The sequence below is a fragment of the Paraburkholderia suaedae genome, from assembly GCF_040812055.1.
Classification (GTDB): Bacteria; Pseudomonadota; Gammaproteobacteria; order Burkholderiales; family Burkholderiaceae; genus Paraburkholderia.
In genome coordinates, this window is sequence record NZ_JBFOAH010000007.1 from 1 (window position 1) to 57671 (window position 57671).

At 61.7% G+C, this 57671-nt stretch carries 47 protein-coding genes and 2 pseudogenes; 17 read left to right on the forward strand and 32 right to left on the reverse strand.

The window, feature by feature from the left end; all coding sequences use genetic code 11:
• The coding region (locus ABQJ48_RS12240; protein ID WP_367838281.1) for an alcohol dehydrogenase catalytic domain-containing protein at positions 1-381 on the reverse strand (381 nt) is incomplete at its 3' end.
• 270 nt (positions 382-651) lie between these two features.
• On the opposite strand from ABQJ48_RS12240, the gene betI reads away from it, so the two are divergent.
• The 3 genes from betI to betA are packed head-to-tail and all read left to right on the forward strand — an operon-like array spanning position 652 to position 4435.
• Positions 652-1239: a transcriptional regulator BetI gene (betI, locus tag ABQJ48_RS12245; protein WP_367838282.1), complete on the forward strand. Its 588-nt coding sequence runs from the start codon at positions 652-654 to the stop codon at positions 1237-1239.
• A 28-nt stretch (positions 1240-1267) separates the two neighbouring features.
• The gene (gene betB / locus ABQJ48_RS12250; protein ID WP_367838283.1) at positions 1268-2737 is read left to right on the forward strand and encodes a betaine-aldehyde dehydrogenase; all 1470 of its coding nucleotides are present in this window, start codon (positions 1268-1270) and stop codon (positions 2735-2737) included.
• A 12-nt stretch (positions 2738-2749) separates the two neighbouring features.
• The gene (betA, locus tag ABQJ48_RS12255; RefSeq protein ID WP_367838284.1) at positions 2750-4435 is read left to right on the forward strand and encodes a choline dehydrogenase; all 1686 of its coding nucleotides are present in this window, start codon (positions 2750-2752) and stop codon (positions 4433-4435) included.
• Positions 4436-4631: 196 nt separating this feature from the next.
• Here betA and ABQJ48_RS12260 read toward each other — a convergent pair whose 3' ends face one another.
• From ABQJ48_RS12260 to ABQJ48_RS12275, 4 genes and pseudogenes are all read right to left on the reverse strand, one after another.
• A complete protein-coding gene (locus tag ABQJ48_RS12260; protein ID WP_367838285.1) occupies positions 4632-5567 on the reverse strand; it encodes a choline ABC transporter substrate-binding protein in 936 nt (311 codons plus the stop codon).
• 107 nt (positions 5568-5674) lie between these two features.
• A complete protein-coding gene (choW, locus tag ABQJ48_RS12265) occupies positions 5675-6580 on the reverse strand; it encodes a choline ABC transporter permease subunit (RefSeq protein ID WP_367838286.1) in 906 nt (301 codons plus the stop codon).
• Complete coding sequence (locus ABQJ48_RS12270) at positions 6573-7751, reverse strand: quaternary amine ABC transporter ATP-binding protein (RefSeq protein ID WP_367838287.1); 1179 nt, start codon at positions 7749-7751, stop codon at positions 6573-6575. Before ABQJ48_RS12270 ends, choW begins: the two co-directional genes overlap by 8 nt.
• A gap of 346 nt (positions 7752-8097) precedes the next feature.
• Positions 8098-8274, reverse strand: a pseudogene (locus ABQJ48_RS12275) (chloride channel protein); the annotation flags it as partial.
• 226 nt (positions 8275-8500) lie between these two features.
• Between ABQJ48_RS12275 and ABQJ48_RS12280 the strand changes: the two are divergent.
• The gene (locus ABQJ48_RS12280) at positions 8501-9418 is read left to right on the forward strand and encodes an NAD(P)-dependent oxidoreductase (protein WP_367838288.1); all 918 of its coding nucleotides are present in this window, start codon (positions 8501-8503) and stop codon (positions 9416-9418) included.
• A gap of 91 nt (positions 9419-9509) precedes the next feature.
• On the opposite strand, the gene ABQJ48_RS12285 is transcribed toward ABQJ48_RS12280, so the two are convergent.
• From ABQJ48_RS12285 to sauS, 3 genes are all read right to left on the reverse strand, one after another.
• Positions 9510-10895, reverse strand: a complete 1386-nt coding sequence (locus ABQJ48_RS12285) for an MFS transporter (RefSeq protein ID WP_367838289.1) — start codon at positions 10893-10895, stop codon at positions 9510-9512.
• A 166-nt stretch (positions 10896-11061) separates the two neighbouring features.
• Complete coding sequence (locus ABQJ48_RS12290; protein ID WP_367838290.1) at positions 11062-12720, reverse strand: AMP-binding protein; 1659 nt, start codon at positions 12718-12720, stop codon at positions 11062-11064.
• Positions 12717-14162, reverse strand: coding sequence for an acylating sulfoacetaldehyde dehydrogenase (sauS, locus tag ABQJ48_RS12295; RefSeq protein ID WP_367838291.1), 1446 nt, complete (start codon positions 14160-14162; stop codon positions 12717-12719). Before sauS ends, ABQJ48_RS12290 begins: the two co-directional genes overlap by 4 nt.
• Before the next feature lie 201 nt (positions 14163-14363).
• On the opposite strand from sauS, the gene ABQJ48_RS12300 reads away from it, so the two are divergent.
• The gene (locus tag ABQJ48_RS12300) at positions 14364-15128 is read left to right on the forward strand and encodes an IclR family transcriptional regulator (protein ID WP_367838292.1); all 765 of its coding nucleotides are present in this window, start codon (positions 14364-14366) and stop codon (positions 15126-15128) included.
• A 179-nt stretch (positions 15129-15307) separates the two neighbouring features.
• On the forward strand, positions 15308-16060 hold the full coding sequence (locus tag ABQJ48_RS12305; protein WP_367838293.1) for an IclR family transcriptional regulator: 753 nt from the start codon (positions 15308-15310) through the stop codon (positions 16058-16060).
• A gap of 4 nt (positions 16061-16064) precedes the next feature.
• On the opposite strand, the gene pdxR is transcribed toward ABQJ48_RS12305, so the two are convergent.
• Positions 16065-17591: a MocR-like pyridoxine biosynthesis transcription factor PdxR gene (gene pdxR / locus ABQJ48_RS12310; protein ID WP_367838294.1), complete on the reverse strand. Its 1527-nt coding sequence runs from the start codon at positions 17589-17591 to the stop codon at positions 16065-16067.
• 515 nt (positions 17592-18106) lie between these two features.
• On the opposite strand from pdxR, the pseudogene ABQJ48_RS12315 reads away from it, so the two are divergent.
• From ABQJ48_RS12315 to pta, 4 genes and pseudogenes are all read left to right on the forward strand, one after another.
• Positions 18107-18593: pseudogene (locus ABQJ48_RS12315) on the forward strand (aldehyde dehydrogenase family protein); the annotation flags it as partial.
• Between the two features lie 58 nt (positions 18594-18651).
• A complete protein-coding gene (locus ABQJ48_RS37830) occupies positions 18652-18798 on the forward strand; it encodes an aldehyde dehydrogenase family protein (protein WP_473094133.1) in 147 nt (48 codons plus the stop codon).
• A gap of 147 nt (positions 18799-18945) precedes the next feature.
• Positions 18946-20748, forward strand: a complete 1803-nt coding sequence (gene xsc / locus ABQJ48_RS12320; protein WP_367838295.1) for a sulfoacetaldehyde acetyltransferase — start codon at positions 18946-18948, stop codon at positions 20746-20748.
• A 133-nt stretch (positions 20749-20881) separates the two neighbouring features.
• On the forward strand, positions 20882-21916 hold the full coding sequence (pta, locus tag ABQJ48_RS12325) for a phosphate acetyltransferase (protein WP_367838296.1): 1035 nt from the start codon (positions 20882-20884) through the stop codon (positions 21914-21916).
• Between the two features lie 76 nt (positions 21917-21992).
• On the opposite strand, the gene ABQJ48_RS12330 is transcribed toward pta, so the two are convergent.
• The 4 genes from ABQJ48_RS12330 to ABQJ48_RS12345 form a co-directional block, all read right to left on the reverse strand.
• A complete protein-coding gene (locus tag ABQJ48_RS12330) occupies positions 21993-23732 on the reverse strand; it encodes a cobaltochelatase CobT-related protein (RefSeq protein WP_367838297.1) in 1740 nt (579 codons plus the stop codon).
• Positions 23729-24709 carry an AAA family ATPase gene (locus tag ABQJ48_RS12335; RefSeq protein ID WP_367838483.1) on the reverse strand — a complete coding sequence of 327 codons (981 nt, stop codon included), beginning with the start codon at positions 24707-24709 and terminating at the stop codon, positions 23729-23731. Before ABQJ48_RS12335 ends, ABQJ48_RS12330 begins: the two co-directional genes overlap by 4 nt.
• A 93-nt stretch (positions 24710-24802) precedes the next feature.
• The gene (locus tag ABQJ48_RS12340; protein WP_367838298.1) at positions 24803-26107 is read right to left on the reverse strand and encodes an MFS transporter; all 1305 of its coding nucleotides are present in this window, start codon (positions 26105-26107) and stop codon (positions 24803-24805) included.
• Positions 26108-26300: 193 nt separating this feature from the next.
• On the reverse strand, positions 26301-27962 hold the full coding sequence (locus ABQJ48_RS12345) for a GMC family oxidoreductase (protein WP_367838299.1): 1662 nt from the start codon (positions 27960-27962) through the stop codon (positions 26301-26303).
• 220 nt (positions 27963-28182) lie between these two features.
• On the opposite strand from ABQJ48_RS12345, the gene ABQJ48_RS12350 reads away from it, so the two are divergent.
• The gene (locus ABQJ48_RS12350) at positions 28183-29010 is read left to right on the forward strand and encodes an IclR family transcriptional regulator (RefSeq protein WP_367838300.1); all 828 of its coding nucleotides are present in this window, start codon (positions 28183-28185) and stop codon (positions 29008-29010) included.
• A 99-nt stretch (positions 29011-29109) separates the two neighbouring features.
• On the opposite strand, the gene ABQJ48_RS12355 is transcribed toward ABQJ48_RS12350, so the two are convergent.
• From ABQJ48_RS12355 to ABQJ48_RS12385, 7 genes are all read right to left on the reverse strand, one after another.
• Complete coding sequence (locus ABQJ48_RS12355; protein WP_367838301.1) at positions 29110-30540, reverse strand: amino acid permease; 1431 nt, start codon at positions 30538-30540, stop codon at positions 29110-29112.
• Positions 30541-30769: 229 nt separating this feature from the next.
• On the reverse strand, positions 30770-32185 hold the full coding sequence (locus tag ABQJ48_RS12360) for an NAD(P)/FAD-dependent oxidoreductase (RefSeq protein WP_367838302.1): 1416 nt from the start codon (positions 32183-32185) through the stop codon (positions 30770-30772).
• A gap of 19 nt (positions 32186-32204) precedes the next feature.
• Positions 32205-32609, reverse strand: coding sequence for a nuclear transport factor 2 family protein (locus tag ABQJ48_RS12365; protein ID WP_367838303.1), 405 nt, complete (start codon positions 32607-32609; stop codon positions 32205-32207).
• A gap of 180 nt (positions 32610-32789) precedes the next feature.
• A complete protein-coding gene (locus ABQJ48_RS12370) occupies positions 32790-33755 on the reverse strand; it encodes a CobW family GTP-binding protein (RefSeq protein ID WP_367838304.1) in 966 nt (321 codons plus the stop codon).
• Complete coding sequence (locus tag ABQJ48_RS12375) at positions 33752-35407, reverse strand: amidohydrolase (protein WP_367838305.1); 1656 nt, start codon at positions 35405-35407, stop codon at positions 33752-33754. The genes ABQJ48_RS12370 and ABQJ48_RS12375 overlap by 4 nt, the downstream gene beginning before the upstream one ends.
• 35 nt (positions 35408-35442) lie before the next feature.
• Positions 35443-36828: a sodium:solute symporter family protein gene (locus ABQJ48_RS12380; protein ID WP_367838306.1), complete on the reverse strand. Its 1386-nt coding sequence runs from the start codon at positions 36826-36828 to the stop codon at positions 35443-35445.
• 14 nt (positions 36829-36842) lie between these two features.
• Entirely contained in the window at positions 36843-37052 is a 210-nt protein-coding gene (locus ABQJ48_RS12385; protein WP_367838307.1) for a DUF3311 domain-containing protein, read from the reverse strand.
• A gap of 1024 nt (positions 37053-38076) precedes the next feature.
• On the opposite strand from ABQJ48_RS12385, the gene ABQJ48_RS12390 reads away from it, so the two are divergent.
• The 3 genes from ABQJ48_RS12390 to ABQJ48_RS12400 all read left to right on the forward strand — a co-directional run bounded on the left by ABQJ48_RS12390 (position 38077) and on the right by ABQJ48_RS12400 (position 40617).
• The gene (locus tag ABQJ48_RS12390; RefSeq protein WP_367838308.1) at positions 38077-38274 is read left to right on the forward strand and encodes a hypothetical protein; all 198 of its coding nucleotides are present in this window, start codon (positions 38077-38079) and stop codon (positions 38272-38274) included.
• Between the two features lie 279 nt (positions 38275-38553).
• Positions 38554-39849, forward strand: coding sequence for an NRAMP family divalent metal transporter (locus tag ABQJ48_RS12395; protein ID WP_367838309.1), 1296 nt, complete (start codon positions 38554-38556; stop codon positions 39847-39849).
• 267 nt (positions 39850-40116) lie between these two features.
• Entirely contained in the window at positions 40117-40617 is a 501-nt protein-coding gene (locus tag ABQJ48_RS12400) for a DUF421 domain-containing protein (protein ID WP_367838310.1), read from the forward strand.
• Positions 40618-40654: 37 nt separating this feature from the next.
• Here the strand turns inward: ABQJ48_RS12400 and ABQJ48_RS12405 are convergent, their stop codons facing one another.
• The 3 genes from ABQJ48_RS12405 to ABQJ48_RS12415 form a co-directional block, all read right to left on the reverse strand.
• The gene (locus tag ABQJ48_RS12405; protein ID WP_367838311.1) at positions 40655-40951 is read right to left on the reverse strand and encodes a hypothetical protein; all 297 of its coding nucleotides are present in this window, start codon (positions 40949-40951) and stop codon (positions 40655-40657) included.
• Complete coding sequence (locus tag ABQJ48_RS12410; RefSeq protein ID WP_367838312.1) at positions 40932-41090, reverse strand: hypothetical protein; 159 nt, start codon at positions 41088-41090, stop codon at positions 40932-40934. Before ABQJ48_RS12410 ends, ABQJ48_RS12405 begins: the two co-directional genes overlap by 20 nt.
• A gap of 423 nt (positions 41091-41513) precedes the next feature.
• Positions 41514-42023 carry a ferritin-like domain-containing protein gene (locus ABQJ48_RS12415; protein WP_367838313.1) on the reverse strand — a complete coding sequence of 170 codons (510 nt, stop codon included), beginning with the start codon at positions 42021-42023 and terminating at the stop codon, positions 41514-41516.
• Between the two features lie 408 nt (positions 42024-42431).
• Here ABQJ48_RS12415 and ABQJ48_RS12420 point away from each other — a divergent pair, with 408 nt between their 5' ends.
• Entirely contained in the window at positions 42432-43601 is a 1170-nt protein-coding gene (locus ABQJ48_RS12420) for a GNAT family N-acetyltransferase (RefSeq protein WP_367838314.1), read from the forward strand.
• Positions 43602-43649: 48 nt separating this feature from the next.
• Here ABQJ48_RS12420 and ABQJ48_RS12425 read toward each other — a convergent pair whose 3' ends face one another.
• The 7 genes from ABQJ48_RS12425 to ABQJ48_RS12455 all read right to left on the reverse strand — a co-directional run bounded on the left by ABQJ48_RS12425 (position 43650) and on the right by ABQJ48_RS12455 (position 53256).
• Positions 43650-44906 carry an oligosaccharide flippase family protein gene (locus ABQJ48_RS12425; RefSeq protein ID WP_367838315.1) on the reverse strand — a complete coding sequence of 419 codons (1257 nt, stop codon included), beginning with the start codon at positions 44904-44906 and terminating at the stop codon, positions 43650-43652.
• A gap of 118 nt (positions 44907-45024) precedes the next feature.
• Positions 45025-46119: a glycoside hydrolase family 99-like domain-containing protein gene (locus ABQJ48_RS12430; protein WP_367838316.1), complete on the reverse strand. Its 1095-nt coding sequence runs from the start codon at positions 46117-46119 to the stop codon at positions 45025-45027.
• Entirely contained in the window at positions 46116-47372 is a 1257-nt protein-coding gene (locus ABQJ48_RS12435) for a hypothetical protein (RefSeq protein WP_367838317.1), read from the reverse strand. Before ABQJ48_RS12435 ends, ABQJ48_RS12430 begins: the two co-directional genes overlap by 4 nt.
• Positions 47373-47567: 195 nt before the next feature.
• A complete protein-coding gene (locus tag ABQJ48_RS12440) occupies positions 47568-48455 on the reverse strand; it encodes a glycosyltransferase (protein ID WP_367838318.1) in 888 nt (295 codons plus the stop codon).
• Positions 48456-48489: 34 nt separating this feature from the next.
• Positions 48490-49389, reverse strand: a complete 900-nt coding sequence (locus ABQJ48_RS12445) for a glycosyltransferase family 2 protein (RefSeq protein WP_367838319.1) — start codon at positions 49387-49389, stop codon at positions 48490-48492.
• 94 nt (positions 49390-49483) lie between these two features.
• On the reverse strand, positions 49484-51727 hold the full coding sequence (locus tag ABQJ48_RS12450) for a polysaccharide biosynthesis tyrosine autokinase (RefSeq protein WP_367838320.1): 2244 nt from the start codon (positions 51725-51727) through the stop codon (positions 49484-49486).
• A 143-nt stretch (positions 51728-51870) separates the two neighbouring features.
• Positions 51871-53256 carry a DUF1972 domain-containing protein gene (locus ABQJ48_RS12455; protein ID WP_367838321.1) on the reverse strand — a complete coding sequence of 462 codons (1386 nt, stop codon included), beginning with the start codon at positions 53254-53256 and terminating at the stop codon, positions 51871-51873.
• Positions 53257-53602: 346 nt separating this feature from the next.
• Here ABQJ48_RS12455 and ABQJ48_RS12460 point away from each other — a divergent pair, with 346 nt between their 5' ends.
• Positions 53603-54520, forward strand: coding sequence for a GNAT family N-acetyltransferase (locus ABQJ48_RS12460; protein ID WP_367838322.1), 918 nt, complete (start codon positions 53603-53605; stop codon positions 54518-54520).
• Positions 54521-54544: 24 nt separating this feature from the next.
• Here the strand turns inward: ABQJ48_RS12460 and ABQJ48_RS12465 are convergent, their stop codons facing one another.
• Together ABQJ48_RS12465 and ABQJ48_RS12470 are read right to left on the reverse strand one after the other, a co-directional pair.
• The gene (locus ABQJ48_RS12465) at positions 54545-55546 is read right to left on the reverse strand and encodes a helix-turn-helix domain-containing protein (protein WP_367838323.1); all 1002 of its coding nucleotides are present in this window, start codon (positions 55544-55546) and stop codon (positions 54545-54547) included.
• A 336-nt stretch (positions 55547-55882) separates the two neighbouring features.
• The gene (locus tag ABQJ48_RS12470) at positions 55883-56902 is read right to left on the reverse strand and encodes a class I SAM-dependent methyltransferase (protein WP_367838324.1); all 1020 of its coding nucleotides are present in this window, start codon (positions 56900-56902) and stop codon (positions 55883-55885) included.
• A 126-nt stretch (positions 56903-57028) separates the two neighbouring features.
• On the opposite strand from ABQJ48_RS12470, the gene ABQJ48_RS12475 reads away from it, so the two are divergent.
• On the forward strand, positions 57029-57391 hold the full coding sequence (locus ABQJ48_RS12475) for a hypothetical protein (protein ID WP_367838325.1): 363 nt from the start codon (positions 57029-57031) through the stop codon (positions 57389-57391).
• Positions 57392-57671: the final 280 nt, after the last annotated feature.

The following is a 57671-nucleotide window of genomic DNA, read 5'->3' on the forward strand; positions in this document are numbered from 1 at the left end:
CACATAGCCATACGCGCCGCCCGCGCGCGCCGGGTTCACGTTCAGGCACACGCCGGTATGCTGCGCCTTGCACGTCGGGCAGCGCCCGCATGCGACGTTGAACGGCACCGAGACCAGATCGCCGATGGCCAGCGTCTCGACGTCGCGGCCCACCTCGATCACCTCGCCGGTGATCTCGTGGCCGAGCACGAGGCCCACTTCCGCGGTCGTGCGCCCGCGCACCATGTGCTGGTCGGAGCCGCAGATATTCGTGCTCACCACCTTCAGGATCACGCCGTGACCGATCGACCGCCCGCGCGGATCGACCATCTTCGGATAGTCGATCGACTGGACTTCCACCTTGCCCTGCCCCAGATATACGACGCCGCGATTGCTGCTCATCTGTCTGTCTCCATGTCTCGTGAGTGGCGCGCCCCCGCTCGATGGGGTACGCCGTTCATCGAGGGTAGCGCCCGCTGCCGCGAGGCATAGGCAGCGAACGCGACATGGGTTTGGCTGGAACCGACATGAGGCCCGGGCTCCACTGCTGTCGGGTCCATCCGTTTTTTATTGATTGACCGTTCAATATAAAAAAACTACCATGCTCTCTCGAACATGTGGGCCGGTTGCGCTCGTCCCACGCCCTTCTTACTGCCCGCCCCTGGCTGCCCCATGCCCAAACTTGGAATGCGCGAAATCCGCCGCGCGCAACTGATAGACGCAACGCTCCTCACGATCGACCAGGCCGGTCTCGCGGGCGCGACGCTGGCGTCGGTGGCCCAGCGCGCCAGTATCTCCACCGGCATCGTCAGCCACTATTTCGGCGACAAAGACGGCTTGCTGGAGGCCACCATGCGGCACGTGCTGCGCGATCTGTGGCAAGCCACCTCGCGTCGGCGGCGGGCGGCGAAAGCGGACCCGCGCTCGAAATTGCGCGCCGTGGTCGCCGCGAATTTCGACGCCGAGCAGACCAGCGCGCCGGTGATGAAAACCTGGCTCGCTTTCTGGTCCGAGAGCATGCACAAGCCGCAGCTGCGGCGGCTGCAATACGTCAACACGCGCCGGTTGAACTCGAACCTGTGCGCCGATTTTTCCAGGGCGCTGCCGCGTCAGGCGGCACGGCGCGCGGCGAGCGGCCTCGCCGCGTTGATCGACGGCTTATGGCTGCGCGGTGCGCTGTCGGGCGAACCATTCGACACCAAAGCGGCGCTGCGCGTCGCCAACGAATATATCGATCTGGTCCTCGCCGCAGGCAACTAGACCGCTGACACTTTTAAAGGAGCAAGCCATGGCGGTATTCGCAACGCAACGTCTCTACATCAACGGAACCTACGTCGACGCGACCAGCGCGGAAACCTTCGAGACGCTCGACCCCGCCACCGGCGAAACGCTCGCCAGTGTGCAACAGGCGTCGGCGGCGGACGTCGAGCGCGCGGTGCAGTCGGCGCGCGACGGTCAGCGCGAATGGGCCGCGATGACCGCGATGCAGCGCTCGCGCATTCTGCGCCGTGCGGTCGATATCCTGCGCGAGCGCAACGACGAACTCGCCGCACTTGAAACACGCGACACCGGCAAGCCGATAACGGAGACACGCGCGGTGGACATCGTCACCGGCGCGGACGTGATCGAATACTATGCGGGCCTCGCCACCGCCATCGAAGGGCAGCAGATTCCGTTGCGGCCTTCCTCTTTCGTTTATACGCGGCGCGAGCCGTTGGGTGTATGCGCGGGCATCGGCGCGTGGAACTACCCGATTCAGATCGCGTGCTGGAAGTCGGCGCCCGCGCTTGCAGCCGGCAACGCGATGATCTTCAAGCCGAGCGAAATCACGCCACTGTCCGCGCTTAAACTCGCGGAGATTTACACCGAAGCAGGCGTGCCAGCGGGCGTGTTCAATGTCGTGCAAGGTGACGGCCGCGTCGGTGCGATGCTCGCGGCGCATCCCGGCATCGAGAAGATATCGTTCACGGGCGGTGTGGAAACGGGCAAGAAGGTGATGTCGCTCGCGGGCGGTTCATCGCTGAAAGAAGTGACCATGGAACTCGGCGGCAAATCGCCGCTGCTCGTGTTCGACGACGCCAATCTCGAACGCGCCGCCGACATCGCGATGAGCGCCAACTTTTTCAGCTCCGGCCAGGTCTGCACCAACGGCACGCGCGTTTTCGTGCAGCGCGGTGTTCACGAGCAATTCGAAAGGCTCGTGCGGGAACGCGTCAAACGCATTCGCGTCGGCTTCCCCACCAACGGCGATACGAACTTCGGTCCGCTCGTCAGCGCCGCGCAATTGCAGAAGGTATTGGGCTACATCGAAAGCGGCCTGCAGGAAGGCGCGCGACTCGTTGCAGGCGGCAAGCGTCTGACCCAAGGGCATTTCGGCCCCGGCCAATATGTCGAGCCGACCGTGTTCGCCGATTGCCGCGACGACATGCGCATCGTGCGCGAAGAAATCTTCGGCCCGGTCATGAGCATCCTGGTGTTCGACGACGAAGACGAAGCGATCGCACGAGCAAACAACACCGCCTACGGTCTCGCCGCGGGTGTGGTCACGGAGAACTTCGCGCGCGCGCATCGCGTCATTCATCAACTCGAAGCGGGCATCTGCTGGATCAACACGTGGGGCGAATCGCCGGCGGAAATGCCGGTGGGCGGCTACAAGCAATCAGGTGTGGGCCGCGAAAACGGCATCACGACGCTCGAGCACTACACGCGCATCAAGTCCGTGCAAGTCGAGCTCGGTCCCTATCAACCGGTGTTCTAAGGAGTGGCTGCGATGGCTTCGAATGAATACGACTACATCATTGTCGGGGCGGGATCGGCGGGCAACGTGCTCGCCTCGCGCCTGACCGAAGACGCGGACGTCACCGTGCTGCTGCTCGAAGCAGGCGGCCCGGACTACCGCCTCGACTTCCGCACGCAGATGCCGGCGGCACTCGCGTATCCGCTGCAAGGGCGCCGCTATAACTGGGCGTACGAAACGGACCCCGAACCGCATATGAACAACCGGCGCATGGAATGCGGACGCGGCAAGGGGCTGGGCGGTTCGTCGCTGATCAACGGCATGTGCTACATCCGCGGCAATGCGCTGGATTACGACGGCTGGGCAACGCGAGAAGGTCTGGAAAACTGGACCTATCTGGATTGCCTGCCGTATTTCCGCAAGGCCGAGACGCGCGACGTGGGCGCGAACGCATATCACGGCGGCGATGGCCCGGTGCATGTGACCACCAGCAAGCCCGGCAACAACCCGCTTTTTGCTGCGATGGTCGAGGCAGGTGTGCAAGCGGGCTTCCCACGTACCGACGATCTGAACGGCTATCAGCAGGAAGGCTTTGGTCCCATGGACCGCACGGTTACGGCGAACGGCCGGCGTGCGAGCACGGCGCGCGGCTATCTGGATCGCGCAAAAACGCGTGCGAACCTGACGATCCTCACGCATGCCGTGACCGATCGCGTGTTGTTCTCCGGCAAGCGTGCAGTGGGCGTCGCATATCTGCACCATGGCAATGCGGTGAAAGCGCACGCGCGCCGCGAAGTGCTGGTATGCAGCGGCGCAATCGCATCGCCGCAATTGCTGCAACGTTCGGGTGTGGGCCGCGCGAGTTGGCTGCGCGAACTCGATGTGCCGCTCGTGCATGATCTGCCCGGTGTCGGTGATAACTTGCAAGACCATCTGGAGATGTACATTCAGTACGAATGCAAGGAGCCCGTTTCGCTCTATCCCGCGTTGCAGTGGTGGAATCAGCCGGCGATCGGACTCGAATGGATGCTGAACGGTACAGGCATCGGCGCAAGCAATCAGTTCGAAGCAGGCGGCTTTATCCGCACCCGCGACGACGACCTTTGGCCTAACATTCAATATCACTTCCTGCCGGTAGCGATCAATTACAACGGCTCTAACGCGATCAAGATGCATGGCTTTCAGGCGCATGTGGGGTCGATGCGTTCGCCAAGCCGTGGCCGTGTGAAGCTCACGTCACGCGATCCGAACGCGCATCCGAGCATTCTGTTCAACTACATGGCCGATCCACTGGACTGGCGCGAGTTCCGCGACGGCATCCGGATTACCCGCGAGATCATGCGCCAGCCGGCGCTCGATCGTTATCGCGGACGCGAACTGAATCCGGGCGCGGAACTGAGCACGGATGAACAGCTCGACACCTTCGTGCGGATGCGCGCCGAGACGGCGTTTCATCCGTCCTGCTCGTGCAAGATGGGTTACGACGAGATGGCGGTGGTGGACAACGAAGGCCGCGTGCATGGCATGGAAGGACTGCGCGTGGTCGATGCGTCGATCATGCCGCAGATCACCACGGGCAATCTGAATGCGCCGACCATCATGCTCGCGGAGAAGATCGCCGACCGCATTCGTGGACGTGAAGCGCTGCCGCGTGTGGATACGCCTTACTTCGTCGCGAATGGCGTGCCTTCCAGAAAGCGCGAAACGGCGACGGTTTAGCGCGCGCCGCGTTTGCGGCGCCACCGCACAAACATCGCGATTGACTACCTCAGTGGTATCGGCGCGGCAAGAAGAAAGGGGCGCACGCTACGAGTATTGAGCCATCCCTGCACCTGACAGGTGCTCCAAAACCAAAGGGCGCGAAACGCGCCCTTCAGTCATTCATGCCAGTGCGGACCCCGCAAGGCGCAGCGCATTATTTGCCCGCTACATACGCTTTCACAGCCGGCAAACCATCCTTGCCGTCGAACGTCTTCACACCCGCGAGCCATTTATCGAGCACGCCCGGATTCGCCTTTAGCCACTGGCGCGCGGCCTTGTTCGGATCCGTCTTGTTCATGATCGGCACCATCACGTGGTTCTCGATATCGGTCGTGAACTGCAGGTTCGATACGAGCTTCGCGACATTGGGGCAACGCGTCGAATAATCTGTCGACGTCACCGTCAGCACTTTCGCTTCGCCGTAATTCGCGCCGAACACGTCGTCGCCGCCGGACAGATAATCGATCTTCATCTGTACGTTCATCGGATGCGGTTCCCAGCCGAGAAACACAATCGGCTTCTTCTCGCGGATCGCGCGGTTGACTTCGACCAGCATGCCCGCCTCGCTCGACTCCACCATCTTGAACTTGCCGAGCCCGTACTGGTTGCTGTCGATCATCTTCTTGATCAGCGCGTTGCCGTCGTTGCCCGGCTCGATGCCGTAGATCTTCCCGTCGAGCTTGTCGTAGTTCTTCGCGATGTCGTTGAACGACTTGATGCCGGCCTGATACGCGTAGTCGGGCACGGCCAGCGTGTATTTCGCGCCGGTCAGATTCGGCGTGGCCAGCACCGTGAGCTGGCCGGCTTTCTTGAACGGATCGATCATCGGGTCCATGGTCGGCGACCAGTAGCCGAGGAACACGTCGATCTGCTTGCTCTTTACACCGGCGAATGTGATCGGTACTGAAGCAATCGTCTTGGTCGGCTTGTAGCCGAGCCCTTCAAGCACGGTGGAGGCAAGCCCGGTAGTCGCCGCAATGTCGGTCCAGCCGACGTCGGCAAACCGGACGTCCCGGCAGGTAGCAGGTTCTGCGGCAAAGACAGACGACACCGACAGCGCGCACAGCGACGCAGCCCACAAACGTTTCATGACGGTCCTTTGATGATTGGTATTGGTCTTAACAGGCAGAAAAGATTTTAATTGGCCTATTCACGCGCACAACCACAGAGCTGATCGCATCGCGCTTCATAGGCCGCTCAGCCGTGCTGCGCGGCGGCTGGCGCGCGGCGCACGTTCATCAGGCTGCGCAAGCCCGACAGCAACGGCGCGCGCGCCATGCCCGGCGCACGGCCGAAGCTCTCCGTGATGCGGTCCAGGATGATCGCAAGCATCACCACCGAAAGACCGCTTTCGAATCCCAGCCCGATGTCCAGCCGCTGAATACTCGCCAGCACGTCGTTGCCCAGACCGCCCGCGCCGACCATCGACGCGATGATCACCATCGACAGCGCCATCATGATGGTCTGGTTCACACCGGTCATGATCGACGGCAGCGCATTGGGAAACTGCACCTTGTACAGCAGTTGCCACGGCGTGCAGCCAAAAGCCTGCCCGGCCTCGACGATTTCGCGGTTCACATGCTTGATGCCGAGCGACGTGAGGCGCACTGCGGGCGGCATTGCAAAGATCACCGTCGACAGAATCCCCGGCACGCGGCCCAGGCCGAACAGCATCGCGGCCGGAATCAGGTAGACGAACGCGGGCATGGTCTGCATCAGATCGAGCACCGGGCGCACCACCATCTCCACTGTGCGGCTCTTCGCGGTCCAGATGCCGAGCGGCACGCCGAGCAGCAGGCTGATCAAGGTCGAGGACAGCGTAAGGCCGAGCGTGATCACCATCTGGTCCCAGAAGCCGGTGCCGTAGATCAGCAGCAGCGCGAGCAGGGTGAACAAGGCGAAACGCCAGCCCACCCGCCACAAGCCGATGCCGACGAAGAACGCCATCAGCGCCCACATCGGCACGGCCTGCAGGCCATGCTCGATGACGGCGGCAAAGTTCTCGATGACCTTGCCGATCGAATCAAAGGTTTTCGCGTCGTGATCGAGCAGGTAGTGAACGCCGTGATCGACCCAGGCGCCAAGTGGAATGACTTCAGACATGGGAGCTCCGATGGCGCGTGAGAACGTTCAGCACGGTCGTCTTGTTGACCGAACCACAGTACGAGCCGTCCGCTTCGACGACCGGCAGCGGCGCGTGGCTTGCCACCACCCGTTCGACGACGTCGTCGAGCGGCGCAGTGCGGTGGATGCATTCGACGGGGTTGAGCTTCGGCGAGGCGCTGCCCAGCGCATCGCGGCACACGAAGCCGCGAATCCGGCGCGCGCTGTCGAGCACGAACGCGTAGTCGGCGCTGCCGTTCAGCGTCGCCGCGACGCTCGATGCATCGATGGGCGACGCGTGCTGCATGAGCGGCACGGCGTCGGTCTGCATCAGGTCGCCGGCGGTCAGGTAGCGGCTCGTGTCGATACCTTCGAAGAACGCCCGCACGTAATCGTCGGCGGGATTCGTGATGATCTGCTGCGGCGTGCCGATTTGCACGACCTTGCCGCCCTCCATGATCGCGATGCGCGTGCCGATGCGCATCGCCTCTTCCAGATCGTGCGACACGAACAGGATCGTGCGCTGCTGCTCGCGTTGCAGCTCGAGCAGCACGTTCTGCATTTCCTTGCGCTTGAGCGGATCGAGCGCGGAAAACGCCTCGTCCATGATCATCAGCGACGGGTTGACCGCCAGCGCCCGCGCGAGGCCCACGCGCTGCTGCATGCCCCCCGAGAGCTGCGCGGGCAGCTTTTGCGCGAACGGCGCGAGGCCGACCTGCTCCAGCACTGCCATGGCCCGCTTCTCGCGTTCCTTGCGGCCGAGGCCCGCCACTTCGAGCCCGAACGCGGCGTTCGACAGCACCGTTCGCTGCGGCATCAGCGCGAACGACTGGAACACCATGCTCATGTCCTTGCGGCGCAGCGCCGTCAATTCCGAGCGCGGCACGCTCGCCACGTCGCGGCCGTCGATCAGCACCTTGCCGGCCGTCGGCTCGACGAGCCGGTTGATCAGGCGAATCAGCGTCGACTTGCCGGAGCCGGACAGGCCCATCAGCACGAAGATCTCGCCTTCCTTCACTTCGAACGACACGTTGTGCACGCCGACGATATGACCGGTGCGCGCGAACACGTCCTCTTTGGTTGCGCCGGCGGCCAGCATGGCGCTCGCCTGTTTCGGGTTGGGGCCGAACACCTTGCATAGTCCTTCGACCACGACCTTCGGGGAATTCATTGAATGCTCTCCTAGCGTGGCGGACGTCCGTCCGCGCTGTACATACATAGTTGCCAGAAAAAAGTGCGCCTAGCCGACTATTTGCGACAACCACATGTGGAAATACGACAATCGCGCCGCGCGAGCCTCGCCGCGTACTCGGCGCAGCCCTGTGGCGCAAGCGTTTGACGGCTATTGGCAGGGTCGGCGCGGCGTGTCGCATTAGCATAAGTGATGCAAGCAGAGCGAAAGAAAACGCGTCGGCAACAGCCGGCGCCGTTGCAGAAGTGGCAGCCTGCGCACCCAGACTCAATGCGACTGCGATGGTTATCGGCAGGACGATATCCTGGTTTCCCGTCATCTCGAAGATCATTGCCACCGCGGTCATGGCCGTGCCGGTGCTGCCGCCCAGCATCGCGCCCCTTCCTGCCATCGCAAACGCTGGCGCCCTCAACGGTGCACCCGGCTCGATGATCGCTACGATGGAGGACCACGCTGCGCCAGGCGTGGCGCCAACGAATAGCGACGGCGAGAAGCCCGACACCAAGCCTGTCCGACGTGGCCACGGTTTATGGCTGTGCTCGATGCTGCGCGCTTTTGGAGGCCGCAAGCATGATCTGACAATCGTTGCTTTTCATCGTTGTACTAACTGATCAAGCAGTTTTCGCCAACATACCATGTGCGCCGCCGGCCGGCCTGCGCTCGCGCGGGGTCGATATCGCTGACATAATGGTTTCCCCCAATCTCGCCTCCACCCTTGAGGAGCCCCAGTGAACAATTCAGCCGCCCCCTCCCACAGCAATGCAGTGCGTCGCGTCGCCTTTCTCGGCCTCGGCGTCATGGGTCATCCAATGGCCGGGCATCTGGCCAAAGCCGGCCTCGACGTAACCGTGTACAACCGTACCTGGCCGAAAGCCGAGCAATGGGTCTCCGAATACGGTGGACGCGCGGCGCGCACGCCGCGTGAAGCCGTCGACGGCGCAGATCTCGCACTCGCGTGTGTGGGCAACGACGACGACTTGCGCAGCATCACGCTCGGTGACGACGGAGCATTTGCGGGCATGGCACCTGGCGCGGTATTCGTCGACCATACGACGGCATCGGCCAACGTCGCCCGGGAACTCGCGGAGATCGCGCAAAGGCAAGGCCTGCATTTCATCGACGCGCCGGTCTCCGGCGGGCAGGCCGGCGCCCAGAAGGGCACGCTGACCATCATGTGCGGCGGCGATGCCACGGCGTTCGAACGCGCCGCGGCGACGCTCGATCACTATGCGACGGCCGTCACGCTGATCGGCCCGGCAGGCGCAGGTCAACTGGCGAAGATGGTCAATCAGATCTGTATTGCCGGCATGGTGCAGGGCCTGGCCGAAGCCATCAACTTCGGCGAGCATGCCGGCCTCGACATGCGGCTCGTGCTGGCGGTGATCGGCAAGGGCGCCGCCGCCAGTTGGCAGATGGAAAACCGCGGCGCGACGATGATCGAAGGCAAGTTCGATTACGGTTTCGCGGTCGACTGGATGCGCAAGGACCTCGGCTTCTGCCTCGACGAAGCGAAGCGCAATGGCGCATCGCTACCGGTCACCGCTCTCGTCGACCAGTTCTATGGCGACGTGCAGGCGCTGGGCGGCAACCGCTACGATACGTCCAGCCTCATCTGGCGCCTGCGCAAGCTCAAGTCCGCCGGCTAGCACCGGAGCGGGCGTCTGCGCCCGCACCTGAGCGCGCCTTCGAGCGCGCATCTGGCCGCGCGCCTGGCGGGCGCGCCGCCTGGCGCCTCTGTCATTTGCGCCACCGCAACGGACGGCGCAGGTGATGCCGCTCCAGCCGCACGGCAGTGCCCGCCTGAACAAACGCGGGCACGCCGCCGCCCAGCCCGAGCCCTTCCTGCCGCTCCCGCTCTTCGTCGGCCTCGACCGTCTTGCCCGTATCGATGAAGAGGGCCGCCACGATACCCACGGCCAGCAGCGCCGCCGAAATCGTGAACGGGACATCGTAGCTGCCGGTAGTCTCGATCAGATAACCGAACACGACCGGCGACAGCATGCCCGCCACGCCGAAGCCCGTGTTCATCATGCCGCCCGCGGTACCGGCGTATTTGCCGGCGATGTCGAGCGGCAACGTCCACAACACGGGATTCGTGATCTCGAGGAAGAAGAACGAAGCGGACAGGAACAGCACCGCCATCATCGGGTTGGTCGCGGTGACCATCGGCAGAAGGAAGATCAGTGAGCCACCCATGCCCACCACCAGCACGGCACACCGGGCAAAGCGCAGGCGGCCGGTCAGCTTGTAGAGCTTGTCCGACGCCACGCCGCCCAGCGTATCGCCGATCACCCCGGCGAGCAGCGGCAGCGCGGTGAAAAGTGCCAGCTGTTTGAGGTCGAAGCCGCGCGCTTCTTTCAGATACGAAGGCAGCCAGGTCAGATAGACCCAAAGCAGCCAGCCGTAACAGAAGTCGACGAAAGTCACGAGCCACATGCGGCGGATCAGCTTTCGCCACGGCGTGGCCGAATGCTTTGCGCGGTCGCAATCGCCAGCACGATAGCCGATCTCGGCGGTTTCCTCGGGCGTGATGCGCCGGTTCTGCTCGGGCGAGTTCGTGAACACGCACAGGTAGAGCACCGTCCATGCGAGGCTGGCCACGCCGAGCAGAATGAACGCATCGCGCCAGCCGCCCGCCACGACCACCGCGAGCACGAGCGGCGGCGTCACTGCGCCGCCCAGACGCGCGAAACTGTGCGTGATGCCTTGCGCGAAGCCACGTTCGGCAACCGGCATCCAGTAAGTGAATGCCCGCGTGGCGCTCGGAAAGGCACCGCCTTCGCCGATCCCGAGCGCAAAGCGCAGCGCGACCAGCATCACTACGCTACCGGCAAAACCGGTGGCGAGCGTCGCCACGCCCCAGATCAACGACAGCACCGTCAGCACCAGTTTCGGCCCGTACTTATCCGACAGCCAGCCGCCGAGGATCTGCATGAACGCATACGGATACGCAAAAGCCGAGAACACCAGGCCTAGCTGAACGGTGGTCAGCCCCATTTCGTGGCGAATCATCGGGCCGGCCACGGCGATGTTGACACGATCGATGTACGAGATGAAATACATCAGGCACATGACGGCCAGAATGATGTGGCGCGTCTTCACACGCCGCTTGTGTGTGTTCATGCTGTCTCCTGTCTCTCTCTCATGTGACGGCTATGGCGTCATCGACGGCTGCTGCGCCGGCGACGTCCAGCTCGTTCGATCAGTGCGGCGGATGGGTCCGCTCTCGCACTCTCCTACCTTCCTTCGCGCATGCCGGCGCTGCCGCCGCCGGCAGACAGCAGCCGCATCAGGACGGCACGAGCTTCAGACGTTGCACCTTGCCCGAAGGCCCGCGAGGCAGTTCCGCAACGAAGTGGAACGCCTTCGGTGTCTTGTAGCGGCCCAGTTCGCGCAAGCAGTGCGCATGCAGCTCGGCCGTGTCGAGCGCGCCTTGTCCCTCGGCGACGCGCGGCACCACGAATGCAACGATCTCCTGACCGTACGCCGTGTCCGGGACTCCGACCGCCGCCGCATCCAGCACGCCGGGGTGCCGGAGCAACGCTTCGTCGATTTCGCGCGGCGCGATGTTCTCGCCGCCCTTGATGATCAGTTCCTTCGCCCGGCCGTTGATGTAGAAATAGCCGTCCTCGTCGCGATACCCGAGGTCGCCGGTGCGCAGCCAGCCGTCGTCGGTGAAAGCGGCGCGGGTTTCCTCAGGCCGCTTATAGTAGCCGTCCATGACCTGCTCGCCGCGCAGCACGATTTCGCCGCACTCGTTGGGCACGCACTCGTGGCCGTCCCGCCCTATCACCTTGGCTTCGCCGCCCGAAGGCCGACCGATGCTGCCGATCTTGCGCGACGCCGCATCATAAGGATTACTGAACACGGGCGCGGCCGTTTCGGTCATGCCCATGGTTTCGATGATGCCGACCCCGAAGCGCGCCTCGAACGCGCGATGATGATCGACCGGCAGCGCCGCGGAAGCACTGCGGCAGAACTTCAGCGCCGACAGATCGAACGCGCACTGTTCGTTGTTGTTCAGCAAATACGCGACGATCGTCGGCACGACGTTGATCCACGTACAGCCGTAGCGCGCGACGTCGCGCCAGAAGGTGCGACCCGAAAAGCGCGGCGTCACGACCACCGAGCCGCCGTGAAAGAGCGGCGCCAGCAGCGTCACAACGAGGCCATTGATGTGATAGAAAGGCAACGAAGCGAGAACCCGGTCATCATCGCCGAGCCGGTGTTCGGCGGTGATGTTGCCCGCGTTGGCGAGCAGGTTCCGATGCGTCAGCAAGACGCCCTTCGGTGCGCCGGTGGTGCCCGAGGTGTACATCAGCAGCGCGACGTCGTCCGCGTCCGGTTCCGGTGAGGATGCGAGCGCCGCATTGCGCAGGTGCACAGCGGCGCGCGCCGCCGAGGTTGGCTGCGCAGCCGCGCCTACGGTCGCCTCCGCCAGAGCCAGCTCGGTTTGCAGCGACGCGGGCGGCTCCAGCGCATCCGGTTCCGTTAGCACCAGCGCGATGTCGCGGCCCCGCGCTGACTCCTGCGAGCCGGCAATTGCAACGGCGACCGCTTCGCGCGTCTCGCGCGTGGCAAAGATCATGTGCGTGTCCGAATGCTCGACGATGTAGCGAAGTTGCGAGGGCTGGCACAGCAGATTGAGCGGGTTCGCGACGAGCCCGCTATACATCGCGGCAAGCAACAGCCGGGCGGTCTGGATGCCGTTGCCCATGTACACCGAGACGACATCGCCCGGCCGCAACCCGGCTTCCCAAAAACGCGCTTCCAGCACGCGGCAGTCGTCGCGCAGTTCGCCAAACGTCAAGGTGTTCACGCGCGAACCGCCGACGCTGTCGGAGCCACGGTTATCGTCGCCTTCGGGTGCCGCCAGCAGGAACGGCTTGTCCGGAAACTGCGCGGCGCGCGCGTCGATCAGCGCGCGGATCGTAACAGGCTGATTCATCGACCGTACCTCTTGAAAAAATCGCCGAGCAGGTCTTCGACCTCAGGCACGCGCTCCTCGATCGGGTAGGCGACGCGCGTGATGTTCAGGTATTGGCGGAAGTTCAGATTGCCCGAGAAATTATTGCGGCCCCACGTCCCGCATCCCATCGACAGGGAGAACGGCAAGCCGTTATCGAAGTTGCCGCCGGTGGCGAAGCAATGCGCCTGATTCACGATCACGCGCGCGACCGGCAACGTCGAACCGAGTAGGACGGCTTGCTCCGGATCGGAGGAATGCAGGCCGACCGAATGCCCGGCTCCCATGTAGGCGTAGATGCCGCGTACGAGACTACAAGCGGCGTCGAAAGTGTTCGCGCGATAAACAGTCAAAACCGGCGCGAGCTTCTCGCCGGAAAATGGGTAGTCCGCACCGAAGCCTGTTTCTTCCACCATCAGAAACGCAGGGTCACGTTCGGCAATGTCATCGAGGCCCGCCGCGCGCGCAATCGAGGCAGCCGATCTCGCCGTGCATTGCTCGGAGAGCTTGCCGTTCACCCACATAGCGGCCTGCAGCCGCGCCTTCTGCGAGCCGTCGAGCAGCACGCCGCCGCACGCGGCCAGTTCGCGCAACATCGGCTCGTACACGGCCTCTTCGATCACGACGCTGTTCTCGGATGAACAGCTCGTCGCGTTATCGAAGGTCTTCGAGCTGGCAATCTTGTGCGCCGCATCGTGCAGATCGGCAGACGCCGTCACGATCGAAGCTACGTTTCCCGCTCCCACGCCAAACGCGGGCGTCCCGCTTGCATAGGCCATCCGCACGTTCGCCTGCGATCCGGTCGCGACGACCAGGTCGGCCTCGCGCATCAATTCGGCGGTGGCCGCCTTGCTGATCGGCGCGGGCAACATCTGGACGAGATCCGCCGGCAGCCCGGCTTTGGCGAATTGATCATGAATGAACTCGATTAGCAGCGCGCAGGAAGAAAAGCCCTTCGGCGAAGGCGCGACGATCACCGCGTTGCCGCATTTGAGCGCGTTGATGATCTTGTTGGCCGGTGTCGCCGCCGGATTGGTCGACGGCGTAATCGCCGCAACCACGCCGACCGCGCGCGCTATCTCGACGATGCCGGTTGCCGCGTCGCGCGATATCACGCCGCTGGTCTTCTGTCCGTGCAGATCGCGCAGCAATCCGAGTGTTTTACGATAGTTCTTGCGGAATTTGTCATCCGCATTGCCGAGACCGGTGTCGTGCACCGCCAGTTCGGCAAGCCGCCGGTTGCGCGCGGGCTCCATGATGGCCCATGCTGCGGCGTCGACGGCGGTATCGAGCACATGTTGTCCCGCGAATTCGAACACACGCTGCGCGGCGCGCGCCCGCGCGACGCGTTGCGCGACGCTGCGCTCGACATCGCCGTCCACGCCCTGGCGCGCTGCTTCGGCTTGTGTGGCCCTGACATTCATACCGTTCGCTCCTGATGGAAAAGATTGGCAGTTAAACTAATCTAGCCAGCTGCGCGCGCGTCGGAGTCCCGTTTTTTTAACTATTCTCTGCACTGCCCTCGCCAGAATCGAAAAGTGCAAGATTCGGGACTTTCCATAGTCCCGAAAACCGATCAGGTCGATGCACAATCCGGGTTGGAGATACAACGGTGAGGAGACGCAGTGTCGACTTCGAATCAATCGAATGCGGCGGCAGTGCGCGCGTTTCGCGTACTGGAAACCTTGGCGGAGGCAGGTGCGCCGCTTTCGATGACCGACCTCGTGCATGCGCTGCAATTGCCCAAGCAGACCGTGCATCGCATCCTCGTGCAGTTGATGGACGCATGGCTCGTGACGCGCAGCGCGGGCGGCCGGCTCTATGAATGCTCGCCGCGCGTGCGCATGCTTGCCGTCAATGTCCTGATGCACGCGGGCCCGGCAGCCGCGCGCCATGTGTTGCTCGAACAGCTGGTGGCGAAAATCGGCGAGACATGCAATCTGACGATGCTCTCGGGCAACGATGTGGTCTACGTCGACCGCGTGGAAACGGAGTGGCTGTTACGCATGCATCTTCAGCCGGGCTCGCACGTGCCATTGCATTGCTCGGCAAGCGGCAAGCTTCTGCTGAGCTTTCTGCCGAAGGACCGGCGTGAGCGGCTCATCGAAACCTTGCCGCTGCGCGCCTATTCGGAACGGACCATTACGGACCGCGAGGCGTTACGCAAGGAACTGGTCGTGACGCGGCGGCGCCAGCTGGCGATCAACGATCAGGAACATCTGCAGGGGCTGATCGCCATCGCCGTGCCTGTCATGCTGGACCGCAATCGCGCTTGCGCGGCGATTGCGGTTCAGGCGCCGGTCGGGCGGGTCACGCTCGACGATCTGCTGGCCTTCCTGCCCGATCTGCGTCAGGCGGCCGACGAAACCGCGAAAACATTCCGCATGTAACGAGTTCGACAGAAGCCGAATGCCCCCGGAGCCCGCGTTCCGCTGCGGACCGCATCATTCCGGAAAACGGGACGACCTGCGCTGGCCGATGCGTCTGAAACGGCGCGAGGTCCGCGAAGACCGGCTTCATAAAAGGCGCACTGTACAATGATGTCGATCCATTTTCCGGAACGGTCGACATGATTAAAGCCGATACTCCCACCCTGCGTGCATTCGCGCTGCTCGAGCATCTCGTCAACGCTGACGGCCCAGTGTCGCTCGCCGACATTGCACAGGACGTCGATTTGCCGAAGGCTTCGTTGCACCGCATGCTGGCGTCATTGGAAGCAGGCGGCCTCGTAATCCGCGAACCGGGCCAGAAGAACGCCTACGTGATCGGGCCGCGCCTTGCGCAACTCGGTCTGGGCGTCATGATGCATTCGGGGGCGCGCAGGCTTCGCCATGCGATCCTTGCACATCTGGTCGCCGACCTTGGCGAGACCTGCAATCTCACGATGCTGCACGAAACGGAAGTGCTTTATCTCGACCGGATGGAAGCTCCGTGGCCGTTGCGGCTCGATCTCAAACCAGGCTCACATGTGCCCGCGCACTGCAGCGCGAGCGGCAAGCTGCTGCTGGCAATGCTGCCGCGCGAGCAACGCAGCGCGATCGTGCGCACGCTCAAGCTCGAACGCTTCACGCCCAACACCATCACCGATCCCGAACTGCTCGAAGCAGAACTCGACCGCATCGCGCACAAGCGCATCGCGATCGACAACGAAGAGTTCGTGGCCGGCATCGCGTGCGTGGCGGCGCCCGTGAGCGGTGAGAGCAATACGTGCATCGCGGCGATCGCGGTCCATGCGCCGGTTTCACGTGCGCCCCTCTCGCGCGCACTCGAATTCGTCCCGCGCTTGCAGGAAGCGGCGGGAGAGCTGGCAAAAACGTTCTAGCCGCTTACGCCTCGGGCCGCTGCGCGCGCACGAGTTGCGCGAGCAGGCGCACGCCGGGATCGATCTTTTCGAGTTTGATGGCGGAAAAGCCCATACGGAAGCAGCGATTCTGCTCCAGTCCGGTCATGAAAAAGACGTCGCCCAGTTCGATCAGGATGCCGTGGGCTTGCGCGTCCTCCGCGAGCCGCGTCGCATCGAGCCAGGGCGGCCCCTCGACCCAACACGACGCACCGCCTCCGAGCGGCACGTAGCGCGCCTCGGGCAGATGGGCGTCGAGCGCCGCCATCAGCGCCTGCGCCCGCTCCCGGTACGCCAGGGCAAGACGTCGCAATAGCGCGTCGTGATGCCCCAGTGCCAGGAAGGTCGCAAAGGCGCGCTGAATGTAGGCAGCCGGGTGACGCACCATGAGTCGGCGCAGCGCCCGCAGTTCGCGCATGAGCTCGCGCGGTCCGACGATATAACCCAGCCTCAACCCGGGCGCAAAGGTCTTCGACAGGCTGCCGATATAGATGACGCGGTCCGCCTTGTCCAGGCTCTTCAATGCGGGGTGCGGTGCACCGGAGAAGTTGTTCTCGCTCTCGTAGTCGTCTTCGATCAGGACGAAGTCATGCTCCTGCGCCAGTTCGAGGAGCGCATGGCGGCGCCCGATGGGCATGGTCGCCGTGGTCGGGCACTGGTGGCTTGGCGTGACGTAGACGTAGTCGCATTGCGCGAGCAGATCGGCGTCCTCGACCGGCCGCACACCGCCATCGTCGACCGGCAGAGGCTGCAGCCGCGCGTTGCGGTTCTCGAAGATATTGCGAGCGTCCGGGTAGCCGGGATTCTCAAAACCGATGGTGGTCCGCTCGCTCGCCAGTAGATCGGCGAGAAGATACAGCGCTTGCTGGCAGCCTATCGTGACGACGATTTCATCCGGCATCGCGAACACGCCGCGCCGCGGCAGCACGCGCGTGCGGACCTGCTGGATCAGCGTATCGTCATCGCGCTCGATCAGATCCGGCGCCCAGTTGCGAATCTCCATCACCGAGAGCGCTTTCATACAGCACTCGCGCCAGTCGGTCGTCGGAAACAGCGACTGGTCGAACTGCCCGTAGATAAAGGGGTACTCGTAGGTCAGCCAGTTGCCTGGCTTGACGATGTTGCGTTGCGCGGACGGCCGCCGGCGCACACGCTGGTCCCAATCCGGCCGCGCGACGGAGTCGTTGGCCGCCTGGCCCGGCGCCGTCTGCAGCGCAGAGAATCCGTGGCGCCCCTCGAGAATGGCTGGATTCACGAAGTGCCCGCTGCGCTCGCGCGAGAGCAGATACCCTTCTTCGACGAGTTGCTGATAAGCCAGCACGACGGTGTTGCGGGCAACGCTCAACTGGTCGGCAAGCTCCCGGCTGGATGGCAACGCGCGATCCGGCAACAGTTGGCCGTCGAGAATCGCGGCCACCAGCATCTGGCGAATCTGGCCCTGCAGGCTCATATTCGACTCGGGTGAACGCTGGAACCGCTGCGTCCATAAGCCCACCGAGGTACGACTAGACATGCTTTCTCCTGAGTTTTTTCGGCGCGACAACCGCCCTGCGAAGGATGTGCGCCTGCATGATCAACGCGCTCACCGAAAGAGCTTGCCGGCGCGAGGACAACGGTTTAAGTGCCTTGGCGAAGCGCTGCGCTTCAGACCACCCGCGGTGGACTCAGCGACCGACGGTCAGCCGGCTCTGCCCTCAACCCTCCCTATTTTCTAATGACGATACTCGCATCGACCCTTTCACGGCGATTGGGACATCCCCCGGTCCGCACGCGCGGGATTCGCGTGTAATCCGGTTTGCTGCGCCTGTTTGACGCGTTCGCGTTCGGCTGCATGAGCCTGTTCCGAGCCAGCCGGTGATTGTTTGCGACGCCGTGCGCACGGCGTATCGGAGCCTGCGAATAGCGCCAATCGTCTTGGCAGAAAAGCGCTCTGCGAAAACGTGGACTCAGCGATTCAGGCAAGCTGGTACTACGCGCTTGCACCTTTCGTCCGCAATACTTCAGCTGTGTGTTATCGCTGGAGTCGGCATGAACCCCATCGTGGAGACTCGACCGTCGTCGCAGGTTCGTCATGAATCCCTGCGTATCGGCGGAGAAAAGATCCGGCGCGCGCAGGTCATCGAGATTTTTAATCCGTACAACGGCGAACGGGTCGGCACGGTGCCGAAAGCGAGCGTCGCCGACGTGCAACGCGCGTTCGCGTGGGCGCACGGTCATCGCGCGCAGTTGACGCGTTACGAGCGCGCGGAGATCCTGCGGCGCGCAGCGGAAATGGTGCGTGAGCGCACCGAAGAAATCGCTGATCTGATCACGGCCGAGTCGGGCCTTTGCAAGAAAGACTCGCTCTATGAGGCAGGCCGCGTCAGCGACGTGATGACCTTCGGCGCAAACGAAGCGCTCAAGGACGACGGCCAGGTGTTTTCCTGCGAATCTCACCCCACACGGCAAGAAACGCCGCGTCTACACGCAGCGCGATCCCCTGCTCGGTGTCATTGCCGCGATCACGCCGTTCAACCTGTACGAACCGGGTCGACTACATCACACGGTTTATTGCGGAGCTGGAGGTCGGCAGTGTGAACGTGCGGGAGGTGCCCGGTTACCGGCTCGAACTGACGCCGTTCGGCGGAATCAAGGATTCCGGGCTGGGCTACAAAGAAGGCGTGCAGGAAGCGATAAAAAGCTTCACCAACGTGAAAACCTATTCGCTGCCGTGGAGCTGACCTGGACGAGTATGTCTTTTAAGGTACAGGACATTCCGTTTTCTGAATTTATCGCTTGACCATTCTCCCGAGCTTGACCTACATTTCAGACATCCATCAATTTTTCGGAACTTTTCGTTCCACTTTTATAACACGGAGACAGCCCTCATGAGCGATCATTCACCCATCAGCGGCCCGCAGGCCATGACACCCTCGGAAGCTTTTGTCGAAACTCTTGCCGCCAACGGCGTGACCGATATATTCGGCATCATGGGGTCCGCGTTCATGGACGCGATGGACATCTTCGCCCCTGCCGGCATTCGCCTGATTCCCGTGGTGCACGAACAGGGCGCCGGCCACATGGCCGATGGCTATGCTCGCGTGTCGGGCCGGCATGGCGTGGTCATCGGGCAGAACGGCCCGGGCATCAGCAACTGCGTGACCGCCATTGCCGCGGCCTACTGGGCGCACAGCCCCGTGGTCATCGTCACGCCCGAGGCGGGAACCATGGGCATCGGCCTCGGCGGCTTCCAGGAAGCGAAGCAGCTGCCCATGTTCCAGGAGTTCACCAAATACCAGGGGCACGTCACTCACCCGGCGCGCATGGCGGAGTTCACCGGCCGCTGCTTCGACCGTGCCCAGGCCGAAATGGGCCCGACCCAGCTCAACATTCCGCGCGATTATTTCTACGGCCAGATCAAGGTCGAGATTCCGCGGCCCCAACGTCTGGACCGCGGCCCGGGCGGCGATCAAAGCCTGAATGAAGCCGCCGAACTGCTCGCGCAGGCGAAGTCCCCCGTGATCATTTCGGGTGGCGGCGTCGTCATGGCCGATGCGCTGGAGGAGTGCAAAGCGCTCGCCGAGCGCCTGGGCGCCCCGGTGGTCAACAGCTACCTGCATAACGACTCGTTCCCGGCCAACCATCCGCTGTGGTGCGGTCCGCTCGGCTACCAAGGCTCGAAGGCGGCCATGAAGCTGATCTCGAAGGCTGACGTGGTCGTCGCCCTCGGCTCGCGGCTGGGACCGTTCGGCACGCTGCCTCAGCATGGCATGGACTACTGGCCGCAGAACGCCAAGATCATCCAGATCGATGCCGACCACAAGATGCTCGGCCTCGTGAAGAAGATCTCCGTGGGCATTTGCGGCGATGCGAAAGCCGCCGCAGTCGCCCTCACGCAGCGCCTCGCCGGCCGCACCCTCGCCTGCGACGCCTCACGCGAGGAGCGCGCCGCCCAGATCGCCGCCGAAAAGGCCGCGTGGGAAAAGGAGCTGGACGGCTGGACCCATGAGCGCGACCCCTACAGTCTCGACATGATCGAGGAGCAAAGTCACGAGCGCACGCCTGGCGGCGGCCATTATCTGCACCCTCGCCAGGTGCTGCGCGAACTGGAAAAGGCCATGCCCGAAGACGTGATGGTCTCCACCGACATCGGCAACATCAACTCGGTGGCAAACAGCTACCTGCGCTTTAACAAGCCGCGCAGCTTCTTCGCCGCGATGAGCTGGGGTAACTGCGGTTACGCATTCCCGACCATCATCGGCGCGAAGGTGGCGGCGCCGCACCGCCCGGCTGTTTCCTACGCCGGCGACGGAGCATGGGGCATGAGCCTGATGGAAACCATGACGTGCGTGCGCCACAACATCCCGGTCACCGCGGTGGTCTTCCATAACCGTCAGTGGGGCGCGGAAAAGAAGAACCAGGTGGACTTCTACAACCGCCGCTTCGTCGCGGGCGAGCTCGATAACCAGAGCTTCGCGGAGATCGCGCGCGCGATGGGAGCGGAAGGCATCGTCGTGGACAATCTCGAAGACGTGGGCCCGGCACTCAAGCGCGCCATCGACCTGCAGATGAACCAGGGCAAGACCACCATCATCGAGATCATGTGCACGCGCGAACTCGGCGACCCATTCCGCCGCGATGCGCTGTCCAAGCCGGTGCGCCTGCTGGAGAAGTACAAGGACTACGTCTGATTCGCCCGTTGTCTGGGTGGCCGGGCTCAGGAGGACATCTCCTGGGCCCGACAGGCCGGAACCGGGGCTTCCCCGCCGTTTCCGGCCTTTTTTGTTCGCTGCCTCGTTCGGCCATTGGGGCCGTCCCTATCCCATGAAAGCAATCAACCGCATTATCGAAAGCGCCCGCAGTTCGCCCCGGCGCATCGTGCTGAGCGAGGCGGAAGAGCCGCGCATACTGCAGGCGGCACAGCGGGCCACCCGCGAAGGCATTGCCCGGATCGTGCTGGTGGGCTCGGCTGCGGGCATCCAGGAAGCCGCGGCATCCGGAGGCATCGACCTGTCCGGCATGGAGGTGGTGGACCCGGCGAGCTCGCCGCTTGCCGCATCGTTTGCCGACACCCTCTTTGCGCTTCGCAGCAGGAAAGGCATGACGCTCGATCAGGCGAAGCTCGAAGTGCTCAAGCCGCTGTGCTTCGCCAATCTGATGGTGCGGCTCGGTCACGCCGACGGCTCAGTGGCCGGCTCGGTCTATACGACCGCCGACGTGGTCCGCACGGCCATCCAGATCATCGGCATTGATCCGTCGTTCAAGCTGGTGTCGAGCTTCTTTCTGATGATGCTGTGCCAGCCGTTCCACACCTTCAAGGGCGGTTTGATTTTTTCCGACTGTGCGCTCGTCGTGGATCCCGATGCCGGTGAACTGGCCCAAATCGCGATGGCGGCGGCCGACAGCGCGCAAAGCCTGCTGATGGACGAACCGCGCGTGGCCATGCTGTCGTTCTCGACGAGCGGCAGCGCCCGGCATGCGGCAGTCGACAAGGTCGTGGAAGCAACGCGCCAGGTGCGGGCACTGCGCCCGCACCTCGCGATCGATGGCGACGTGCAACTCGACGCGGCGATCGTTTCCGAAATCGCGATGCGCAAGATCGAGCATTCGCAGGTGCAAGGTCACGCCAACGTGCTGATCTTCCCCAGTCTGGAAGCCGGCAATATCGGCTACAAGCTGGCTGAGCGCATCGGCGGTGCGAAGGCGATCGGGCCGTTATTGCAAGGCCTGAACAAGCCGGCCAACGACCTCTCGCGCGGTTGCAGCGCCGATGACGTCTACTATGTGATCGCAGTTACGTGCGTGCAGGCGCAAGCCGCGGCGCAACTCGTGAAGGCTCAGGCGGCTCCTTCTGCTTGAGCGACATAAGCGGCATGAGCGGCGTGCGCGGCCACGTGAACGAAGGGCTTTTCAGCCATATCAGCGGGCGGCCCCGCTAACAGCCGCCTGCCCGCCTGCCGGCGCCAATCCAACGAACGATCTCGGCGAACAGCTTCATATCCGGTGGCACCGACAGGTCCACGGCGAGACAACGGCGGTAATACGGACTCAGATCGAGTCCGACGCCGAGGCCCAGTACTTCGACCTCGCGCGAGGCTTCGTGACGCGCCACGACTTCCTTCAGATGGTTGTCGAGATAATAGGCGTCATTGGCCTGGGCGGTCGCGCTATCCATTGGACTGCCATCCGAGATCACGATCAGTATCCGCCTCACCTCCGCGCGAGCGAGCAGGCGTGTGCAGGCCCAGTCGACCGCCTCGCCGTCCACGCCCTCACGAAACAGGTCGGCCTTGAAGAGCGCGGCAATGTCCGCGCGGGCGCGCCGCCAACTCGTTGCCGCGTCCTTGAACACCAGGTGAGACGTTTCATTGAGCCGCCCCGGATGGCGCGGCCGGCCCTGCGCCAGCCAGTCGGCACGAGCGCGCCCGCCGTTCCAGGCGCCAGTGGTAAAACCCAGCACCTCGGTCGTCACGCCCGCCTGGTCTAGCGCGCGCGTGAGGATGTCCACCACCATGGCAAGCGGCTCGACATGCGCTTTCATCGAGCCCGAGCAGTCGATCAGAAAGCTGACCGCGCAGTCGGCCACCGGCGCATACCGTTCCAGCTGGAACAGGCGACGCTCGGCAGGAGAACTAACCAGTTTCGCGAGACGCCGCCCGTCGATGCGGCCGTGCTCTTCGCCGAACGACCAGCCGTCGCGCTGGGCAATCGCAAGCGACGCCTTCAGCGCATGGGCGAGCCGGGCCACGTTGATGCCGAGAGCGGCGATGCGCTCGTCGAGGGTGTCGCGAAACTCCTTGAGCAGCGCCTTGCGGATCAGCGTGGCAGGATGGATCTCGCGGTCATAGCGAGTCGTAAAGATGCGATAGCCGAGGTCGGAGGCCCCGAGCACGCGGCTCTCGCCCGTGAGCGCAACGGCCATGTCCTTCTGCTCGTTGTCGTCGACATCGATCCATAGCGAAAACGCGGTGCGCGCCTTGTCATCGTCGGTGTCTTGCGGATCATCCGTTGCCTGCGCCTGCTCCGCACGGGCGGCACGCACCATCTCGCCCACGAGCCGCGCCAATTCCAGCGCATGGACCGCAAACGCGCCCTGCTCCGCGCGATGCCGGCGCAAGCCGGCCAGCGATACGCCGAGCGCCGGCGCGATGGCCGCGCGCGTCGCCTCAATCAGGTTCTCGGTGTCTTCCAGCACCGGCCAACCGGTGAGGCGCGACCAGCAAATCTGCGCCACCGTGTACAGGAGAATGCCCAGATGATCGTCAACAAGACCCGACCGATAGAAGGCGCGCGACCAAGCCTCGAACCGGTCGCGCAGATTCTGCACCAGGCCCGGCATACCGGGTGGCGTCTGCGTTTCACAACGCAATTGCTCGAGCAACTCGAACAGGAGTCGCTCGACCTGGTCGCCGGGGCATAACTGGCTGTGCAACTGCGGGTCGGAATGCATGAGGCGCAAGGCCGCGCCGTCGGAGGCGCCGCGCAGCGAAGCAAAGTCGTCCGTCTGTGGGTTCGTCCGCAGATGCGGCGCGTGCAACGGCAACGGCTGCAGGTCGCGGCACAAACGCCCTTCACGATAATGCAGCGCGGCATCGCCGGTGAGCGCGCGCACGGCCGCCGCGCACAAGGCCTCGCGTTGCTCCGCGCGGCGCAGCGCCTGGCGCTCCGACGTCATCGGTCGGCCCCTCCTGCGGGCGCTTCGCGGTCGGCCGCCGTATCCAGTTCACGGCCGAAACAGCGCTGGAAATACTCGGCCACGATCGGCCACTCGGCCTCGTCGCACTTGTTGAGGAACGTGAGGCGAAAAGCCATCGCGGGATCACGGAAGATCAGGCAGTTCTCTGCCCAGTTGATCACCGTGCGCGGCGACATCAGCGTCGACAGATCGCCGCTCGCGAAGCCCTTGCGCGTCAGTTCGGCCACGCTCACCATCGATTCGATCAGCGCGCGCCCCGCTTCGTCGGCCAGCTCCGGCACGCGCGCGAGTACGATACCGGCTTCTTCCGCGCGCGGCAGATAGTTGAGTGTGGCCACCACATTCCAGCGGTCCATCTGTGCGTGGTTCAGCACCTGGGTGCCGTGATACAGGCCGTTCAGATTGCCCAGACCTACGGTGTTGGTGGTCGCGAACATGCGGAAGTAGGGGTGCGGGTGGATCACGCGGTTCTGATCGAGCAGCGTGAATTTGCCGTCGCGCTCCAGAATGCGCTGGATCACGAACATCACGTCAGGGCGGCCCGCATCGTATTCGTCGAAGATCAACGCAACCGGACGTTGCAACGCCCACGGCACGATCCCCTCCTGGAACTCGGTCACCTGCAAATCGTCGCGCACGACAATCGCGTCCTTGCCGACCAGGTCGAGACGACTGATATGACCATCCAGATTGACGCGCACGCACGGCCAGTTGAGCCGGGCCGCGACCTGCTCGACGTGCGTCGATTTGCCGGTCCCGTGCATGCCCTGCACCATGACGCGGCGGTCGCGGCTAAAGCCGGCCAGGATCGCGAGCGTCACCTCCGGATTGAAGCGGTAAACCTCGTCGATCTCCGGCACATGATCGTCGCGCTCGCTGAAGGCGGGCACCATCAGACTCGAATCGATGCCAAAAACGCTGCGTACCGCGACCATTCTGTCGGGTTTGCCAGTCATGATATCGGTCACGTGTTGGCCCTCCAGGCTTCAGTGTGTTTGCTCTGCATTCCTGTGTTTCCCTGCATTTGCGCCGATGACGAGGCGGCACCGTTAGCGAGCCGTCGCCACCGCATCGAAGGTGTTCGGACGCCGCTCCATCGCCCAGGCTGACCATGCCGACAGTAGCGCCGAAAACACCACATAGCCGCACACGAGCCACGGCTTGCCGCCGTTCATGCGCAAAAGCGCCGTGGCGATGATCGGCGTGAGACCGCTCGCGAAGATCCCCGAGAACTGGTACACGAACGAGATGCCGGTATAGCGCACTTGCGCGTCGAAGAGTTCGGCGAAAAGCGCCGCTTCCGGCCCATAGACCATTGCATAAAAGACGCCGAACGGAATCACGATCGCGAGCCAGACGGCCATCGTATTGCCGGCCTGACTCTGCATCAGCCAGAACGCCGGAAACACGGAGAGGCCGCAGATGAGCGAACCCCAGCGATACGTGCGTGCGCGTCCCATCAGATCCGACATTCTCCCGAAGAGCGGTATGAAGAAACACATCACCATGGCGGCGATCATGACGCCGGTGAGTGCTTCGGTTCGGCTCATCGAAAGATGTTGCGTGAGGTAGCCGATCATGAACACGGCGAAGATGTTGAAAAACACGCCGTCGATCCAGCGCGCGCCCATGCCAAGCAGAACTGATCGGCGATAGCGCGTGATCATGTCGAAGAACGGAATTTTCACTTCGCGGCGGCTGCGCTTGAGCGCGAGAAACTCGGGCGTCTCCATGACCTTCAGGCGGATGTAGAGGCCGATGACCACGAGCAGGAGGGAAACGGCGAACGCGATGCGCCAGCCCCAGGAGAGGAACGCCGCTTCCGGCAGCAGTCGTGAAATGCCCGCGACCACGCCTGAGGCGAGACACAGGCCAATCGACAGACCGATCTGCGGCAAGCTCGCGTACAGGCCGCGGCGCTCGGGTGGTGCGTATTCGTAGGCCATCAGCACCGCGCCGCCCCATTCGCCGCCGAGCCCAATGCCCTGCAGCACGCGCAGCGTGAGCAGCAGGATCGGCGCCCAGACGCCGATCTGGTTGAAGGTCGGAACGAAGGCGACTCCGGCCGTCGATATCCCCATGATGACGAGCGTACAGATCAGTGCGGACTTGCGTCCGACCTTGTCGCCAAAGTGACCGAAGATCACACCGCCCAGCGGCCGCGTGATGAAGCCGACGGCGAACGTGCCGTAGGCGAGCATCGTCGAGACGAGGGGGTCGTGCGCCGGAAAATAGAGCTTGTTGAACACGATGCCCGCAACCACACCGTATAGAAAAAAGTCGTACCACTCGACCGTCGCACCGATCACGCTCGCAAACGCAACGCGACGCACAACCCGCTTCTCGATTGCCATGACGCCTCCTCCGATGATGGCCGTGGGCCGTTCGCACGACGCCGCACGTACCGAGGCCCCTTGCCGTCTCCTCCGGGGCGACCTGCGCTACCTGCACGCTGCTGTTATGGACCTCGAATGCAGCCAGTCAGGTACCGCTCGTTTTGCTTCCTGCCGTTGATTCCCTACCTTGCTCGTGCTTCGCTGCGACGCCTCAGTGGTGCGCCGCCACGCTCAGCGGCCGCACGTCTTCGACTTGCCGGGCTTGCGCGCCGGCGTCCTCCAGGATCATGTCGGACGCCTTTTCGGCGACCATCACGATCGGCACGTTGGTATTGCCGGAGACCAGCGTCGGCATGATCGAGCAATCGACCACGCGCAACCCCTGCGTGCCGTACACACGCAATCGTTCATCGACCACCGCGCCGGGATCGCTCGCTACCCCCATCTTCGCGGTGCCCGACGGATGAAAGATCGTCTGGCCGTATTCGCGGCAAAAGTGCAGCAGTTCGTCATCGGTTTGCGCGTCTGGGCCCGGGCGCACTTCGCGTTTCATCAGCGCTGCCATCGGCTCGGTGGCGGCGACCCGGCGTGCGAAACGCACGCCCGCGACTGTCGTGCGGCGATCGAGATCGGTGTCGAGATAATTCGGCTGGATGGAGGGCGCATCGCGCATGTCGTTCGAGCGAATCCGTACCACGCCGCGCGACTGCGGCCGCAACTGGCAGATCGAATAGGTGCAGCCGGGAAACGCGTGCACCTCGCCGCCGGCGGTGTCGGCCGAAAGCGTCGAGAAGTGGAACTGGATGTCGGGCGTGTTGGCTTCGGCCGGCAACGCGCGGCAGAACATACCGCCCTGATTGATACCGACGGAAAGCGGCCCTCCACGAAAAAGCGCCCATTGCAGGCCCATCTTCGCGCGCCCCGTCCACGAGTGCAGCAGGTCGTTCGTCGTGATCGGCCTGGTCACTTCGTAGGTCAGGCGCACTTGCAGATGGTCCTGCAGGTTCTCGCCGACGCCCGCCCGATTGGCGACCACCGGAATGCCGAACTCGTTGAGCACGTTCGCCGGCCCGACTCCCGAGACCTGCAGCAATTGCGGCGACTGCAGCGCGCCTGCCGTCAGCACCACCTCGCGATTTGCGCGCACCTCGATCACTTTGCCATGCTGCACGTAGCGAACGCCCGTCGCACGCGTGCCTTCGAAAAGGATCTTCGAGGCTAGCGCGTCGGTCTGGATATGCAGGTTCGGACGGCTGCGCGCGGGCTTGAGGTAAGCCACGGCGGTCGAGCAACGCCAGCCGTTGCGCGTGGTCAGTTGATAGTAGCCGACGCCTTCCTGATTGCCGTGATTGAAGTCGTCCACCGTGGGCACGCCCAGGCGATTCGATGCCGCGATGAACGCATCCACGAGTTCATGGCGTTGCTTGATCGTGGACGCCCACAACGGACCGTCGACGCCGCGCGTCGGCGACGCGCCCAGTTCGTTGTGTTCGAGCCGGCGGAAGTACGGCAAACAGTCCTGCCAGCCCCAGCCGCGATTTCCAAGCGCCGCCCAGTGGTCGTAGTCCTCTTTCTGGCCGCGAATGTAGATCAGCCCGTTGATCGAACTACTGCCGCCGAGCGTGCGGCCGCGCGGCCAATAAAGCTTGCGCCCGAGCATGTTCGGGTCCGGGTCCGTATAAAAGCCCCAGTTGTAGACCGGGTGAAACATGGTCTTGCCGTAACCGATCGGAATGTGAATCCATAGAAAGCGGTCCCGCGGACCGGCTTCGAGCAAGCACACCGAATAGCGGCCACTTTCCGAAAGGCGGTTGGCCAGCACACAGCCGGCCGATCCCGCGCCGACGACGACGTAGTCGAAACTGCGTGTCATGGGTGATGTCTCCGTTCTGCGTTCGCTTATAAAAATCGGTAGATTTCGTCCCAATTTATTGGATGACGGCACCCAACTCAAGCGAATCCGGGTACCATTGAGTCATTCGATACGAAAACCGACTTTTTTGTTTCATTTCTGAGCCTGCTCGACCGCACCCATCCGGGTTGTCACCGATCCGTTCGGGCTGCCCTCGTGCCTATCCGCCTCGGGAAGGTAAATGACCGACATCGCGCGCGCCCCCTCCCCTTCTTCTGAAGCCAGCGACGACGCCCGCGTGTTGCGTGCCCTCAACGTGCTCGAGCAACTCGCGGCTGCCGGGCAGCCGTTTTCGCTCTCTCAGCTGTCCTCACGTCTTCTGATTCCGAAGGCGACGCTCACGCGCCTGATCGATGCACTGGAAGCACGGGGTTACGTCACCCACATGCCCGATTCACGAGGCGCCGACCGCGCCATCGCACTGGGTCCACGCGCCGCCCAGCTTGCGCTGACCACGCTCGCGAACAGCACCTTCACGCGCGCTTGCCGCTCGTTGCTTCGCGCGCTCGTGGAGGCGCTCGGCGAGACCTGCAATCTCACGGTCCTCGACGGCGATTCGGTGCTCTACGTGGAGCGCGTCGAGACGCCCGAACCCTTGCGGCTGCATATGCAACCCGGCACGCGCGTGCCGTTGCACTGCACGGCGAGCGGCAAGCTGTTCCTGTCGCAGATGGCGCCGGCCGAACGCAGGCTCGCTATCCGCGGTCTGCAACTCAAACAGATGACCTATCGCACGCTCACCGACCCGGACCTGCTGGAAGCGGAGCTCGACCGGCTCGCTGTGCGTGGCATCGGCATCGACAACGAAGAGTTCGTGCGCGGCATGGTGGCGATCGCAGTGCCGGTGCGCAACGTCGGCGATGGCCGCGTGCTCGCGGCCTTGGCGATCCATGCGCCCACGGCACGCGCGAGTCTCGAAGATCTCCTGAAGGCGGTACCCAAACTCAAAGAAACAGCCGTGCGCATCGGACCCTTGCTTCAGCCCCCGGGGCCGGCGGCGCCAACGTAGAAAGACCCCTGCGGCGCTCGCCTCATGCCTGACGTGGCTGTGCAGCGGTTGCCGCGGGCGACAACCGCTGCACGATGAACCACGCTTGCTGCCCCCGGTTCAACGATGGTGCGTGCGATAGTCCGCGAATTCCGGTTCAACCCAGGCGGCCCTGCTCTTGCGAGCTCGCCACGCATACGCCACTAGCAGCACACCAAGACTCACGACCCCAAGCCACAGCGGTGTACGCTGATCCGGTATGAACGCCATCGCCACCAGAATGCCGACCATGCCCGTGATCGCGAACCAGGTCAGGTACGGGTAGCACCACATCCTCACCCGCAGCGTTTGCGGCGCCTCCCGTTCGAGCCGGGCGCGCAGCTTCAGTTGCGACAACGCGATCAGTACATAGACGAAGATCGCCACCGTCCCATATGAATTGACCAGGAAGGCGAAAACCGTGTCAGGAGAGACGTACGACATCACCACCGACACGTAGCCGAACAAAGTGCCGATCAGAATCGCGCGAACGGGTACACCGCGACGGTTCACTTTCGCGAGGGCGGCGGGCGCGTCACCATGACGGGTCAGCGCAAATATCATCCGCGACGCGGCATAGAGGCCGGAATTGAGCGCCGACAGCACCGCGGTCAGCACGATCGCATTCATGACATTCGCAGCGGCCGGGATACCCATCGCCTGAAGCGCGCTGACATACGGCGTGGCCATTTTCGGAGAATCCCACGGCACCAGCGCAACCACCAGAAGAATCGAACCGACATAGAAAAACAGCACGCGCGTAATCACCGAGTTAGTGGCTTTGGCGACTGCCTTGACGGGTTCATGGGCTTCGGCGGCCGCGATCGTGACGATCTCAGCGCCGAAGTAAAAGCCCGTCGCGGCGACTGCACCGCTCAATACCGGACCGATCCCGTTCGGCATCAGCCCCCCGTGCGACAGCAGCGTGGGCATCACAGCGACCGTATGCATCGACGCAGGCCAGAGCCCCAGCACATACAGGCCCCCGAGGAACAGAAACACGATGATTGCCGCGACCTTGATCGACGCAAACCAGAATTCGAATTCCCCGTAACTGCCAACCGAGATCAGGTTGGTCGCGGTCAACACCACCAGCAGCACAAGGCTGATCGCCCACGCCGGCGTATCGGGCAGCCAGAACTGCACGAGTTTCGCGCCGGCCACCGCCTCCACTGCCACGACGATCACCCAGAAATACCAGTACATCCAGCCGGTCAGGAAGCCGGCGAGTTTGCCGGGCCCGCGCTTTCCCCCGAAGGCAAGACGCGCGTATTCGTAGAACGAGCCCACCGCCGGCATTGCGCACGCCATTTCGCCGAGCATGCGCATGACCAGCACAATCAGACCACCGGTGATCAGAAACGACAGCACGGCAGCCGGGCCGGCCTGCCGGACCACGACACCACTGCCGACAAAAAGGCCCGCGCCGATCACGCCGCCAAGCGCGATCATCGTCATGTGCCGCTGCTTGAGCCCAGTCTTCAATTCACTGCTGTTCATCGAGGGTTGCATGTCACCTCCATATCCTGTTGATTTGGACGCCGGCTGTACGAATATGCGGATGCAGTCCGTGGACTCGGCGCCGCCAATTCCGGATCGAGCGAATGCGCTAGCGCGCCTCGCTACTTGTTGTCTTTTCTGATGAGTGAACCTGCGGACCAACCGGCTTGCGCCGTGCCTCGTCGGTGCGGCGCATCCCGTGGTGAGTGGCGTACCGCGTCGCGCGATACGCATGTGATGCTCAAGGCTTCTCGTCGCGCCGGAAATACATCTGGTACAGCATCCGTTGTCCGATTCGACGGAATGGTGCGAATGGGTGGCCAGGCAAGGGCGAAGTAAAAATGGGCAGCACCTGCTTTGCGCCTTTGCCGGCTATCTGTTCGGCGAGCCGGCGGCCCGCCTGCTGCGAATAGGAGACACCGTTGCCGCCGTAGCCCAGTGCGTAATAAACAGACTGCTTCGGATCGGGCTGGAAAACACGCGGCATCATGTCGTGGCTCACATCGACCCAGCCCCACCACGAGTAGTCGATCGCAATGCCACGCAATGCCGGAAACTTGCGGCCCATCCCTTCGACGAGCAGATCATAATGGCGCGAGTTCGAGGCATCGGCACCGGTAATCGCGCTACGGCTGCCGATCTGCAACCGGTTATCCGGCAGAAAGCGATAGTAGAAACGCAAGGTGCGGGTGTCGGTCAGAACCTGCTTCGTGCGAAAGTTGCATGCGGCGATTTCCTGCTGCGTAAGCGGACGGGTCACGATCGAATTGGACAGAATAGGCATCACGCGGCTAGTGAGCGAAGGATGCAGAGTCTGTGCCGTGTATGCGCCCGTCGCGATACCGACAGCCCGCGCCCGCACGATGCCACCCGGCGTGCGTAGATGATGCACGCCGTTGACGGTCTCCCACCCCATTACCGGACTCGCCGGATGCACTTTGGCGCCCGCTTCCCGTGCCAGCCGCAAATAGCCGAATGCGAGCTTCAACGCATGGATGCCAATACCTTCGGGTTCATGCAGTGCGCCGGCCGCTTCTGAATCGTTGACGAACTCGCGGCGAAACGTTGCCTGATCGTACAGCTCCGACGGATAACCGAATACGTCCTTCCAGACCTTTGCTTCGGCGGCGAGTTTCGCCATCATGCGCGGTCGGTGCGCAATCAGAAAGTGCCCGCCCGGTTGCGGATCGCAATCGATTTCGGCAACCAGCGCCTTGAAATTATTGAAGCCCTCCTGGATCTCCTCGTGCATTTTCAACGCGACGTCTTTACCCCATCGCTCGATCCACTGCGAACGCGACAGGCGTCCGGAAGCATTCTGGCCTTGTCCGCCGTTGCGGCTGCTGCAGCCCCAACTGGTTCGGTTGGCCTCGAGCACCACGGCCTTGATGCCATGCTCGCGGGCCAGACACAGCGCGGTTGCGAGCCCGGTATAGCCCGCCCCGATGATCGCAACGTCCACGTCGATGTCTTTCGTAATGGGCCCATCGTCGGGCGGCGGCGTACCGGCGGTGGCGACCCAGTAGGTCGGCGCGTATTGCCTGCCCTGCCCCGGTCCCGGCGACACCAGCGGGTCGTAGGCGGGATCATATTGCGTGGCGCTGTCCTGTCCCGCCGACAAGCCCTCGCCGACGCGTGTGATGACACTCTGTTCCATGCCAAGCTCCTCGTCGGTATCAAACGTTCTGCTTCGGACGTTCCTTGCGGAACGCACGCTTGACCGCGATCAGTCCATCACGAAACTCGAAAAGGTCGCAACCTTCCGCTTCGATGCGCCAACCTTCCGCATGCGTGCCGGAAAAGACCCATTCGGACACGCCGCGTTCGCCGATCACATAGTGACGACCCTTTCCCCAGTGCGCATCCGGGAACGTCTTGAACACCGCTTCGAACGCTGCGCAAACGGCGTCGCGGCCGACGAAACGCGTGCCATAGACTTCGCTTCCGCCCGCTGCATCGAACACGCAGTCTTCGGTCATGAAAGTCATCAGCGCGTTCGCGTCGTGCCGGTTGAACGCGTCCGAAAAGGCAGCGAGCGTTTCGGCGCTAACCATGGGGGTGGACGTTTGTGTAGTGGCCATGCATGTCTCCTGCTCAATGATTTCGGGTCAGTCTCGTGACGTCGCGCAAATGGCGGTCTCTTGTGAAAAGTGTAGATTTGGCGGAGGCTCGACGGTAGGACCAGTGCGCCGGATTCGCCTGGTGCAGTGGCCGGTGTTCGGAACCAGTGCACGAATATCTCGCTGCGCCGCGGCGGCTCGTTAGCTCTCGTTCACCGCTCGCGTACTGTCGAGGCAACGCGTTACCGCGTACTCGTCTTCGTCGGTAAAACGTCCAATCAGGACGATCGTCGACTCGCTTGCCGCGCTCCCTGAGAACGGCGTGATCAGAATGCGGCTACCCACCACGTGCAGCTCCTGCGGTGCAGGCTCGCGGTCCAGCCAGACGATCCCCTTGGCTCTCAATAGCGGCGCGGACAGGTTGCGAAATGCAGCCTTGAGTTTCTTCCTGTCCAGCCGCGACTCCGATCGAAACGAAAAGCTGCAGATGCCCAGATGATTCGTAAGCTTTGCGCCAGTTGCGAGGTTGCCGCTGCGGTGGCGAGGCGCCACGCTGGCGTCGAAGATTAATTCCAGCGGTATCTTTCCGTCGACCGATTCGAGCAGAACCGCGGTGCTCGCCAGCTCCGACACAACTTCTTTGGCAGTCGCTTTTTCGTCTGCTGTGACGAGATCGGTTTTGGTCAGCACGACTGCGCTCGCGCCTGCAATCTGCCGCCGCGCGATGTCGCCGACGTACGGATCTTGCAGCGTCTGCGCAATGCGCTCGGCGTCTACTGCAACGATAATCCCGTACAACCGGAATTGCCGGTCGAGCAGACCGATCTGCGCAATCTTGACCGGATCCGAAACACCACTGGCTTCGATGATCAATAGCTCTGGACGTTCAGGCCGAGCGCTGATGCCGAGCAGCGCGTCGACGAGCCGGCCGCCGATCGAGCAGCAGATACAGCCATTCTCCAGATTGATGACGTCGTCGGTTCGTTCGCGGATGAGCGCGGCGTCGATGTTGATTTCGCCAAAATCATTGACCAGCACGGCCACCCGCCGCTGCCCCGAGTTGGACAGCACGTAATTGAGCAGGGTGGTTTTCCCCGCCCCCAGGTAGCCGCCGACCACCACCATCGGAATGGGTGGCCCCGGGCTCGCCCCAGCAGCGGCGTTCATTTCGCCGGCGACGCGAAAACCCGGCCGCCCAACACCGTTCCCCACACCTCGACGTCTTTCAGCTGCGCAGGGGCGACGTCCGTCGGGTCATCGGCCAGCACGGCGAAGTCGGCGAATTTACCCACTTCGATGCTGCCGATCAGATGGTCCATCTTCAGCGTATAGGCAGCGCCCAGGGTAATCGCGCGCAATGCGTCTGGCACGGGAATGCACTCGCTCGCGCCGAGCACCCGGCCGGACGCGGTGTTGCGCTGGACCGCGCACCAGGCGGTAAACAGCGGGCTCAATTGCGTGATTGGCGCGTCCGAATGAAAGGCGAAAGGAATGCCTAGCCGCCGCGCGGACCCGGCGGCGTTCATCCGGTTCGCACGGTCAGGGCCCATGGTCTGCGCGTAATGCGCGTCGCCCCAGTAGTAGATATGGTTGGAAAAAAAGTTGATGCACAGGCCCAGTTTCGCAGCCCGCGCCAACTGGCTGGCATCAGCCATCTGGCAATGCTGGAGCGTGTGCCGGTGATCGCTGCGCGGAAAAGCCTCGAGAATACGCTCTAGCGCATCCAGCACGACCTCCGTCGCTTCGTCGCCGTTGGTATGGATATGCAGTTGTAGACCCGCCTGGTGAAACGGCGTGAACACCTGTGCGAGTTGCGCGGGAGGAATGAGCCACAAGCCGTTGGGCTGTCCGCTGAAATAGCCCGGCCACTTAAGGCGCGCCGTGAAGCCCTGAATCGAACCGTCGACGATAAATTTGACCGGGCCGAATTTCAACTTGTCCGTACTGTCCCGGATCGCCGACAACACCCTTTCGACGCCATTCTCAGGGCTTCTCTGGGGGGCGAACGCCGGCACGATCCTGACCGGGTACTGCGGATCAGCCGTGACTTCGTGCAGATTGCGATTGCCCAGCGCCGACAAATCGTTGACCAGGTCCGTCGCGGTCGTGACGCCGGCCAATTGAGCGACCTTGCCGAAGTTCCAGATGGCCTCCTGCTTTTCACTCGCCGCAATGGAAAGCTGGCTGCCGATCACCTGATACACCGGGAACATGGCGGCGAATTCCTGCAACTCACCGGTCGGCTGACCGTCGGGATCTTTGCCGATCCCGTCGATGTCGGTGTCTTCATCGATACCGGCCAGAGACAGCATCGCGGAGTTGACGTTCATCAGGTGTACGCTCGCATGCAACACAGCAATCGGACGGCTGGGCGAAACGGTATCGAGTTCCCTGACCGACAACCGGCTGGTGCCGAAGAAAATCGGATCGAAGCCCCACCCGAGGAGCGGCGCCGCCGCATCCGTCATCGTGCGTTGCGCGGCACTGAGCCGCCCGATCACCTCGTCCAGCGTTTTCAGGCCCGGCCACAGCTTGCCGTCAGGGCCACGCCGATCGTAGTAACCGAGATACACGGCGTCCCACATCGCGCCTTCCATCAGGTGGCAATGCCCCTCCACGAGGCCCGGCATCAACACTTTGTCCCTGAACGTGTCGATGATTTCGGCGCTGCCCCACTGGCTGACGTCCTCGAGGCTACCCACGGAAAGTATCCTGCCGTCACGCACTGCGACATGGGTGGCCTGAGGCTGGGCCGGATTCATCGTCAGAATTTTTCTGGCGACGAAGACCGTCACGGGACTTCTTTCATTGACGTTCATAGACAGGCGATGTTTAGAATGGGCAGGAGACCGAATCAAGGCCAAGCGTGCACTGGCTTTCGTTTCGAGCCGTAGTTCAGCGCGGCCATCACTGCGATATTAACGGCGAGGCAAAAAAGCCCCAGATTGAAGCCGTACAGATCGACATGAAGGATGTAAAGGATGATCGCAAGGATCTGGCCGGTCAGAATACCCGTTGCCACAGCGGCCGGTTTGACCCGAAGCGAAAACAGAATGATCATCACGCCCGGGAAAAACTGGGTCACACCGTAATACGCGGTATTGATCAGCGTGAGCATCAGATTCGGCGTGAGCAGTGTCATCACGATCGAGATCAGCAGGTAGACGACGATCACCACTTTGGCGCTGGCTTTCTGCCGGTTCTCGGGCATGTTGGGCAGCAGGTTGCGCGTCACGATCGGACCGATTGCCAGACAGATTCCCGTCAGCACCAGCAAGCCGGACAGCGAAGCGCCCGCCGCGACCAGCCCCAGCAGCCAACCCGGCAGCAGACGAATCGCCGCTGCAAAAAAAGCCTCGTTCGGGGACGCGAGATGCAGGTTCTGGCTGATCGCATAGTAAGAAGCGATGACCAGAAACGGATACATCAGCATGTAGAGGGGCATCGCAACCTGCGTGCGCCGGATCGTGTTCGGACTCGTGGCCGTGAAAAAGACCTGCACGGCAAACGGCATCACATAGAACCCTAAAGACTGGAACAGCATGGTGCTCATCGAAAACGTCAATTGACTCGCATTCATGCGGTTACTGACGTGAAGGCTCGCCGCGTGAAAAACCTCAGTGACACCGGATTCCCACGCTACTGCAAGCCCGGTAATCACGATCGCGAGAACCATCAGCACATCTTTCAGGATGGCAATGTAGGCTGAGGCGCGCACACCGGAGATGGCGATGTAGGTGAAAGCAAGAGCAGCCGAGATCAGGATCAGATAGAGCGGCTGGAAATTCCAGCCCAGGCCCTTGAACGCGGCAACCAGTCCCGTGAATTGCAGTTGTCCCCAAGGCAGCAGGAACAGAATTGCCGAGGCTGCGACAATGATTTCGAGCGCGCGGCTACTGTAATGGCCTTTGAACAGGTCCGGCAGCGTAATGGCGTTATACCGTTTCCCCGCCTGCCAGATTTTTGGACCAATGAAATACCCAACCGGATACGCAAGCAGAATGTATCCGAGGAACCACACGCCATAGGTTGGCCCCTTGGCGTAGATGCCGCCCGGAAAACCGACCATCGTGCCGATACTGTAGATTTCACCCGCGGCCAGGAAAAATACGAGGTACGCGCCAAACTGCCGCGACGCCACGAAGAAATCGTGGACACTTTGGGCGCCATGCCCCTTTTTTGACCGAATCGCCAGATACAGCGAAAAAAGAATGAGAAGGACAAATACGACGGTGGACATCCTGGCTCTCCTGCTTAGATGTTTTGCGGATGATCGTCGCTGGCATGGCGGTCGAACAGGCGCCAGCACAGCTGCAGGCAGACCGAGGTCAGCACGAACCACGCAAAGATCCACGCATAGATGAATGGCACGCCGAGAACGAATCTGTCGACTGAAGCCACCCACGGCAGCAGGCCAATCACAGCAATATAGGGAATGCCAATCCCAATGAAGAGCTTGAGCATCGTGTCTCCGTCAGTTCCCGGTGAGTTTTGAATTCGTTGCTGCCGACGCCGTCTGCGCGTCGATGCAGTGCCCGGGACTGCGTCGGACGCCGCAAAGCCGCGCGCATCGGCTCCGGTAGCTGGGGATTGCAGTATGGATGGCCCCAAAAGCGCCTGTGTAGTACCAGCCGGAAAGAATCGCCTGGTCCACATGCCAGCGCCGGCGGTTCTCAGGCGGCGCATGCGCGCGGGAACACACCGAGGGACTCGCCCGGTTCGACGGACTGCGACGTAGAGGACCAACGTGCGATGCCGCTTCAGGTCACCAGGACAATCCGCGCGGCGCAGGGAGGCAAACAGCGCAGGAAGGCGTTCGAGCGCACGCAAGGGTAAACGGCTAACTAACCATTCCCGGCAAAAGCGAGGACACCGGCGGAAAACGTCGCCCGACCGTTGCCAATGCGTATTCGGCAATTGCCGCAGGTCCGCCGCGCGGCGCGTGCTGCACTGCGGCGGCACATCGCCTCGCGATCGAGCTACGTCAGGGTTCCGCGTGCGCCCCTTCGGCGTCCAGCAATTGCGGTTGGACTCACTCGGCGCGACCTAGCTCACTGTGCTTGTGAGAATGCGTTGCACCATGAACAAGTTCATAGTGCGCTCCTGAACACGTTGGCAGTCCCTGTGCCGCAGCAATTGGTGGACCGGTCCACTCGGGGGCGGTGAGGTTGCCAACGGGCGTCCCATCGCAGCGTTACTGTCCGGCCCAGGTTTGCTGGTTACCGGTCGCTATCGCTCGCCGCATTGGGCCAGGCAAGCCATTCCGTCAATGGCGTCGCGGCAGGGCGATGCAATTTCTGCCGGCTATCGTGCTGTGCGGGCTTGGGGTCTCTTCGGAGCACGAACTGTACTTCCCGAGCGTGGTCTATGTCTTATAGCGGAGCGCTTGCACAACCGACGCAAAATGCAGTGCCGCCATGGCATCCCAGGCGTCGCGAACCGGGTCTGGCGCCTCCGTTCGAGGGCGATTCATGAAAGGGAGAACAGCATGATCAGGCTTCTCTGCATGTTGGCGTTTGCGATCGGCCTGGCGGGATGCGTCACTGTGCCGCCGCCCAACTATGGGTATGGGGAAATGCCTGGCTATTACGCGCCGAGCACGAGTATTGGCATCGGTGTCGGCGGGGGCAGCTTCGGCGGGCATGGTTTCGGCGGCGCCGGAGTGGGTCTTGGCGTCGGTTTCTAGCCGTCGACGAGCACAAACCTGTCTCCCACGCCCCGCGCACCACCGCGGATTTCCACGGCGCGCTTATGCCGACCGATGCCGGGCTTTGGCGAGCCCCCGGATGCGGCGTGCCGATTCCGATTCACCTACCGGGCTTCTGCGCAGGCCTGGCGCGACTGCCTTATCTGGCTCGCCACCCTTCCCGGCTGACTCAAAAGGCGCGAAAATTGCTGGGCCGGTAAGATGTACGGGCATTCACGGGGTATGGCAGCTCCCAAGCCACACGACAGCCGAGACGCCATGAACACCGACATCGACCCCTCACACGCGACAGCGCAACCGGCCAGCCCATGGCTGGAAAAACTCGGGCCGGGACTGGTGACGGGTGCCGCCGACGACGACCCGAGCGGCATTGCAACCTACTCGCAGGCGGGGGCGGCGTTCGGTTACAACCTGCTGTGGACGCTGCTGCTCACCTATCCGCTGATGGTCGCGATTCAAATGATCAGTGCCAGGATCGGCCGGGTCAGTGGTCATGGCCTCGCGACTAACCTTCGACGCCACTATCCCCTTCCGCTGCTCTACGGTGCCGTTACGCTGCTGCTGGTCGCCAATACGATCAACATCGCGGCGGACCTGACGGCCATGGGCGCGGCGGTGAACCTGCTGGTCGGCGGGCCAACGCGGCTTTACACGGTCGTGCTAGCCGCCACGTCGCTCGTGCTGCAGGTTTTCGTGCCCTACAGGCGCTATGTTCGCGTGCTCAAGTGGCTGACGCTCGCGCTGCTCGCCTATGTCGGCGTCGTGTTCGCCGTCGACATTCCGTGGCCGACGGTGACGCTGCGAACCGTACTGCCGCACATTTCGTGGACCGGCAGCTATGCGACGACCATCGTTGCCGTTTTCGGCACGACCATCAGCCCCTATCTGTTTTTCTGGCAGGCGTCCCAGGAAGTCGAAGAGATGCACGCCGTGCCCGGCGCACTCGCATTGAAACAGGCGCCGTCGCAGGGCAAGCGTCAACTGAACCGGATCGGTACCGATACGTGGACCGGCATGGCGTTTTCGAACCTCATCGCATTCTTCATCATGCTGACCACAGCCGCGACCCTCAACGCCCACGGCATGACCGACATCCAGACGTCCTCGCAGGCGGCCGCCGCCCTCAAGCCGATCGCTGGACGGTTCGCGTTTCTGCTGTTCAGCGTCGGCATCGTCGGCACGGGACTGCTCGCCTTGCCAGTGCTTGCCGGTTCGGCGGCCTACGCAATGGCGGGTGCATTCAAATGGAAAAACAGCCTGGAGCTGGAGCCCGGGCTCGCCAAACGGTTTTACGCCGTCATCATCGCCGCGACGGTCGTCGGGCTTGCGCTCGGCCTCACGTCGATAGATCCGATCAAGGCGCTGTACTGGAGCGCCGTCATCAACGGCGTCACCTCGGTTCCGATCATGGTGCTGATGATGAAAATGGCCTCGCATCCGCGCATCATGGGTGAGTTCTGCATACCGAGCGGCCTGCGCATCGGCGGCTGGGCGGCGACCGGTGTCATGGCCGTGGCAGTGTGCGCGATGTTCGCCATCGCCGCGATCACCTAGCGCCCGGCGACACTGCCGGGGTCTGCCTCGGTGCGCCTCGCTCGGGTGCGCGAAGAGCTCTGCAGCCGTTCCCGGTTGATGTTCTGGTCACCGGGCCTCGCGCGAGCAGCGTGTTGTATGCGTTTTCGTCTGTTGAGCGCGAAAGTGACGAATGCTGCGAGTGCATCGCCGAGCGCTTGTCGCCCAATGCCAGTGTCGCGCCGCTGTGCTCGTCCCGCCGCCCTGGCATAGTTATCGCATCAGGTTCGCCAGCAGCAGGAGAAAAACATGACTGCGATTGCGACACTGTTCGGTGAGGGAAAGGACCTGAGCGTGCTGCAGATGGCCATGCGCGCGCTCGTCATTTTCGCGACTGCGCTGGTGCTGGTCCGCGTTGCGGGACGACGGTCCTTCGGCCAACGCTCGGCATTCGACTATGTCGTGGCCATCCTGCTCGGCGCAACGCTGAGCCGGGCGATTGTCGGTGCGTCGCCGTTCCTCGCGACGCTCGCGGCGTCGACCGTCATCGCGGTGCTGCACAGACTGCTGGCCTGGCTATGCGTGTACAGCCGGGCAGTTGAACGAGTCATAGTCGGCGTTGAAAGAGAGGTCTTCAGAAACGGACAGTTCGACAAGGCGGAGATGGGGAAGGCGCTCGTGACCGCCACGGATATCCAGGAAAGCGTTCGTCAAACACTCGGGCAGCGCGGGATGTCAAACGTCGAGGCAGCCGTCCTCGAACGAAATGGCGCGATCAGTGTGATCAGGAAGGAAAAGAGCGGCTCGTAGTGCCGCGTCTTGCTGGAGGGAGTGAAGCCGGCGGACGCTATGATCCGCAACTGACCGGCGCGGACTGTATCGCTACGCGCCTGACCGTTTCAATCGCGGTCTCCAACGCGGCCATCTCGGCGTGCAGCGCGAGCACCTCGCCACTGCCTGTCGCCTCGGCCAGCGAAAGCTGCTCGCGTATGAGCAGCAGCTTCTCCTCGAGGCGTTGAACAGCAGCCCATAGTGCGTCCTCGGTGCCGGTACGCTGCTGCGATTTCAGCCACAGCGCAGAAAACGCGTGGCCCGTATGGCAGCGAGATCTGAGTGGTGACCCTTCACCGATGCGCCAGATCACGCCTCCGCACTCCGGGCAGGTCATGCTCGTTCGGTGACCCAGCCGCTCGAAGTTCGGCGACGATTGTTTTCAGGGCGTCAAGGCCACCCTGCGACGCAGCGACGACGGCGATGTCCAGCGCATTGACACCCTTTTCCATTCGCCCTCCGCGTGAACCATTTGTCCTCCGCCTGAAAACTGCAGCAAACCCCGAGCCCGAGTTGGCAGGCGCATAGCTCGAAGCAGACGGAACTTTCCGGAAGCGGAGCCACGTCCGGGCGAAGAGCGAGCAAGGCGCTACAACGACCAAACGGGGCGCACGCAACCCGGCTTATGAACTCAGTTCGGATGTTCTCGATGGACGTACGGTTCTGAATCGTAGGGCTCACCCTTGCCCGCCATTACCGCGTGCGCAATGCCGTTCGCCACAAAAAACGACCCGCTATAAGCGGGCCGCACGCCACAAGGCGCATTAACCGGTGCGCGGGAGCCACCGACGCACCGTTCCCCTTACGCTGACTCTATTCGATCGAGTTGGCCGGGATTTGCAATACCAGCGATGACGTCGCCATTCGCGATCGCGCTACCGTTTCGCATCGTCGCGGCTTTGCGCCGATCGCGACAAGTAAGCGGTCACGACCTCGGGAAGGTGCTCGAGCAGCCATCGCCCCATCTCCACCTCCTGCGGCAGAATCTGCTGGCAGCAGCGCACCGTTTCCTCATCGCCGACAGCCTGCGCGGCGGCAATCAGCGCCGTGTACGATGCCACCTCGGTCTGTTCGAACACATAGCCGCTCATCGCGCCCTTGACGACCTCGTCGGTCATCGTCATGCCTCCGACGGCCTGCCCGAACGCCGCAATGCGGCCAGTCAGATCCTTCATCGCAGAAGGGCTACTGCCGAGGCGGTCCAGGCAGCCTTCCAGCAGGGATTGCTGTTGCAGCGTTTCCTGTAGATGCTGGTCGATGCGTTGACGTAGTACCGGGTAATTCTCGAGACGGGAAGACTGCGCCTTGAGCATGCTTTCGGCCTGTTTTTCCATCGCATACGCATCGCGCAGCCAGTCCACGAGATGTTCGTTCGGGTTTGCCATGTCTTACCTCTCACAACCGCAATCGCGTGCGGCGGACGCGCTCTGGGTCGGGCACCAGTGCCTCGAGGCTGCACGCAACGGCCATTCCCGATTCGCACCTCGGCGTGGACTGTGGTGGGCGCGTTCCGCGCATCAGAGCCACGTTCGTCGGGAGACACCACCGGGAGAACTTATCCGCTGCTGTACGGATTTGCTGCGCGATGGTGCGCGATCGCACACACCCTGCGTTGGAATCGGGCATTCTCGACTTTTCACCGCAATGGCTTGCAGCCAAGTGTCGTCCTCGATCACGGCAGCAACGGCAAGTTAGCACTGCTATCTCCGGTCATAGATCACCTCCGGTTGCGCTCACGGTTACCGGCGAATTGGCGGGCTCCGCAATCCACGCGCCCAACCCCAGGGGAGACAATGAACGACGCGAGCGCGGCATACGAAATCGTCACGGACGAAGCGGGTTTTCGCGCGCTCCAGTCGGAATGGGATGCGCTGTGGGTGCGTTCGCGCGGTTGGTATTACCAGTCGTTCGGTCACTGCTGGCTCGCCTGGAATCAGATCGCGAAACCCCTTGGCAGAAAGCTGCGCATCATCGTACGCCGCGAGGCCGGCGCCGCGGTGCTGATCTTTCCACTCATCACTTTCAGACGAGCGCTCTGGACCTATCTCATGCCGTTGTCCTCGCAATCCGCGGATTTGACGAGCATTCTGGTCGACGACAACGCGCGAACCGCAGCGCTTGTCGAGGGCGCCTGGGACGCGGCACGCAAGCGCTGCCGCGCCGATTTCATTCAGATGCCCTACGTTCCGGACTCGACCGACCTGTACAGGCTCGTCCTGAAAGAACGTCACTTTGCGGTGCGGGAACATACGCCCCGCTATGTCGCCAGAATCAGCGAGCAGTCACAAAGTTATGACTGGAATCGCTTTTGCGACTCGCTGGGCAGCTTTCATCGTAAGAAGCCTGGCAAGGTCGAACGGCGCCTCGCGACTGCCGGAAAAGTCGGTATCGATGTCCTCCACTGGAGCGACAAAAGTCGAATCGCCACGGCGGTCGACGCCATGCTCGTGTGGAAGCGCGACTGGGCCGTGCGGGCGGGCAAACGTGGACCGTGGCTCGATTCCCCGTATTACCGCAATTTTCTCGTTGCGTGGTTGAGCTCGGAAGATACCGCGGTCAGGAGCCGCGCCAGCGTGATCACCGTCGATGAAGCGGCCGTCGCCGTCGTGCTAGTGTGCGCCGACGCTCGCGCGGTGACAGGAATCATGTCGAGTTTCAACCCCGCATTCGGAAAGTGGTCGCTGGGCTTGCTGAACGTCGAGCTCGCCGCCAAATGGGCCTTCGATCTTCAACTGGATTTCGAATGCGGACCAGGCTCCGAGGAATACAAGTCCTACTGGTCGCGCGGCAACCACGGCTATTGCTCGACGACGGTCAGTATCAATTCGTCCTGGGGTCTTGCGGCATTCTACGTACGCCGCTTGTTGCGCAATCTCGCGAAGCGTGCCAGCACGCCAGCCGAAGACGCCGACTCGCCGCGGCCCGATACCGCCGGAGAACCGGAGAACAGTCCGGGCGTATAGCGCCGCCACGAAAATGCACCGGGGCGGTTCGATCGCCCTTTAGCAAGTCTAAGCCTGCCGACTCGAAAGCGCGCCGTTCGCATTGACCGCCCGATATGTGAGCGCAATTCCCAGGATAGTCAATATTGCCGCCGACAGCGAAAAGGCCTGCACGCATTCCTGAACCGGCAGCCCAGCCACCCTGGTCAGAAACATCGTCGCGCAAAGCCCCAGGCAAGACGTGAACTGAAAAAGGAAATGCGTGCGCTGCGCTCTGGCAGCAAGAAAGATCTGTGCAAGCGGCAGGAAGATGATCTGCAGGGTGAACCATGGTAAGAGACGGAAGAAAAGTTCGATCGTCTCATGCCAACTCGGACCAAAGGTCAGTCTCACGAGTGGTGCAAACAGCAGAGCGCCACCCAACGCGTAAAGCGCGCCAAGCGCCGTGAGTGTGCGCGCATAGGTGGCATAGACGCGGCGCAACTCCATGCCCCGGCCATCTTCCGATATCGCCGCAAGCGCGTCCCGTCTGAAAACGGCTCCCAGGCTTTGACCGATCAATGACACTGGGAAGAAGCCCAGACGATAGGCCACCGCGAAATAACCGGCACTTTCCACGCCGTACCATCTGGGAATGACGACGGCCAGCGCAGAGCTGACGAGCGATTCGCACACTGTCGACGGAAGGATGTAGATGGCGAAGCGCCGGTTGTCGACGAAGAAGCGCCTCGAAATGTGAAAGGAAAAACCCTGTTTTTTCGCGCCTGTGACAATGCTGATCACCATGACCAGAACGACGCCCGCGCTTATCCACGAGTACCAGACGAAGGGGTCCGAGCCGTCGGGCTGCGCGCGAAAATGATCGAAAACCAGCCACCCGACAAATAGCACGTTGATCGCGGTTCGGGGAATCGCAACTTTTGCGTAGCTGCGTAAGCTGTTGTAGTACAGCGACGCCGCTATCTGAATGAACGACGCCAGCGAGAACAGCGCAATGATGTAGTACTCGCGATCGCCGAGCAGATAGATGACCGGCAGCGCGGCCAGAACGACCGCGACCGCCATCAGGCTCGAGTGAATGAACGCACTGAAGGACGCCGAGGGCTGGTCGTCGGCGCAGGCGAGTTCAAAGCGAAAAGCAAGTACGGAACTGGTAAATGAGCCTATCGCGAGCCAATAGTTGAATCGCCCGAGTGTGCCCTGGCCGTGCCAATGGCCGAGCAGATACACGCAAACAAACATCGCAAGCTGTGCAATCACGACTCCGCACAGCGACACGACGGAATCTCTTGGGTTGATACCGGTTGCGGACTTTTGGCGAAGCATTCGAAATGGCCTTTAAAATCTGCACCATCTAGGTACATAGACACCGATCCAGTCTTTCAAAACGTGGGCGTCGACACATTCCGGTCTGTTTGCGCACGAATATGAGACGACAGCACCCTCACTCAGCACGCGTGCCGAACACGTTCTTTACCTGTTGTAGATATTGAAAGCCCCACTTTTCTGTCGGCTCGATGTACGAACCTTCGCCGAATTCGTTCCAGCAACAGATGACCACCGTGCGGAGCGTTTCGCCCGGAAATCTGTTCAGCACCGACCTGGCATTCTCCAGATGTTCCTTGAACTCCCGTGGTGTGCTGTACGACTGGTCGTGCATCTTGTCGGGGCTACCACCCCACGGACGTTTGTCCCAGCCAGACGTGACGGGCACGAAATAAGGTAGCCGCGAATGTGCGAGAATCCAGCTCCAACTCTGACGGTAGCCGTCGGTCAGCTCACGATAGGAATGCGAGAGGGGAATGTCCTCTGAATAGGTACCCGAGAGACCCATGTGATAGTTGTACGCACTCACGGCGTCGTAGCCGGACGATGGCAGGTCCCGCTGAACGGGTCCAGCGACTGCCTGGCTCGTCCCGACGAAATAGATTCCCGGCAGACCGGCCTTGATCGCTTTCCGGCGTGCCCGTCGCAGCAGCTGCCCGACGTCGGTGCCGAATGAAGCCGCCTTGCGCTCGAGCCCGTCGGGTGAAAACACGAAAACGACAGGCACGTCGTTGACGCGATAGTACGACTTCTGCGAAAAGTAATGACCGATCCAATAGTCAACGATTGCATCGAACTGCGCTAGCGAAGACGGCGTATCGGTATGATTCGCCCAAAGTATCGAAAATTTGACGGCGGACCGGGCCGGTGATTGCAAATAGGCGTCTATCGCGTGCGTAAGAACCGGACCCCCTGCGTTGATCCAGTACCAATCGTAAATCACAAAGTCGATACCGTACTTGCGCATCCATTCGAGCTGACGTGTCGCTATGTCGATCCTCCCTTCGTCGTACCAGCCCAGAATCGGCTTGCGACCACCGTACTCGCGTATTGCGTCCCACGGCGGCCCCTGGATCAGCGGAGGGACAAACTTCCAACCAGGATAGTAGTAGACGCCGACGCTGTAATTCCTGGTTTGCGCGCCGCCGACGGATATGGCGACCGCCAACAGCAAAGCCCCGAACGCCCGGATGAGGGTACGCGCGATCTTCATCCTGTCCTCGCCACGTGCTCTGTTTCTTCAATCTGGAGCCGACTCCCGGCCGTGTCGGCCGAGGACGCGTCGCCTCTGGCGTAGGCGGCTACGTCCACTGCATCCAAAAACAGAAAGACGAAGAACATCACCGGCAGATACTTGTAGAAGCCGTTCACAAAAGCAGCAGAGACAATGAAAATCCCGAGCATCGGATGCAGTCTCGATGACGACGCGACGTGCACGGATCTTGTTATCGAAAACAGGTGGGGGACCACATACGCGATGAGAACCGGCATACCGTATGAGTAAAACACGCTCAAGAAGTCGTTGTGGAACCAGATGTAAAGACCGATTTCGCGCGCGTTGAAATCGAAAGAACTCGAAAAATTGCGACCGAAGAAGAAGTCCAGCGCGTCGAACGACGAAACCGCCGACCACCAGCTGCTCCAGATGATGACGCGGCTCAAGCGGTCGAAGTTGTCGTGCATCGTCTCGAAGAAAGACACATACTGATACAGGAAGGTCCCGAAGAGGGCGTTCAGAATCTCCGTCATATAGACAAAAAACAGCGCTGCGAGCATAACCATGCCCGCGCTGACCAGCATCTCGCGCACCCGGAGCCGAATGTTCGCGACCAGGTAGGCTGCGCCCATCACAATCACCGGGGTTCGCGACCCTGTGTAAAGCGTAAACGCGAGAAACACGGCCGCGAGCATCAAGTGCCGTTTCTTCCGGCTGTATGTTGCAACGTAGGTCCACCAGAGGCTGCCGAAGGCGAGCATATAAGACGCTACGTGGGGGAGCCGATATAAGCCTTGGTTGTATATTCTGAGAAACTCGACGTCGTTCGATCCCGAAGTGAACACATCGGCGCCATCACCCGAATCGCTGCCGTTGATGCCTATCAGCGCAGGCAGGAACAGCAGCGCGAAGACATAGGTCGCATGACTGATCGCAGACGGACTGACGCGCGCATTGCGCGCATAAAAGAAAGCGGAAAAAAACTGTGCAAGGAACAGGATGTCGGATACGTCCTCGATCGACGTCCTGAACCGCGCAAAGTTGACCAATGCCGATGCCATCAAAAGCAGGATGCATACGATAAACCACAGCCGGTCCGTCTGGTCGCGGGTAAAACGAAACATCAGCAGTATCGAGACGGGGATGGACGCGACGTACACTGGAACCGCGGAAAAATAATTGACCGCGTTGTCCAGCGCAAACGCACCCACGATGAAGTAGATCGGGAGGTCATCAGGTTGGGAGCGCATTTCGAGCGACCTCCCGCGCAACGTTGCCGGCTACCACTGCACCCTGGGCCACATTACGCGTAACCAGCGCTCGCGCACCTGCGCCGAATTGGACGGGCTGCCCGACGGTAGGCGGATCGCTCTCGCCGTCTCCAAACGCTTCATTGAATGAGCGTTGGTTACGGACGCACCGTTCATGGAATCGATCGCCCATAGTCAGCTTCCCGACCGGTAGGCGACGTGTCTTGCGATCTTTCTCGCGAGCTTTTGCGGATAACACAGCGACGAGAGTCCAGCCCACGCATATTTCGACACTATCGAGCGTGAGTCCAGGTAGTTCCGGTAGCACTTGATGAACCAGTAATAGCTGCGCATCTTCCAGCGCGGGGTGCGCCCGCCAAAGATGCTGTCGCGAAGCTGGTAGGTGCGCAAGACCGTCGAGTAGCGAAGCCGGGCGGATGCGCTCGTGTCATGGATCCGGTATCGGATGAGCGGCTCGGTGAAATTGCCAAATCGCGCTCCACGCTTCAGGAATCTGGCGAAGATGTCGTAGTCTTCGGCAGGCACGTTTTCCTGAATGTACGGCTCGCTCCTGAAGAACCGGGCGCGGCCCATGACCGTAGCATGAAGAACGCCGTTTTCACCCTTGATGATCGTCTTCTCGATGTCCGAGTGATCCGACGGAAAATTGGTCGAACCGATCGACGCACCCGTGGAGCTGTGGAAAATGAGCGCGTTACCTCCAACCACATCGAGATCGTGCCGCGTGATGTAGTCGTACTGGCGCTCAATGCGTGTAGGTAGAAGAATGTCGTCAGGGTCCATCCTCATGATATATGCTGCGGCGCTAACTGCTATGCCGGCATTCAACGCATTCGCGAAGCCGACGTTTTCCGGCAGTGCGACGATCTTCATATTCTTCACGGTTTGCGACGCGCGGCGGGCGATGACCAGCGAGTCGTCGGTGGAACCGTCATCGACGAAGATGATCTCGCGCGGTAACGCCGTCGAGTCGAGGATTGAACGGAAAAATTCTTCGAGGTAGCGACCGTTGTTGAAATTGGCCACGACCATGCTCACATCCAGCACGGCTTTCGCATCCATACACGACTCCTGAACCGCATTCACGGGGGATTGCCTATACGTTCTTTCGATCCGCCATCTTCACTGCGTTGCGCAGCCGAATTCTTCTGATCCGCATGTGCAGCCAGTTGCATTGCGGAGCGGCCGCATTGATGTCTTTTGCCATCGTGCGCGAGCTGATGAAATACGGAATCGCCTTTTCCACGCCGGAAACGGACGGCCAAAGAAACTCCCTGAGCTTTCCTATCCCCACCGTACGACCATGTTGCGCCAGAATTTCGCTCGCTATGCTGACGTGGGCATCCCGCTGACGCTCGATTCGTGCGAAGCTGACCTGCCCGCTGTGAATCCTGTAGCGCAGTAGCGGCAGAGGAATGTTGGCGAACCTGCCAAATTGCGCCAGCTCGGTCCATAGCCTGTAGTCTTCGACATATTCCGCGTCAGCGCGGTATTCAAGACCTTCCTGCTTGATGACTTGCGCGCGCATCATCACCGTTGGATGTGCAAAGCAGCTCTCTATCATCAGCAGCGCCTTGCAATCCTCGTCGGTACGCGGGGTGGATACGTACTGAGCCGCGTTGCCGAACTTGACGAAGTCGGTTCCGCAGGCTATCAGCCGCGGTTCGGCCTCCATTTTTTCCGCTTGCATGCCGAGCCGCAACGGATGCGCAATGTCGTCTGCGTCCATTCTCGCGAGGTACTTGCCACTTGCGTGGTTGATCGCGTGGTTCAATGCCGCCACTATTCCGCTTTTCTCCTGCCACAGCACCTGAACGCGCCTGTCCAGGAGCCTCAGCCAGGTCGCGATCGCGTTGGTCTGGTCATCAGATCCATCGTCGACGATCAGCAGTTCAAAGTTCCGGTATTGCTGTTGCAAAATGGAGTTCACCGCTTCCGCAAGAAATTGGGCACCGTTATGCACAGGCATCAACACGGAGATCATCGGATTTTGCATGTCACCTTGCAGATAAGAGTCGGGTCGAACTGGCGAAGTCGGTTTGCTCCGGTGACCGGCCACTCGCCGTGGATGATGCACGATGCCCGCTGAGCTACTTGGACAGCCTGGGAGCTTCGTCGTACCTGTAAGAGGCGTACCGGTAGCTCCCGTAAATCGAGCCAAATCCGTATCGGCCCAGATTCGGATTGACGCCATTGAAAAGAACGCCGCTCGGCATCACACCATTCTGCGACAGCCGCTTGATCGACTCCTTCAACTCACCCGCTTTCGTCACGCCCGCTTTTGCGACAATGAGCACGGTGCCGGCGGCCGGCGCCAATACAGTCGCGTCGGTCACCGTAAGGACGGGTGCCGAATCCATCAGCACAATGTCGTATCCGACCGCTAACTCTTTGATGATGTCGGGTACTCGGTCGTCCATCAACAGCTCAGACGGGTTCTGCCGGATAGAACCCCTGGAAATGAAGTCGAGGTTCGGAGCCACATTTCTCACTGCGGTTTCGGCAGCGGCCGTGCCCGTGAGCAAGTCAGTGAAGCCAACGGCGATGTGCCCGTCGAAGTAGCGGTGCAAACGCCCTTCTCGGATATCACAGTCTATGAGCAGGACTCGCTTGCCCGTTGCAGCGAGAAGCGCTGCGAGATTGGCCGATACAAATGATTTTCCGACTCCTGGCGCCGGCCCGGTTACCAGCACTATCTTGTTCGTTGCTTCGAACAAGGCGAACTTCAAGGCGGTGCGCAAACCGCGCAGACTTTCCACTGCGGGATCATGCGGCGCTTCCAAAGCAAGCATGCTGACGCCCTGATGACGATCGCGCATTCGTCGCACGATGGCAGCCTGGATCTTGCTGAACGGAACCGTCGCATACACGCGTAGACCAGCACTCTGTTCAATCTGCGACGCCGAGCTGAAACCACCGAACAGGATACTGCGTGCGTAAGCAGCGACGGTCGCCGCAATCAGGCCAAATACCACCGACGCGGCAAGCACGAGAGCTTTCTTCGGTTTGACCGGCTCGTCCGGCAATGCAGGCGTGTCGACGAGTCTTACATTGCCCACCTTTCCCGCTTTCACGAGCAACAGCTGTTGGGCGTTGGTCAAGAGCGATGTATAGAGGTCCGTATTGACCTTGACGTCCAGCATGACTCGAGCCAGTTGTTGCTGCAGTTCCGGCAGAACCTTGAGCTTCGCGTTCAATTGATCCGACTGTCTCTGCAATACGCCGATCTGTTGGTCGACTGCCAAAACGTCTTTGGAGTCGGGACCGAAGTGAGCCGACATTTCCTGCTTCTTCTGTTGGAACTGGATCAGTCGCGTCTTGGTGTCCGCCGCTTGCGCGAGAATGATCCTGGCCTCTTCGTTAAGGTCGAAAGTACCGTTCTCGTCGCGCAGTTTCGTCAGGCTATGCTCGGACGTTTGGAGTTGCTGCTTCAGCACGGGCAACTGGGCGTCTAGAAACCTGAGCGACAGAGCCGCATCTTCCGATTTCCGATCGACGTTCTGCTTGACGTATTCCTTGCCTATTTGTGCCATCAGATCGCGCAGGTTCACCGGATCCTTGCCCTGAAGGGTGGCGACGACAACGCCCGACTGTTTGATTTTTTCCTGGATATTCAGCCCTGCCTGAATGTCTCTTATCGTCATGGGTCGCGAGCGGCGCTTCAGCGTGAACGCGGCGCCCGGTTTTCCCGTGACTGATTGAACCCGAAGCGAAATGGTGCCATTCGGGACATGAAACGCTTCGTTATTCCCAATTCTGCCATGCACCGGCGCTTCGAGTCCTGGGCCAGACAGCGCATAGCGCCCATCATCGAGGAGCGTTACCGTGAAGTTCTTGTCTTCGCTTCGAGCCGGTACATCGAATAGCGGAACGTCGATCTCCTCGGTGCCCCAGGTATAACCGCCCCACCCGAACAGACCGGGCTCCGAAAGTCCGGATGCCTGGTGGGCGATCAGGCGGCCAACGACAGGAAACCGCTTGGGCGCAGCAGTGATGTAGGCATGCACCGCGTCGACTGCCCGAGTGACGACGAGGCGTGATCCGAGTATCTGCGCTTCGGCGGCGGCAGTCGACTTGACGTCGAACAGCGCCGACACGTCGGCCAGCAGGCTCTTGCCCGCGGCTGCCTCGGGGCTGTCCTCCACCTGCACCATGATGTCGGCCTCATAGACCGGCGGAGCGAGGAAAGCGTATAAGGCGCCAAGCAAAGCAAAGCTAACGGTGATCAGAAGAATCATCCGGCGTTGTTCGATAATGATGTCGATGAGCCGGACCAGGCCATATTCTTCGGACTCTTGCACACGATCTAACGGCCTGGGGCTCTGGGCATTCATAGTTGGGTACTCGGTCGAGATTTCGTTGAGATCCGTGACATATCGCGCGCCAATGCATGCTTATGGCGAACCATCGATCGTTTGGCTGGCGAAGTCGCTACCCGTGCCAACACCGACATTGACGAGCGTGATCGCTCGTGGCGCTACCGGTGATCAACGATTTCCTTTTCATTGAAGATTGCGTCCACATCGAGATTCGCTGCATGAGACAGCGTGCCCGTCGCAATCAGTGTTCCGCTCGCCGCGGCAGCCGGTTCGAGGACCGCGCTGATCGGCGATGGCACGGTCGACGGCAGCACCGGCGACACTTTTTGCTTCCGCCCGATTTGCACATTGCGTTCGAGCAGAGCTTCGTATTGCGCGAGGACGCTATCCCAGCGAAACGCGCTGTCGAATCGCCGGCCGCTTGCTTCGCGCATTGCTCGCACGGTGGCGGCATCGGCAAACAGCGCCGAGATGTGCAGATCGCAGTCCGATTCAGTCGAGAAAAAGCGGGCTTCGGGCCCGGCTACCCAACGGTTAAACTCATTGTTGTGGGCGATGACGGCGCAACTGGCGCCGAGCGCTTCAACGAGCGATGGATTAGTGCCACCGACCTGATGCCCGTGCAGATAAAAAAGCGCATGGCGTCTGAGCGCATTCACGGCGTTTTGATCGTAGATGGCACCGGGAAACAACACCTCCGGACCGGCGGCGTCGACGACCTCGCGATGGTACGGGTTCTTCAGAGGATCGTATTTGCCCAGCACGACGAGTTTGGCGCCCCGCGGGCGGCGTGAGAAGGCCGTAACAATCTCAAGCACCGAATTCTCAGGTTCCGGGCGTGCGATAACGAGCGCATACGACGCGTTACCGAGGCCCAATTCCTTCGGCAGACCGCCACTACGTTCGTCGATGCGGTCGGCGCCGTACGGAATCATGGTGATTTTGCGGCGATTCACCCGCGTTCCAAGATGAGCAGCGATGGAAGGATGATCGGCGATCAGATGATTGCCAGTCCAGCAACCGATGCGCTCGTTCATATATAGCCACGCGCGCTCATGCCAACGCCATTTCGTACGACGCCATTCCAGCCCGTCCATGTTGATCAGGTTGGTGATACCGCGCCAGCGTAGATAAGTGCAAAAAACGGCGGTGTTGTACCCCAACGTGAGTACCAGCGCACCCTTTCTCTGAGCGGCATTTCGAATCGACTTCCAGTCGAATTCCACCGTTCCGATCGCGCCTTCTCGCTTGACGGGGACGAAGACCCGTCTTATTCCACACCAGTTGTCATCGGCAAGCAGCGTGCCGCCAAGCTGGCCGTGACAATATACAGTCACGGTCCAGCCGCGCTTCGTCAGATAAAGCGCAAGTCGTTCCGCGAACGTCTCGAAACCTCCGTGTTGCGCTGGAATGCCCCGTGTGCCCATGATCAACAGCTGTTTTTCTTGCATGTCGATTGACCTCAACGATCGTGACTCATCCTGCTGCGTTGTTTCGGCTACAGGACCTAAGCCTAGGGCAGCCAACCTGGCGAATTCAGTCACTGTTGTGATTGATTCCGCCAATATGAACCGATCAGTTCACAGGTGCTGTGCGGGCTTCAGGCAATGAATGCGACGCTTCGGGCCTGTGTGTCGGGCCGTGTCGGAATGCACCCAGTATTTGACGTAAACAGACGCACCGGCTCCCTTAGCATGGGTCGCAATTCAAGAGGAACCGATTGTCATGAAAAGAGACAGCGCTCCCGTTGTCATAGTGCCCGCCGCCCTCAAGCCAAATACAGCAAAACGGCTATTCGATAGACATCTGGAGCCGGCACCTTCTCATGACCCGATCGCAGGACTCACGCAAAGATCGATTTTTCACGAACCCTGGTGGCTAGATGCCGCCATGGATAAAGATTGGCACATGGCTGTCGTGAAGACAGGCGACCAGGTCATCGGCGAAATGCCGTATACACTGACCCGGAGAGGCTTATGGCGGGTGTCGTATCTGCCGCCGCTCACCCGGACTCTCGGGCCCGTGATCAAGCGTCAACCCGCGGACGCAGGCAGTCCCGAATGGGTCCATCGTCTGGATGTCACGCGCGAGTTGATCGCGCAGTTGCCCAAGTGCGCGCACTTTCAGCAGATCGCGGATCCGCTCGTATCGGACGCCGAGGCAGCCGCGTTTGCGCTGGGCGGATTCAAGGTGTCGGTGCAATTCACGCTCAAATTACCGGCGGGCCTGGATGAAGAAACGGTCTGGCGCAAACTTCGCTGGAACACACGCAATAGAGTGAGAAGATCTTCGGGGCGATTCTCCGTGCAGGAGATCGCGGACGCCGACGCGTTCGTCGACTTCTACGACGCAAACCTTTGCGCGCGCGAACTCGACAACGTATACGGCTCGACAACCATGCGACGGCTGTTGAGCGAAGTATTGCGGCGCGGAGCCGGCACCCTACTCGGCTGCTTTGATAGCGATGGCTCGTTGAGCGCCGCGACCACGCTCGTTTGGGACCGGGCCAACCTCTACTATCTGCTGACGACGCGCAAAGCGAGCGCACACAGCGGTGCAGTCGCGCTGCTTATTTGGCAAGCGATAAAGATCGCCCGCGAACGGCAGCTCGAACTCGACTTCGACGGCGTTTCGACAGCGGGGATTCTGCAATTCCTATCTGGCTTCGGCGGACACCTGGTGCGACGCTATGCATTCGAATACATGCGGGCGGACTTCGCGCTCATGCGCAGCGCACGTGCCCGTTCGCGCGAACTTGCCAACTTCGCGCGCAGGAATGACTCGGTAAAAAGCGCGCAAGCCGGATAGCAATCAGCTTCGAGGGCTTATCGTCTAGCGCGACACGGCCAACCCGCCGGGTTCCAGACTGCTGTAGCTGATTCCCATCTTCTCAGGATTGATATTGCTGAGCCGATAGTCGGTCGGGGTAATCGACAGATGTTTTTTGAACAGCTTCGCGAGCTGCCCTCCGCTGCCGATCCCGCAACGGCGCGCAATCTTGTCCACCGGCAGTTGTGATTCGAGCAGCATTCGGCAACTCAGCTTCAGTCTCGCGTTCTGAAGATAGTCCGACGGCGTCATGCCCATTTCCGCTCTGAAGCGGCGCAGGAAGTTGCGCTCGCTCATCGCGGCCACATCGGCTGCCAACCCGATCGAGATCGGCCGGTCCACGTTCGCATCCAGCCAGCGGGCGGATGCCATGACCTTGTCACTAACGCGTTGCGTACCGAAGTCCTCTTTGATGACCTGAAGCGCCGTCTGAATCGGGCTCGACGGAGTTTTCGGCTGGTCCTGCTTGTGCGCGTGATGCCCGCCACACGCGTCATGCGGCGGCAGATCATATCGGCCGGTTAAGCCGACGGCATCCAGAATCAGTTTGCCTTCTGAGATTGGACACACCATGGCACTGACCGCGTAACGCCGGCGCACCCACCCACATAGCCGATCGTCGCGCGCCGCCCGTATCGCGCCCGCGCCTCCCGCAATGAACAGCAGAACCGGTGAATTCGTGGCTCGTTCGAAACTCGCCTTTTCAGTCCACACCTGTACGGCGGACGAACTCGCTACCCTGCCACCTGACGATGACAAAAGCGACACTGCATAGCGCGGTTGCCCGTTACCCTGCGCTTGCATCAAGTCGTTGTCCCTCTGAAAGATCTCGATAACTGCCGCAATCTTCGGTAATGAGAAGCCGTCGAATAAAACGATTTCGACTGCCGTAACGCTTCTCGCCGCAGAAACGTGAATTTTGGCGCGCCAATCTGCTCGTGTTGTATTCACTATTGTTCTCCCCGACAGCAACCATGGCGGGCTACGCGCGGTCCGGTACTTCACTCGTTGCCCTGATGAACAACACCCCACCCGGATAAGCCATTATTACCGGCCGATCTGGACAGCCGGTATTTCGTTCGTTGATACGCTAAACGATTAATTTTCGGTTGTCGAGGGCATCGGTTTCGCAAAACGGAACATTCGCAATTGGCTATTCGGCGTCAGGGCGGCCTTGCGCAACGCTTTTTGTTTTATGTGTCGGACTCCCGAACATAGGAGAGCCTCTGTTTTAGCGGATCTCCATAACCTCCAGACAAAACGACTGCCAAACCGGCGTCGCAATACGAGTGCTCGCACACAACTACTTTGCCGGGTAAATCCCAGGCTGCGGAACGGAGGTCACGGCGAAGATTCGTGCCCCCGCCTGGCGACGCTTTTCCAGATGATGACGTCCTGCCTGTCCTCCGTGCCGTAGCCAATTTCGCCGGGTTCATAGGGCACGCAGGCGGACCAGTCGCGCGCGAGCATGGGGGAAGCGTCAAGTACATGCGCACAGACTGGGTAGATATAGATCACCCTCAACGTCTCTATCGAACCGTCCGCCAGCGCTCGCTCCAGACTATTTAGCAGCACGGACATCACGCTCGAGCCAAACGGATTGAAGAGAAAGATGACCAGCTTGCGGTGAGTGAACTCGAGCCCGAGTGCATCTGCCGCGAATGCTTGCATTGGTGTGCGCTCCGGATGCGCGCGCGCCACGATCTGTGCGTTCCTGTTCGCCATGTCCACCAGAGGAGCGGCGAGATCATAGCCGAGCACCGCGTCGAAAGGGAACTCGGTCGCTACGATCATTGGCCGCCCTTTCCCGCAGCCCACGTCGATGAAAGTATGCCCGCGTACGTCGCCGAGTTGCGCAAGCACACGCCGCACGATGCTCGGCTGCGAACCCATGTATGGCAGGTTTCCGCACTCTGCGCCGAAGCCGTAAAGCGGTTCTGGGGGAAAGATGCCGCCGGTGTCCGTACCCAGTTCACGATCGATCGGATGCGTGCGATAGCAGCCTGTATAAACGACGCGTAACACTGGCACACGTTCGCCAAGACGCCGAACGCTCGGGACGAAAAGCACCGACTGTATGCTATCGGGGAGCAACGCCACCAGCGCGATCAACGGCCATTTGATGCGGCGTTTCACGCGGGTCTTGAGTGCGGCAGAAGCGGGTGTGCTCATTTCGATTCGACCTTGAAGACAGCCACGAGAACTAGCGGGAAGCCAGAGGGCGAACGACGGGGAACCTTGCATTCGAAACGCAGAGATTTGCCCGCCGCGTCCGACAGCTTCACGAACGTCTTTTAAACGCGAAGCTTTCAATTGGCACAGGGGGCTCAAAGACACTGCAAGCGAAAGTGCCAAAAGCAATATCTTTTTCTAATTCGATGAGCAAATGACGACAGGACGTGAGCTTGAACCGCCATATGCTCCCGTCGTCTATCGCGGTGAGGGCATCGGCGCATCATCGAACAGCTCGCATCGTTGGACCGCCTGGTGGACCGCCTCGCCTCGGCGACGACGAGCGGCAGCGTCGGTGCCGACGTGCTGGTGATGCATCGGTCGAGCCAGCGCTTTCGCAATCCGGTCAACATCGAAGCGCAGGTACGCGAGAGCGCGCTGGGTAACGGAGCCGCACCGCGCGTGGGCGCGTCCCTGGTTAGCCTCGGGGACGATCTGCGCCGGCAAGCCGACGCTCTGGCCGCCGCCGTGCAAGTAGTCGGATTACTTCACGCGCGACTACCGGGAAGCGGTCCAGGATCGGCCGAAGACGTGGACCGCACACGCAGGTGGGTCGGCGGCGAAGTCACGGTGAGCCTGGTGCTTGCCTGCCGTCGCCACGCCTCAAGCCTTCCCTAGATATTCTGTGGCCGCTGGATTCGCGCCGTGGCTCGCCGTCGCATAGGCGCTTGAATAGTATTTCGGCGCTGGCGCGCGCAACTTGAAGGGCTGGCGGTATAGATTACCCTTATGCGTATTGGAGGTTCAGACGGGCTCGGTTGACTCGGTGCAACCGAGCCTGTCTGAACTGTAAACTTCCAAGCCGGCCCGTAAGGTTTGAACCGGCCGGAACTTCAGGCAGCCTTGGGCGGCCCGGCTTGCCGCGCGCCACGAGAAAAGCCGGTAGCAAGACGGCGTG

What these genes read in the sequence shown, in the direction of transcription:
- ABQJ48_RS12440 (WP_367838318.1), bottom strand. Translation starts at nt 48,455, where the DNA reads ATGGATGCGAAAGCCGTGCTGGATGTGAGCATGGTCGTGGCCAATTTC.
- ABQJ48_RS12260 (WP_367838285.1), bottom strand. Translation starts at nt 5,567, where the DNA reads ATGAAACGTTTGTGGGCTGCGTCGCTGTGCGCGCTGTCGGTGTCGTCT.
- ABQJ48_RS12460 (WP_367838322.1), top strand. Translation starts at nt 53,603, where the DNA reads ATGGATAAAGATTGGCACATGGCTGTCGTGAAGACAGGCGACCAGGTC.
- pta (WP_367838296.1), top strand. Translation starts at nt 20,882, where the DNA reads ATGAAAGCAATCAACCGCATTATCGAAAGCGCCCGCAGTTCGCCCCGG.
- sauS (WP_367838291.1), bottom strand. Translation starts at nt 14,162, where the DNA reads ATGAATGTCAGGGCCACACAAGCCGAAGCAGCGCGCCAGGGCGTGGAC.
- betA (WP_367838284.1), top strand. Translation starts at nt 2,750, where the DNA reads ATGGCTTCGAATGAATACGACTACATCATTGTCGGGGCGGGATCGGCG.
- pdxR (WP_367838294.1), bottom strand. Translation starts at nt 17,591, where the DNA reads ATGTCTAGTCGTACCTCGGTGGGCTTATGGACGCAGCGGTTCCAGCGT.
- ABQJ48_RS12355 (WP_367838301.1), bottom strand. Translation starts at nt 30,540, where the DNA reads ATGCAACCCTCGATGAACAGCAGTGAATTGAAGACTGGGCTCAAGCAG.
- ABQJ48_RS12385 (WP_367838307.1), bottom strand. Translation starts at nt 37,052, where the DNA reads ATGCTCAAGCTCTTCATTGGGATTGGCATTCCCTATATTGCTGTGATT.
- ABQJ48_RS12290 (WP_367838290.1), bottom strand. Translation starts at nt 12,720, where the DNA reads ATGAATCAGCCTGTTACGATCCGCGCGCTGATCGACGCGCGCGCCGCG.
- ABQJ48_RS12400 (WP_367838310.1), top strand. Translation starts at nt 40,117, where the DNA reads ATGACTGCGATTGCGACACTGTTCGGTGAGGGAAAGGACCTGAGCGTG.
- ABQJ48_RS12450 (WP_367838320.1), bottom strand. Translation starts at nt 51,727, where the DNA reads ATGAATGCCCAGAGCCCCAGGCCGTTAGATCGTGTGCAAGAGTCCGAA.
- ABQJ48_RS12330 (WP_367838297.1), bottom strand. Translation starts at nt 23,732, where the DNA reads ATGACGTCGGAGCGCCAGGCGCTGCGCCGCGCGGAGCAACGCGAGGCC.
- ABQJ48_RS12445 (WP_367838319.1), bottom strand. Translation starts at nt 49,389, where the DNA reads ATGCAAAATCCGATGATCTCCGTGTTGATGCCTGTGCATAACGGTGCC.
- betI (WP_367838282.1), top strand. Translation starts at nt 652, where the DNA reads ATGCCCAAACTTGGAATGCGCGAAATCCGCCGCGCGCAACTGATAGAC.
- ABQJ48_RS12420 (WP_367838314.1), top strand. Translation starts at nt 42,432, where the DNA reads ATGAACGACGCGAGCGCGGCATACGAAATCGTCACGGACGAAGCGGGT.
- ABQJ48_RS12370 (WP_367838304.1), bottom strand. Translation starts at nt 33,755, where the DNA reads ATGAACGCCGCTGCTGGGGCGAGCCCGGGGCCACCCATTCCGATGGTG.
- ABQJ48_RS12410 (WP_367838312.1), bottom strand. Translation starts at nt 41,090, where the DNA reads ATGGAAAAGGGTGTCAATGCGCTGGACATCGCCGTCGTCGCTGCGTCG.
- ABQJ48_RS12365 (WP_367838303.1), bottom strand. Translation starts at nt 32,609, where the DNA reads ATGGCCACTACACAAACGTCCACCCCCATGGTTAGCGCCGAAACGCTC.
- ABQJ48_RS12285 (WP_367838289.1), bottom strand. Translation starts at nt 10,895, where the DNA reads ATGAACACACACAAGCGGCGTGTGAAGACGCGCCACATCATTCTGGCC.
- ABQJ48_RS12270 (WP_367838287.1), bottom strand. Translation starts at nt 7,751, where the DNA reads ATGAATTCCCCGAAGGTCGTGGTCGAAGGACTATGCAAGGTGTTCGGC.
- ABQJ48_RS12425 (WP_367838315.1), bottom strand. Translation starts at nt 44,906, where the DNA reads ATGCTTCGCCAAAAGTCCGCAACCGGTATCAACCCAAGAGATTCCGTC.
- ABQJ48_RS12350 (WP_367838300.1), top strand. Translation starts at nt 28,183, where the DNA reads ATGACCGACATCGCGCGCGCCCCCTCCCCTTCTTCTGAAGCCAGCGAC.
- ABQJ48_RS12305 (WP_367838293.1), top strand. Translation starts at nt 15,308, where the DNA reads ATGATTAAAGCCGATACTCCCACCCTGCGTGCATTCGCGCTGCTCGAG.
- ABQJ48_RS12340 (WP_367838298.1), bottom strand. Translation starts at nt 26,107, where the DNA reads ATGGCAATCGAGAAGCGGGTTGTGCGTCGCGTTGCGTTTGCGAGCGTG.
- ABQJ48_RS12430 (WP_367838316.1), bottom strand. Translation starts at nt 46,119, where the DNA reads ATGAAGATCGCGCGTACCCTCATCCGGGCGTTCGGGGCTTTGCTGTTG.
- betB (WP_367838283.1), top strand. Translation starts at nt 1,268, where the DNA reads ATGGCGGTATTCGCAACGCAACGTCTCTACATCAACGGAACCTACGTC.
- ABQJ48_RS12395 (WP_367838309.1), top strand. Translation starts at nt 38,554, where the DNA reads ATGAACACCGACATCGACCCCTCACACGCGACAGCGCAACCGGCCAGC.
- ABQJ48_RS12435 (WP_367838317.1), bottom strand. Translation starts at nt 47,372, where the DNA reads ATGCGCTCCCAACCTGATGACCTCCCGATCTACTTCATCGTGGGTGCG.
- ABQJ48_RS12390 (WP_367838308.1), top strand. Translation starts at nt 38,077, where the DNA reads ATGATCAGGCTTCTCTGCATGTTGGCGTTTGCGATCGGCCTGGCGGGA.
- ABQJ48_RS12335 (WP_367838483.1), bottom strand. Translation starts at nt 24,709, where the DNA reads ATGACTGGCAAACCCGACAGAATGGTCGCGGTACGCAGCGTTTTTGGC.
- choW (WP_367838286.1), bottom strand. Translation starts at nt 6,580, where the DNA reads ATGTCTGAAGTCATTCCACTTGGCGCCTGGGTCGATCACGGCGTTCAC.
- xsc (WP_367838295.1), top strand. Translation starts at nt 18,946, where the DNA reads ATGAGCGATCATTCACCCATCAGCGGCCCGCAGGCCATGACACCCTCG.
- ABQJ48_RS12415 (WP_367838313.1), bottom strand. Translation starts at nt 42,023, where the DNA reads ATGGCAAACCCGAACGAACATCTCGTGGACTGGCTGCGCGATGCGTAT.
- ABQJ48_RS12380 (WP_367838306.1), bottom strand. Translation starts at nt 36,828, where the DNA reads ATGTCCACCGTCGTATTTGTCCTTCTCATTCTTTTTTCGCTGTATCTG.
- ABQJ48_RS12360 (WP_367838302.1), bottom strand. Translation starts at nt 32,185, where the DNA reads ATGGAACAGAGTGTCATCACACGCGTCGGCGAGGGCTTGTCGGCGGGA.
- ABQJ48_RS12375 (WP_367838305.1), bottom strand. Translation starts at nt 35,407, where the DNA reads ATGAACGTCAATGAAAGAAGTCCCGTGACGGTCTTCGTCGCCAGAAAA.
- ABQJ48_RS12345 (WP_367838299.1), bottom strand. Translation starts at nt 27,962, where the DNA reads ATGACACGCAGTTTCGACTACGTCGTCGTCGGCGCGGGATCGGCCGGC.